The sequence below is a fragment of the Streptomyces sp. NPDC043726 genome (assembly GCF_056436565.1).
Genome location: NZ_JBWKCI010000022.1, coordinates 57672 through 108897, shown reverse-complemented (window position 1 = coordinate 108897; position 51226 = coordinate 57672). Strand labels below are relative to the sequence as shown.

The window sequence follows — 51226 nt, the reverse complement described above, 5'->3', positions numbered from 1 at the left end:
GCTCTGCCTCCGGCAGCCGAATACTCGCTTCGCTCGTTTCGCGCGTCCCCGCGCGAATTGCCCGCCTCCGGCGGGGAGTTGGGAAAGTGGCCTCCGGCCATTTCCCAACTTGCGTGCCTCCGGCACGGAAGAGCTGGAAATGGGGGTTTGTGCCTCCGGCACAAACCGTGATTCCTGGATGTGGTTTATGGAGGGTGGGGTTGGGGTTTGAGTTGACGGGGTGTCAAACCGCTGTGTGTGCGCGGGTTTTCGAGGGAATCTCCGATTCCCTGAAAGGCGAGGGGAATTGGTATTCCGTGGAGAAAAGTACACCACGGAATACCAAGGAGCGGCAACGCGGCCCCTCCGGGGCCCCGTTGCCCGGGAACGGCCTGGGGGTAGAGGCCTGCCTCCGGCAGGACGGGCGGACGGGGTGAGGGGTGGAGGAGACATAGAGGGGGAGGAAGTGCAGGGCAAGGGGAGTTGAAGGGCCGGGAGGGTGGTCCTGCCTCACACCGCCCCACAGCACAGGCCGACAGGCCCAGACCCGCAACCCCCATCACGGCCGGCGCGGCGGCCTCCGGCCGACGCGCAGCAGCCACCCAGACCGGGCCCGATCCCCGAAGCCGCCACCTACCACCCGCCCGCACCCGTTCCTCACTCATCCTTCAACCGGCTCGGGGAAAGTGGCAGCAGAGGGGATGTCAGCAGGCGTACCGGGCTGGATTGTTGGGTTGATCAGGGGTGACGTGGAGACGGCCCAGGAGGCCGCGCAACGTCTGGCGCAGCCTCTACCGCAACACCATGGCGCAACGTCTGGCGCAACCCGTAGCGCAGCGGGGGTTCCACCCGAACCCAAAACACACTAATATTTGAGTTCTGGGGAGGCGACCCCCGGGAACCGCAAGGGACCAACGAAGGGGAAGAACGTGGAACTGACGATCACTGACGGGATCGTTCGCGGGGTACGCGGCGCAGACGCGCCCATGACTGAACTTGCAGTTCAGGCCCGCACGATCGCGAACTTTCTGCCGCTGCTTTGCGCGCGGGCAGGGGTGAAGATCGTGCACAACGCAGACCGGAACTACACCGGAATTCGGTTCGAGACCAAGGCCGCCGGTCCGATCGTGCTGGAAATGCCCACGGGTGAGGAGCCGTACCGGCTGGTTCAGGAATTCATCGACCCGGACAAGTCTGGGCGCATGGAAGTTGAATTACGGCGATTCCCGCAGATCTACAAGCCCCACGGAATCGCGCTCATCACGGCCGAATTCCTCCGGTCTAACGGGTTTCTGAGGTAATCCGCGCGGGGGCACCCCCGGCCGGGGGTGCCCCCTTTGACCCGGCATCACGAAAGGAGAAAGGAAACCATGGAGAACACGCGGATTGCAGGGCAGGCCCCGGAAGTCGGAGCGCCGCTCACGGACGCCGAGAAGGAGCAGGCCCGTTACGCGCTGGCCGAGTTGGCGCGCAGCGAGAGGGACCCGGATGCCCAGAGGGTGTCTCCCGAGCAACTGGACGTTGTCCGGTCGTTCTTCGAGCTGGGTTGGGCGATGGGTGTGCGCACCGGCCACACGGGCCCGGCCATGGCGGATGTGCCGATCGATGGGGCGACGGTTGACCGCGCGTTCCTGGGCCTGCTGCTGTCTGAGCGGGTGACGAATCAGCTTGCGCTCTCGCTGGCGCGCATCCTTGACCCGCAGGACTCCGGGCCGGTCCTGTGGCAGAAGGTCAGGTATCACGGCAGCGTGACACGGCGTCACGGGGACTACTGGGTACAAGCGATCAAGGCGGAGGCCGGGCCGGTCGGCGGAGCGCACGAGGTCCGCTACGACCTGTGCGAGGTGATCGGCCGCATTCCTCTGCCCGCCGTCACGAACGTGCGGGGGCAGAGCGTGACTCCGCTCCCCGCGTTCCGAGCGCCGTTGGTCTAAGTGTGCTGGTCAGGGGTGGGTTCACTCACCCCTGAAACACACTAATATTGAAGTTGTTCGGGGGGCGGTGGCTCCGCCCCCCCCCGACCCGCAGAGACCAACAGCGAAGGGGAACACCGCATGACTCAGCAGTACGCCGAGCGCGCTACGAACCTCGCCCCCACGGGTGCCCGTAACGCCGACCTGTCCGACCTGGTCAGCATCCTGGAAGCCGGGGAGCGCCGGAAGCTGGACATCATCGCCTCCGCGTCCGCGCTGCGGATGCGTGAGGGAAACATCCACGTCGAGGGCGTGGAGTCTCAGATCAGCGCGGCAGGTGTGACCGCCGTCGATGGCATCTACCGGCCGACCGCCGTTGCCGACGAGGGGGTTTCGGACAAGCTCCGCATCCCGCTCGCCTACCTGCGCCGCATGCGCGCGGAGAGCGTCCCGCTGCTGGACGAGAACGTCAACGCATGGATGCGGCAGGAGCCGGAGCGCCGTTTCATGCTCCGCGCGTTCCGGAGCGAGAACGGCCCGGGCATGCCCGGTGAGGGCGTGGCCCGCGCGCTGCTGTCCGACAGCTACAAGCTGATGGACAACCTTGACATGCTGCTGGCAGCCCTGGACGGGGTGGAGAAGTCCGGACACCCCACCCGGATCACCGGGTGCGACCTCACCGACCGGCGCATGTATGTACGCGTCGAGTCCGAAGCGGTCGAGATCCAGGCCCGCAACCTGCTGCGCGGCTACCGCTCCCCGTTCGACGGCCGCAGCGGTGACGAACTCCCGATGATCTCCGCCGGGTTCGTCATCACCAACAGCGAGGTTGGTTCCGGGGCGTACACCATCACCCCGCGCGCAGTCATCCAGGTCTGCCGCAACGGCCTGACCCAGACCAAGGACGTCATGCGCGCCGTGCACCTGGGAGGCAAGCAGGACGAGGGCGTTGTGTCCTGGTCCGGCCAGACCCAGCGCAAGACGCTGGAGCTCATCACCTCCAAGACCGCCGACGCCGTGCGCACCTTCCTGTCACGGGAGTACGTCGAGGCAAAGGTGCACGCGATGGAGGCCGCCGCCGGGACGACGCTGGACGAGCCGACGAAGACCATCGAGCACGTCACCAAGTCCCTCAGCATCGGCACCGAGGCCAAGGACAAGATCCTTTCCCACTTCATCCGAGGTGGGCAGATGACGGCCGGGGGCGTGATGCAGGCCGTCACCTCGACCGCGCAGACCCTCACCGACGCCGACCAGGCCGCCGCCCTGGAAGCACTCGCGGTTCCCGCCCTCACGGCCGCCGCCGCGCACGGCTGACAGACCCCCGTGCGGGCCGGGCAACTCCCCCAGCCCGGCCCGCACGGGCCCAGCCGACCCGAGAGCGCGCAGCGCGCGACCCCGCCCCGCAGGGAGCGCGGAGCGCCGCCCGCCGGCCTCTGCCGCGTAGCGGCAGCGCGACGCGTCGGCGGAGTCGACCGCGCGCCCCAGAAGACACCCGTTGTGCCCAGGGGCGCAGTGTGGCCGGCCCCCGGCGCTCACCGCCCACCGCCCGTCCCGCGAGGAGCCGTCATGCCTTCACGCCCGGAGCTCACCCACCCCGGAGACGCCGCCATCGAGGCCGCCATGAGCCTCACCCTTACTGCCCTTACCGCCGTGGTCCAGGCACTCGGAGACGGTGAGCACACGCTCAACCTCGTGGCCCAGCGGACCGACGACGCGTTCGTCACGGCCCGAACCGATCTCTCCATCGGCACCGAGCCCATCCGCCTGGCTGTACTGGACGAAGACGAGTTCTGCGCCCTGCGCGCACTGCTGCTGTTCGCGCTGGAGGGCAGCAGCATGCGCAGCGCCGTCCTGGTCGCCACCACGGCGACCGAGCCCAACCCCCGTGCGTGCGGCTGGACCATACGTGAGGGGTGGCTGCACCCCATGGACACGGCTGACCTCCAGGCCGCCGTCATTCCATGCCCCGACGTGTCTGCCATCACGCGCGAGGTCTACCCCGCCCCCGTTCTCGTTCAGTCCCCCGACGCCGACGAGGAGGGCCCGCATGTCTGACGTTCCCGCCGCCGCGACCGGTCCCTGCGCCGACCCCGAGGACATCCCAGCCGGTCAGCCCCTGCCCGGAACGCGCCTTATCGCGCACCGCCTACCACACGGGGGGATGGCCGGTTTGTACATCCACATGGGCCGCGCCGACATCCATGCGACGTACGCCCAAGTCGTCGGCCACGGTGGGGATTTTCCGGCCTCAACGGCAGGCTACGGCAGCACTGTTCAGGGCCGCAGCGTCGACTGCTTCCTGCGGAACAACCTCAACTTCTGGTTGTCCAGCGATGCGCGTATGGCAGACGACGGAGTGATCCGGTACCGGCGGGGACGCAATCACTCCGTCGTCACCTTCGTGCCTGAGAAGGCGTCCGGAGTGCTGATCAACCGGCCGGACGAGCAGGTGACAGCCGCCGCCTACCACGTGACCGGACCGACCGGGGTCACGCAAGTGTGGCGAGGGCAGACCGTCCGCGAGGCCATCACGGCGTGCCGCATTGAGCCTCCCGTCGGTTGGCCCGCAGGGTGGGCCCACCTCATGCCCGACACGTCCGTCAGGTTCGCGCGCGGGGGCGCGCCCTGGAGTCGGGAAGCCATCTTCACGGCCGAGCCGACCGATGAGCCCGCATCGTGGGGGCCGCCGTGTCCCCGGGGCGGCCGCACGGAATCCGAAACGGAATCCGAACACGGCCTGTGGGGCGGTGTTGCTGCCGACAAAACGGGTTGCTGGTGCTACCCCCCGAGAGCGGTAGGGCCCGCATCAGCGCCGTCCCGCCCGCCAGCACAACCCAGCCGACGCGGCTAGGAATCCGAAAGACGCCGTCCGCGCCCCTCCCCGGTGCGGGGGCATGGACGGCCGCCCGGCCAGCACGCCACTGGCCGACTGCCGCCCCGACGCTCGCACCCCTCCCCCTTCGGCGAGCGTCGGGGCGGCAGCCCCAGCCCATCCCACCGATGCCGAGAAGTCACAGCCCATGACCAGCCCGATCCTGACCATCGACACGCCCGCCGGCCCCGTGCGCGCCACCGCCAGCCCCCGTGAGGCCGACGCCGTCGTGTTCGAGCGGGGCAGGGCGATGCGCGGCAGCATGCACGTCACCGGCACCACCGCCACCCACCACTGGGACCAGTTCACCGCCGTGCGCGCCTGCCTCGGCCCCGTGGACGCCTTCAGTGCACCGCCCCCGCCGAGGACCTCCCCAGGCTCGCCCGCGGCCGTGCCGGCTACCGGGGCAGCCTCACTCTCTACAGCTACGCCGACCGCCCTGCGGAGTCGGTGTATCCGATGAGTTCAGCCGCTGGTCACCCGCCGTCGCAGAAGACGGCCCCGGTACTCACCGCCGTCCTGCGCGGGGGCGCCGAGCACGTCGAGCAGCGCACCGACCTGCCCGCGATCCTTGAAGCCTCCCGCCAGCGCAACACCCCCGGCCTGCTGCGCTTCCTCACCTGGCCCGCCTCCTACCACCAGGCCGAGGCCGCCCGCCTGGAGCGCGAAGCCCGTACCGCCCTCCCCGCGCTGAAGGCCGCCGAGGCCGCATGGCGGACCGCCGCACGGTGGCTCGCCCACCGTGCGCATCCGGTCCCGCAGCTGATGCCCGCCGACCTCCCCGACTCACTGACACAGAAGATCCGGGGGCGCAGTGGTGGGCCCCCTACTGTGTCCACGCCGCCGCCGAAGAGCGCGAGCGTGCCAGCCGCGCCCAGGCGGAAGCCGACTCCCTGCGTGCCCAGCAGCGCAGGCGCCCGAGCGGACGCCGCCCGGCCCTGGTCGGCACCCCCTGACAGCCCGAGGAAGCCGCAGGTCAGGGGGCGGGTTCACACTCAGCTAAAAGACACCATTATTAGAAGTGCACGGGAGGGGGTGCGGTAGCCCCCGAACTGATCGAGACCAGGGACTGAGGAGAACACCGTGCCGACCATGCTCGAACAGCTCGCTACTGGGCAGAAGCACGACTCCACGATCCTCCTGCCGAACGTGTGGTCCGACCTGCTGCTTACCGTGCAGACGGTGTGCCCGTGCGGCAACACGACGAGCGTCCGCAACGGCGCCCTGACCACGCACGAGCCCATGTCGACGTGGGACATGAACGGCACGCGGCGCGCCGTGATCCGTGACGCGTACGGCGTCGGGATCACCTGCCGCTACAGCGGACGAGCCGTCACCCTAGCCGCCGCCCTGGAGCGCGACGGCGTTCTGACCCCCGCCGAGCGGCACGTCCGTGATGTCACGCAGGCCCGGCTGGAAGCAGGCATCACAGACACCGCTCCCGACGGCTACGCCCTACCGAAGCCGGTTGCTGCCCTGTTCGCGCTCGCTGAGGCCCACGGCTGGCAGACACAGCAGGCGTGGGCGCCCCGTGACGGGGGTTTCCTCCTGAACCTCCGGGTAGGTCGACCGGCGGACGGGGGCCGGAAGTGGCAGTACGACCTGCCCTATTTCGTCGCTTCAGGCGTCGCGCGCCGGATCCGGTCCGGGCTGTGCGTCACGCCGGACCGCAGGGGCCCGCACGACACCCCGTCCATCAAGGCCATCACGGCCGTGATCCGGGCCAACCCGGCTCCGACGGAGAGCTGAAGGAGGCGCGACGGGAGACAACCCAGCGGCGGCATTCCCGGTGTCGCACGCCGCGGGCGGGCTGCCCGCTTCCTGTACCGCTACCGCAAACCCGACCCGTCCGGACACCCCTGGCGCACCGCCCCCCACCCGCCCTGTGAGGGAGATGCTCTGATCATGCGTTGGCTGATGAGCCTTGGTGAGCGCACCCGACCTGACATGCCCTCGTACGCCGAGGACCCTGCCCCGGACCGGTCCCGCGCGCTGGCCCTGGTCGACGACTTCGCCCACCTCTTCACCGTCCTGAAGGAGTGGCGGCAGGAGTACGGCGAGGAACTGACCGCCTGGGCCGTGCAGGTCGAGGCCGACGATGTCGAGAACCTCCCCGCCGAACTCATCGAGCAGTGGCAGTGGGAGGGCGCTCCGGTCCGCCTCGACACCGAACGGGGCGGCTACGTGAAGGTGTCCGACTACCGCGACGTCCCCGTGCGCCCCGGCATCAGCGCGCGCACTACCACCGGCCTCCCCCTGTGGACCGCCGCACCCTGACCCGTCCGGCAGACCGCCCCGCTGCCCACCACCATCTTGGAAGGAGAAGCCGTGTCCGTCGGCCGCCACTTCGGCATGGTCATCAGCCGCACGCCCCGCATGACGTACGTGGCAACGGTTCGTGCCTCCGAGGACTGCCGGTTCATGTGTTCGACCTGCTGTGAGAACTGCTGGGCCATCCAGCGGCTTCACGGCGAGACAGTGTGGATGTGCTGGCGGTGCACCGATCCAAAGGACAACGGCCTGACTCCCGGCCCCCGCAGTTTCCACACCCGGCAGCCCCGGCCGCTCCGGGTGGGCGAGCAGCTGCGCAGCCCATCGGGCGTGTGGGTCGTCACCAGCTGCGAGCGTGTGTGGGCGTGGGAAGGCCGCCGCTTCCGGCAACCGGCCCGCGTGTATGCCGTCACCCGCGAGGACGGCCACAGGCAGGAGTGGCGGGGCCAGGACATGGCCGACTTCCGCCTGATCCCGGCCGGGTTCGAGCACATCACCCGCTCGCGCTGCAACGAGCTGGGGAGCATGCTCACGGCGGCCGGCCTTTCGTGGGAGGACAACGGCCGCCAGGGCACCCCGCGGAGGCTGAAGTACGCCGTCACCGGCCCCCGCGGCCGCCAGTGGTCGATCCGGCCCGTCGCCCCGATCGACTTTGACCCGTGGCAGCCGTCGAACCTGTGGCATGCCGTCCGTACCGCCCCGCCCCACCAGAGCCCCGTACTGTCCGCCCGAGCCCTGGCCGACCACATCCGGGAACTCCAGCCGTGAGCGGCCAGCTTCGGCCGTGGCGCCCGGAGGACTTCGACGACCGGTGCGAGACGTGCGGCGCACACGCAGGCCAGCTGTGCCGCTCCTGGTGCGACACCGGCTACACCGCCGAGGACGCCCGACGTGACGCCGAGCTCCGCGACCAGGACGCGAGCCCCGCGCCTACCACGCCCACCAGCCATCCGAAGGAGTGAACAGACCTCCATGACACGCGAGTTGACCACGCAGGAGCAGTTCGACGCGTTCGCCGACGAAGTGGAGAGAGCTGGGTACACACTGCCGGACGGCCGAACTCACCGACCACCACCGCGGTTTGGGGCGACTCATCGTCGACGGCGACGGCCGGGCCCTGCGCCTGTGCCAGCCCGACGACCGCCACCCCGACCGGCTGAAGATCTACGCCGCACTGCCCGACGAGGCCAAGATGCTCGCGCCGTCGATCGGGGTCACGGCCCGCACCGCTCACCACGTGGCCCGGGAGATCAACCGGCGGCTGTATCCGCTGCACTCCGAGGCCATGGAGCAGGCCGCCGAGATCGCCGCCAGGCAGGAGGCGGAGGAGAGCGGCCGCCGCGCCGTCACCGAAGCCGTGGCCGGCGCACTCCCCGGCGCTCGGATCGACGAGCAGTACCGGCGCACCCGGATCGTCTGGCAGCACGACACCAGGCCGCCCGGTGAGCACGGCCCCGTCCAGGTCGACAGCGTGACCGTAGTCGTCGGCCCCTCCGGGAACGGCGTGCAGGTGGAGGCGTCCGGCCGCTCTGACTCCGTGACCGCCATGCTGGCCGCGTTCGTCCAGGCCGCTCGGGAGTAGAAAAGGGCAGGTCAGAGGTGGGTTCCCACCCCTCAAAATAACACTATTATTAAAGTTGTGAGGAGGGGGCATCGCTCCACCAGGCAGCCTGCCCCCGCCTCACGGACCCGCCGACCGGCCCGCCCCTTGCCATTCGGCCTGACAGGGCCCAGTCCCTGAACTCGCCCACGAGAAAGGCGCGCACGTGACCCACACCAACCCGTCCTCCGAGGACCGCCAGGAGCAGCACCGCGCCGACCGATCGCGCACGGGAGGCGGGACGGCGCATACCGACCACCACACGATGCGCCACCTCCTGCGCCGCGAGATCTCCGGCGTCATCGGCTTGCTCACCGACGAGCACGACTTTTGCGCCATGCGCGACTACCGCAGCTTCGCGTTCGGCGACTACACGGCCTACCTGGCAGGGGTCGAAGACCTCCTCAAGGCCCGCGCCGCACAAGGCAGGCATACCGTGCTCGCCCTCTTCGACCCCGCGGAGTACGCCGGCTTCTGCGCCGACACCGGCCTCACCCCCGACAGCCCGTCCAGCCGGACCCGCTTCACCGCCGAGATCGCCACGACCGGCCCGACCGTCCTCTACAACGGGGAGCCGTTGGGCGAGCTCGTTCAGGTCCTGATCGACGAAGCCGTCCGCCAGGCCACATGGGAGTACGCCTCCATGCTCCTGGCCCGTTTCGGGAACTGTGCCGTCTGCGGAAGGGACATCGGGCAGGAGTCCTTAGCCCGCGCCCGGGACCTCCTGATCCGTATCCTGGGCACGGCCGAACCGGGCCGCCAGCACCTGGTGTGCAGCGTCTCGGAGACAACGCACACCCTGACCGCCGTCCTGCACGCGGACAGCGGCGCCGACGGCGCCACGCAGCTCGACGCCACCGAAGCCCTGGAATTCACCACAGTCCTCGCCCTGGGGCTCGCGGCCCTGCCCGGCGGACTCGTCATGCGGACCAGCGCCCCGAACGCCAGGGACCGCGTCTACGGCTGGCGGCTGCGTACTGGAGACCTCGTCCCCCTCACCGCCGGAGAAGTCTTCGACGCCTACTGCACCGACATCGACTCCGGCGACCCGATCTCCCCGGAATCGGACGTCGACTACTGCGCCCCGCCCGACCTCGGACCGGACGGTCCGACGCCGGGACACCACCACTGAACAACCCCGGGGCCGTCGCCGCTGGCATCCCGCCCGCCAGGGCGACAGCCCTCCCCTTCCCCGATCCGACCAGCCGCACCGGGGCCCGCCCCGCCCGGCCGGTCATGCAACCGAACACCGCAGTGCTGTAGCTCAGCTGGCAGAGCGCGGATCTTATAAGTCCTGAGGTCGTGGGTTCGAGTCCCACCAGCACTACTCCAACACCGTCCGACACGACTGGAGTTGCAATGACCGACACCCATCACGCCCCGATTCCCACGACGCCCACCGCCGTGGCGTCTGCCGTCCTGGACGCCATCGAGACGCAGCCCGATGTCTTCGACATGGACAACTGGGCGCGGCTGCCCGGCGCGACCCGGCTGGCCCCCGAGGAGGCCCCGGCGTGCGGGTCCCAGCTGTGCGCCGCCGGATGGACGGCGCACGTCACCGGCTGGACGCTCGTGTCCCTGCCCCAATCGGAGCAGACGGAAGTCACCGGCACGGATGACGACGGCGACGAGTACAAGACGCTCACCAGCGTCTACGCGGAACGGGGTGAGGAACGCCGCCTGATCGGTGACGTTGCCGCCAAGGCCCTGGGCCTGAAGCCCAGCGAGACGTTCTGGTACGTCACCGCGCCCACCGCGCTGAAGGCACTTCGCGAGATCGCCGGACGCTGACCCGACATCGACCGGCCGCCGCACCGGCCATGAACGGGGCCTGACCGCCCCGTTCCGCACGGAAGGAAACCGCCATGCCGATCAAACCGGACCCGGCCACGCCCGCAGGCGGGGCCATCGTCGATCTGGCCGACCTGATGGACAGCCTCCAGGAGCGCACCGGCGAATGGCCGGGGGCGGACACCGTCAGCATTCTCGAAGGGTGGCTGAGCCGCTTCAGCTTCGCCGTCGAGGAGAACCTCAGCCCGCAGGTGACAGGCCGCGCGTGGGTGCTGCGCCAGTGGGACGAGCACAGCGACGATGTCACGCTCTGGTCCAACGAGGCCTCCGCGCTTGCCTCGCTGGCGCAGCAAGTGCGCAGTTCCTGGGACGACGTGGCGGGCGAGGACGGCGTCCCGTTCCGTCCGCCCGCCGACGACCGCAGGGCCGTGGACCTCTTCTACAGGTCGAGGGAGCACATCGAGGGCTACACGCTGTACGACGCGGACATCTCCCGCTGTGTGCTCGCGCCCCGAAACCCCAGCCTCTCGGACGCCGAGGAGTGCGCGGAGGCGAACAGCGCGGCGGTGTTCCACGCGATGCGGGGGCCTGACGACGAGGGCCTGCCCTGCATGGAGATCGCGGGCATCCTCGTCTTCGCCTACCTCGACGCCGACCGCCGGGCCGTACGGGTCTCCGTTCATCTGGACACCACCGACGAGCAGTTGGTCCGGCCCGACACCACGGTGCCGCTGCTGGTGGAGATCGGGGACGCCACGGTGTTCGACAACCTCACCCCGCCGCCGGCCACGGCGCAGCCGACCGGGTGAAAGGCCCGCTTCCGGCGTCTCACCCGCCGTACCGCACTCTCCGGCGGCGGGAAGTGCCGACAGGGGGGTTGACCATCCGCTACAAAACACTATTCTTTTAATTAGGAGGTGTTCGCATGGCCCCGTCCGTCACGCACGTGACCGGCACCGTCGCCGGTGGCGTGGAAGTCCGCTTCACCCAAGACGGCATCGCGGTCTGCCGGTTCCGCCTCACCGAGACCCCCGCACAGTGGGATGCCACCGCGCAGAAGTGGCGTGACCTGGAGCCGATCCCCTACATCTGCACCGCCTGGCGGGACCTGGCCAGCAATGCCGCCGAATCGCTCGTCGACGGGGTCAACGTCCTGGTCAAGGGACGCATCACCGGGGTCAAGGACGACTCCATCTACCTGAGCATCGACGACCTCGGCATCAGCCTGCGCAGGCGCATCGCCTACACCGAGACCAGCCTGCCCAGCCCGATCGCCGCCCACCCGGTCACCGCTCCCCCGGCGGCTGAGCCCGTCACCGCGTCCCGCACGGCCCCCGGGCGACCGGGCAGCCCACCCGCCTGGTGGGAGCAAAACCGGTCCGCCAACTGGTCCTAGCCCGGCCACTCCACCGCAGCAGCCGACGGCACTCCCCTCCCCGTCGGCTGCTGGCCACATCCCCCTTCACCCGCCCCGGCGCGGCACCGGTTCGCCTGCCGGCGCCGCGCCCCGCCCCCAAGCCGCCCACCACAGAGCAGCGGCTGACCGCCCTTGAGAAGCGCGTCACCGCGCTGGAGAAGAGGTAACCCTTGAGGATCTCGAAGATGTGGAAGGCCGTCGTGTCCGCGCTCGCTGCGGGCGCCGGCACCCTGTCCGTCGCCGTCACCGACGACACAGTCACCGCCGCCGAGGGCTGGGCGGCACTGATCGCCGTACTCGGCGCGCTCGGCTTCACGTGGGCCGTGCCCAACAGCCAGGACAGCCAGGGCGCCTGATGAGCACGCTCGATCCGGGCGTGTACATCAGCAGCGCCCAGATGTACCAGGAGTTGAGAGCCCTGAGCGATGGCGTGACCCGGGTGGAGACCAAGCTCGACAGCATCGGCCAGGGCATCCCCCCGAACTCGGCAAGGACGTCGCCGACCACGCTCGCATCCGCACCCTGGAGCGGGGTCGGTGGCCGCTGCCCACGATCGGCGTCCTCGCCGGTGTGGCCGGTGTGGCCGGTGCCGCCACAGGCGCCATCGCCCTGTTCGCCCGATGGACAACAGACGCCCCCTGCACGGTCGCCACGGCCGTGCAGGGGGCGTTTCGTCATGCCTGGAGTCAGTGCAGCGCCTCGATGGCATGCAGAATCAGGGCGCGCGCGTCGGCCCCGTAGACCGCCATGCCGCGCAGCTGCTCGAACGCCTTCAAGTACAGGGCTATCTCGGACGGCTGGGTGATGTTGATCTCTGCCGACAGGCACTCGACCGAGACAAGGGCGTCGTCGTACACGTGGAACGTCTCAAGAGGCCACTGCCGCCGTGCCGCCGTCGCCATGGGAACGATGCCCAGCGACACCTGGGGAAGCGCGCCCGCGGTCAGCAGGTAGCCGAGCTGAGCGGCCATGGCGTCTTCGTCGCCGAGCTGGGTGCGGAGGACGGACTCCTCGATGAGCATCACGAACCGGTGCCCTGGCTCGTGGATGACGCGTGATCGCTCGACCCGGGCGGCGGCGGCCTCGGCACCGTCGTTGGACGGGATGCCCCGGAAGTCGGCGATGTTGCTGAGGAGGGCGGCCGCGTAGCCCTCGGTCTGGAGCAGGCCCGGGACCATGGTGGAGGAGTAGACCCGGAACAGCTCCGTGTCGCGGAAGAACTGCGCGACGCTGTCCTGGAGCTGCTTCATGCCGCGGCGGACCTGGTGGCGCCACTCGCTGTACATCGACTCGGCGTTCAGCGACTGAGTTACGAGGTCGTCGGCCAGGTCGGGTACGCCGCATGCTGCGGCCCATACCCGTATGTCCTTGGCCGAGGGAGCGGTGACCGCGTTCTCGACGCGGGACGTCTTGGAGTGGTGCCAGCCGCATTGGGCAGCCAGCTCGACCACCGTCAGCCCGGCGCTCTTGCGGAGGTCACGCAGCCGCGCGGCAACGACGTGCCGAGCGGCCTGCGCAGACGAGGACGGGGAGACGGGCATGAACGGTCCTACCGATGCTTCGCGGTCAGCGGATGTCGTACTGGTCGTGCGGGATGGCTCGCGCCCACACCGCCTCGAACGCTTCGGTGCACAGCTTGGCTGCGGCCGGATCGTCTGTAATCTCTTCGCCGAGTGACGAGCCGTCGCCGGCGAAGTGGTTCCAGTGGACCCATCGTTCGTCGAAGAGCCAGAAGTCGTTGCCGGGCAGGGCGATGTCGGAGGCGTTGCGGCGGGGCAGCCAGCGCACCTGTTCGCCGGCGGCGACGTTGGTGAAGGTGCTGTCGTACAGGAAGCGGGTGTAGTCGCTGACCGGTTCGGAGACGATGCGGACGCGGCGTACTACGGTTCCTCGGCTGACGGTTTCCTGGATCAGGTCGAGCCAGGGCCGCCACCAGGACGCGCGGTCGTCCGGATCGTGACGGAAGCCGTTCCTCCAGTCGGCGAAGGGGCCCGTCTCATAGTCGACGGCGTAGGTGTCCCGCATCTCCAGGTGCACGGCCGACCGGCAGCTTGCGATCAGCTCATCGAATGTCGGCACGCTCGACGGCATCGCACGCCTCCCTGATCATCGCCACCATGCGGGCGGGAATTCGGATCACGGCCTCGTTCTCTGGGATGCCCTGGGCGTGGCCGGGCACCTCGAACGCGGCGCACTCTGCTTCGAGTTCGGGGCTGGGCTTCCATCCTTGAAGCACGAGTTCTTGCTTCTCCTCGTCGACCCACACGGTGGGGCTCTGTTTGTCCCCGGTGTTGGGGTCGATGCCGATGAACAGTAGCGACATAGCAACCTCCGTCTATGCGCTGTGCAGTTGTGTGCACCACGCTCGACCTACGGGCGAAGACGGTCAAGGGTGCAAAGCAGCCATAGACCAGCCGCAGATCGGCTACGTAGACAGATCTGCACAATGCTGGCAGGGCTGCACACCGCGCTCCTAGCGTCAGCGGGTACGAGAAGACCCCGGCGAGGCGGCGAGGCCTCCCGGGGCACGGCCGACTGGTTGGAGTCGACATGCCGGAGAGTACGCAGACCCCAGCACCCGCGCACAACCCCGCCACGACGAGCATCCCGCCGCTGGACATCGTCACGATGCGCGCCACCGTCGCCGAGGTGCTTCCGCCGGACGTGACCCCCGCCGACCTGGCCACGCTGAAGACGCTGACTGGCCTCGTGTGCGGCCACATGCAGCTGCTCATCCCGGAGATCGAGCGAGCCGCCGCGCAGCTGCCCACCGACGACGTGCCCAGGTACGTTGCGCTCGCCTGCGTCCGCGAGGCCCGCGCCAAATTGAGCGCCGGCCCCGGGCTGATGCCGATCGACGCCGCTGTGCGCCTGCGCAAGCTCGCCCGGTCCCTGCTGGCGCTGTGCGACCACTACGAGACGCTCACCGGCGTGCGCGCCTGCCTGGCCTGCGACCGCTCCATCCGAGCGGACGAGACGGCCGTGCCCTACGACCAGATCAGCCCTTCCGGCGGCTCCGCCCGCTCCGGCCTGGTCCACGACCGCTGCGCGAGGACCGGCCGGCGCCGCTGACGAGCGCACCCCCACAAGCACCCGCCCCGGGCCCCAACCCTGGACAGGTCGAGCCCCGGGGCGGGCCCTCACAGCACCACCGACGAGAGGACACCCGGCCTGGCCCGGCTACGCAGCGGAAAGCGAAGTCGGGTTGCGCGACCTGGTCATCGCCAGCTGCGACCCGGCGGGTAACTATGCTTGCGCTGTCAAGTGGGGTTCAGCGGAGTGATGCCAGTGCCCGCATACAGCTCGGGCTCCAGCGACAGAACTGTGAGCGGATCGCCCGCCTTGACCGCGTGCCAGGCGATTGCCGCCGCGTGAGCCACCGGCCAGTCCACGCCTGGCCAGTCCATCGCATCCACCGCGTGCGCGGCAGTGAAGGGTACGTTCTCCGCGAATCGCAGGGATGCCGCGTGCTGGCCCGCGCCCGCAATATGCCGCTCGGCAGCGAGGACGGACAGAGACGGGATGATGACACGGCCGGTGCCGCGCGAAGCTTCGATGTACAGGCCGGTGAAGAAGGGATCCGCGCGATACAAGGCGGCCAGAGCGGTGTGGTCCAGGACGGCCGTCAGGTTCATGCGGCGGCGCCGCCTTGATGGGCGCGGATCTTCGCCCAGGCGTCCTGACCGACCTGCCGAACCTGCTCGGTGTACTCGATGCCGAGCTCACGCGCGGCCTCCGCCGCACGCTGCTCCCGCTCGGCGTCCGTGAGCTCGCGGGCGGCGAGCTCTTCCAGCAGCTCGGTGATGGTCGTCCCGCGCTCCTCGGCGAGGATACGCAGCCGGTTGCGCACTTCCTCGCTGGTCTTGATGCTCGTCGGCTTACCCATGGAGTGATTCTACCGCCGGTAGAACATCAGGGAAAGGGAGCACCGGGCGGACGCCGTATCCCGGCCTGAACCCTCCCTCAACCCGCTCCATACGCCTCGCTCAACCGCCGGTAGCTCCAGCAGGCTTGTGGCCGGCTTGATCGCGATGGACGCCGCCCGCCAGGCAGGTCCCCGACCGCGTCTGGACCGCCCACGCGAGTCTGGGACCGATGGAGTGGCCCGCCGTTACCGTGGACGGAGTTCGCTGGCCCAGTGCCAGCGAACTCGCTGCCCAGCACAGCGCAGCCCTCGGCGTGCTGCCCGAGCGGCTGTCGAGATCCGCCGCAGCCATGGCTCAGGAAGGAGACGGACAAACCGCTGATGTTCGCCAACGTGCTCGGGATGCGGGTTGAGGCGAGCGCGGACCGGCGCAACCGGGAGATGTGGCGCCGTACGACCGACAACTCGGCCCGGGTCGTCGACGAGTGGCTGCCCGCCCACCAGGTGAGCACGAGGGGGTCTGGGAGCGCACGATCAGTGCGGGGCTGCCCTACCACTGGTGCTACGACTCGTACCCCGGCGCCGGGGACCGGCTTGGCTCCAGTCGTTGTTCGTGCTCGGCCTGCACCCTGGCCAACCACCGCGATCTGCTGCTGATGGCCGGGCGCCGGCCGCGGCTCGCCGAGCTGTGCGCGCTCGTCGAACGCGTCCGCCAGGTGCCGTTCAACCCGAACATCACCATGGCCGAGCTCATCGCCCTGTCCCGCCGGCCCGACGCCCCGGACCCGGCATCGAGGTTGAGGAGAACGAGGACTTCGAGCGGATGGAACGCGACGTCCACGCCGCTCTGCGCAAGCCGCCCGCATGGGACTCCAAGACTCTCACCGGGCCGGGCGAGATCCTGCACAGCGCCGCCGGGTGCGACGGCTGCCACTGACCACCACACCGCATACGCCCCTCTGCACGGATACTTCTCATGATGACGACCACCACCCAGCGCATCCTCGATCTCGCTGCAGCGGCACCGGCCAGCCACGGCGAGGACCTGGTGCTGCTCCTGGGCGAGGCGAACGAGCTGTACCAGCAGGGCCTGCAGGATTTGCACCGTGAAGTGGCAGCACGTCTTGACGCTCTGGCCACCGCAGACCTGCTGTTCGCCGCGGACACCGCCGGTATGCCCTGTGATGCCTCGCAGGGCCGCGACGAGGTGCTCCTGCTGCTGGCCCTGGTCGAGTGGGAGATGACGCCGGCCGCCATGGCGTATGCGGAGATGGCCGAGGCCGCCGCGCGCCGTGGTATCTGCTTGATCCCCGAGGAGTAGGCCGTGAGCCGTGAGCGCGGCGTCGGTGAAAATCCTTGAGCCGCGGGCTGGACCTCCGACCGAGACTCCTGCCATTATTTGGTTTGCGAGTCGGGCTGGCCGGCTCATTGCTGACAGGACGGACGGCTCTGCCATGACCTCGCGCGGTGAGCCTCGCCTGGCCGACGCTGCCGAGATCGCGGCTGAACAGGGCCTGACACCTGCACGGATCAGCCAGTTCTACACCGCGCGAGTAAAGAACGCGGCCGGCACGGTGTTCCCCGAACCTGTCGACAAGCGTGGCCGCGCCCGCCTGTGGGACCACGCTGAGGTCACCGAGTGGTTCGTCGACCGGGCGCCGTCACGGCTCGCGAAGCACGCGCCGCCCTCCCTCCCCCCGGAGACGTTGCTGAACGGCGCGCAGGCCTCGAGGTACCTCGGCTACAAGAACTCCAACCAGGTCACCACCTTTGTACGCGACCACCCGGGTTACTTCCCCGAACCGGACGTCGTCGAAGAGAAGGGCACGGCCGAGAACCCTTACCGCCGCCAGCTCTGGAGGGTGCAGACCCTGCAGGAGTGGATGGCCAGCCGGCCCGGCCGCGGAAGACGAGCCGGAACCAAGGAGGCACCGCCTCTGCCCGACGTTCCCGTCGACGGCGATCCCGACGAACTCCTGGGGGCAAGCCAGGCGGCCGCCCTGCTGGGGTACAAGAGCATCGGCTCCTTCTCCAGCAGCCTGTCCCAAGGCAACCTTCCGCTGTTGAAAGAAACGGACGGGGTTGCCAAGAACGCCGGGCGCCAGAACGGCCGACGGCGCTGGACGCGCCGACGCATCCTCGAGCAGGCCGCCCAGCGGTCCAAGCGGTAAAACCCGGTGGTAAGCGGCCTTCCGCGCACCACCCCCCATGAACGCGGCCCCCGGTTTTTTGGGAGTTGGTCCCTTGCGTGCCGGGTGCCGCAACGATGGCCGGCATGGCGTGGTTCGCCACCACGCCCCGCAGCGGCAGATGCTGCTGCGGACCGGCCATCGTCTGTCTTCTGACCGCCCCGACCATGGCCCCGACCACGACGCCGTTCCTGGGTCGTAACCCTGGTCGGGGTCCCCTGGTCGGTGGTCGGGTCGGGGGCTGAGGGTTGTCTCCCCTCCATGACCCGTCCCACTTCAGATGTCGCGGCCGCCGAACTGGCCCCCCAGGAGCGTTTCGCGTGCTGCCCGGTCCGGTGAGCTCCTGCCCTTCCCGCAGGTGGCGTCAGCGGGTGGCGCGGATCATCACGGCGAGCACTGGTGAGGCTGGCGACGGTTGGCTCTGCCCAATGTCGTCGTAGCCCCACGACTTGTAGAGCGCGTGGACCTTTCCGTCCCCGGCGGCCGGGTTGACCATAAGGGTGACGAACGTCTCGTCACGGGTGGCGAGGAGAGCGTCGTGGATGCGGCGGGCGGTGCGTCGAGCTGGCCTTCCCGGCCGCCCTCGACCCGGTCGTGTGGGGCACCGAGACCTCCATGACCGCCGAAGCATCCCCGCTCCGCTCCGCTCCCGCCCGACGCGAGGAGAACGGGATGCACGTCTTCACCTGGACGACCGCGCGGCCGGTGCTGCACACCCGATACCGTCTGGAATGGAGATTCCGGTCCCGGCCCGAACAGGACGCACACCAAGGGGAGCTCAGGTGATCGAGGTGCGGCCCAGCCAGCAAATGCGAGACCTCGGGGTCGTCCAGCACGGCGCCCCCGTCCTTGCCGAACCGGCCCACCCCTTCGACCTGCCCGCCGAGCAGGAGGCAGCCGAGCAGACAGTGGAGATGTTGTTCGCCTCCATCGAGCGCATCGCCCGCGTCCATCCCTTCGCCAAGGGCATGGGCATCGCCGCCCCTCAGATCGGCGTCGGCCGCGCGGCGGCCGTCGTCCAGCCCCCCGACGCCGGCGCCGACGCCATCGTGCTGCTCAACCCCCGCGTCACCGCCGCCTCCGAGGAGAGCGACGAGCAGTACGAGGGGTGTCTGTCGTTCTTCGACGTCCGCGGTCTCGTTCCCCGCCCCCTGCGGATCACCATCGAGACCACCGCGTTCGACGGCACAAGGGTGACCACGGTCTACGAGCGAGGCCTGGCCCGGCTCATCGCACACGAGATCGATCACCTCAAGGGGCTGCTGTACCTGGGCAGGATGCGGCCCGGCGTGGAGCCCATCCCTGTCGAGCAGTACCGCCAGACCGGCCGATCCTGGGCGTACGACTCCTGACCCCTGAAAAGCGGGCGGTAACGACCGGTAGGGCGCTGCTGATGGCCACCGCCCTCAACCACGTCCAGAACAAGCAGGTGTGGCACAACAGGCGTGGGGAGCGCACGCAGGGCGGGATGTGCGCCGACGAAATTGACAGCCACGGGACATCCGAGCCAGAGACCTGCTGGACGCGATGCCCTGCATCCGCGCATGAACCGGAAAAGGTCAGGCCATGGCCCTGTCCAGCGCACCAGCGGCTGCGGGCGGAGCACGATGCGGGCGCCTCGCCCTGTCCGCCCAATACACGAACGTTTCCTGCAGCGCGGACAGCTCCTCAGCGTGCCGACCAAACCTGCCGCCTGCGGGTCGCGCTCCATCACCGTGAACAGCCCGCCTCGAACAGGCGGCTTGGGCAGCATGTGAATGGTGGTCGGGCCGACCAGGGTCCCTGCCACGGGCGCTGTAGCCCCATCGTGACCGTGGTCGGGACCCTGTGGTCGTGGGCTTGGTCGGACGCGGCGGGTTTCCTCAAAGGCCAGCCGCAGCAGGCCGGCCTCGAGCCTGCCGGAGCCGAAGGGACGCCAGTGACCTCCGCCCCCACTCCCGAACCCGCCGGGACACACACCCCCAGCCCCGGTGAACCACTCCCCCACCAGCTCCTGACCGCACTCGCCCTGCACCGCATCGCCACCACCAGCCAGCTCCGCGAACTGCTCCGGCCCGACGCCACACGCCAGACCATCTCCCGCCCCCTGAACACCCTGCGCCGGGCAGGACTCATCAACTACACCCTGCTGCCCCAGTCCAACCGCTCCCGCGCCTGGTACCTCACCGGCGAAGGAGCCCGCACAGCCGGCGACTTCCCCGCCCTCCGCGGCCGTCCCCCACACCCCATCACCACCGCCACCGCCGCATCACTGAAAACACCCCACACCCTGACCGTCCTGCGCGCCCACCTCGCCTTCGTCGCAGACGCCCGCCGCCACGGACACGAACACGGTCACCTCGACTGGACACCAGAGGTCTCCCACCCCCTCGGCGACGGCCAGCGGATCATCGCGGACGCCCTCTTCCACTACACCGTCATCAACCCCGGACAGCGCACGAAACTACGGGCGTTCGTCGAGGTGGACCGCACCACCATGAGCAGCGAACGCCTCGCCGCGAAACTCATCGAGTACGCGAGGCTGCACCAGTACGAAGCCCAGCCCGTCGGCCGACGCAGGCCAACCTCCCCCGGACCCGCATGGCTGCGCTGGTATCCGCTCTTCCCCCGCGTCCTGTTCATCCTCACCGGCGCCACCCGCACCAGACTCGAACACCGCATCCACGACCTCAAAGCCATGACCGCCCAGCACCCCCACGTCGCCGCCCTCGCCCGCGACGTCCCCCTCGCAGCCACCATCCTCGAAGACATCGAACAGCACGGACCCTCCGCACCCGTATGGGAACCACTCACCGGCGGCCAACCCTGCTCATGGAGCGATCTGCAACCCCCCGGCGCCAGCCGGTGAGCCGCGGCGTTCGCACGGCGCGTCAGGCCCTGCCTCAGGGAACGCGTCGACAGGCCTCTACCGTCCGCCGCCGAGCAAGCCCCGAACATGACGGGCACTCACGTACTGCTGGATCACGAGGGAGTTCCATCGCCCAAGGCATCGCCGGTGTGGGTGGCGATAGCTCTGGTCCGGCAGTCGAAGAGGTCTCGCAAGGCCTCCTGGACGGCTTCGTGACCCAGCTGATGCTCCTGTGCCAGGAGCAGCCGGGCGCTCGCTTCGACGCGAGCCCACGCCAGGCGGCTGCGCCGGTTCTCAGCACGCCTGACGTCGCTGCGCAGGAAACCGGCCCCTGCCGAGAACCCGGCGGAGACCAGGGCCAGCACCGCCGCAGGGACACGGGCATCCGGCGAGGCCAGCCCGGCAGCCCCGGACAGACCGGCAAGCACCGCAGCGGGAAAACCGAGCGCGATGTCGGCGACAGACCAAAAACGCACCCTCAGGTGGGCACCGCGTTCCCGCCGTTCCGCCTCCACCAGCACGCGTTCGACTTCCGCCCGCACCGGCGACACCGCGCCATGCGAGCTGCCCTGATGCAGTGCGTCGTCACCAGCCACAGGCCCAACCATCTCACCGGCACCCCGGAGACAGGCGGCACTGCGGGGCGGGTGGTCCGGGTTTTTGTCCTTGAACTCGGCCAAGCGAACGGTGTCTGTGAACCGACGCGTCAGAGGCACTTCAGGGCGCTGCCCACTTCGTTGATGGTGGGCCGGTCCTTGGGGGCGTGGCTGAGCATGGCGTCGATCAGCTCGCCCAGCTCTCCGGGTACCTTCACCGGCCGACGCCTGCCCTCGGCCACCGCCTGTCGCTGGACGGGGCGCGGGGCGTCGTCCGGGTACTCAACGGCCCGCCAGCCGGTGGCGGAGATCAGCAGGGAGGCGCCGAGGGCGTAGATGTCGGCTTCCTGCGTCGGCTCAGCCTTTCCGGTGGCGAGGACGCTGGCCGCGATCTCAGGTGCCTCGTAGTGGACGAGGCAGCCGCGGAACGGGAAGTCGTACCCCTCGGGTACGTGCCCGCCTCTGGCAAGGGCGAGGTCGATCAGATGGGTCCGCTCCAGCCCGATGATGAAGTGTGCGGGCTGCACGTCGCCGTGTGCCCAGCCCTTGGCGTGGAGTTCGGCCAGTGACTGGGCGCATTCCAGCGCCACGCTGGTGTCCGGTGCGAGGGAGGAGCCCTGTTCGCGGCAGGACTTCCACAGCTGGTACAGGTCCGGCCCTTCGTGCCATGGCTGGAAGTTCCACGTGCCCTGCTCCCAGTCCCCGTAGGCGATGTCATCGCGGCCGAGGCGGTGCAGGACTGCACCCTCGCGGGCGGGCGCGAGCGCGGTCCAGGGCTGGGCGGGCCAGTCGGCCGTGGCCTCGATCGGGAAGCCGAGTTTCACGGCGTAGCGGCCCCGGAAGCCTTCCACGTCCCAGACCATGGAGCCCCGACGGTTGAGGACCAGGCGGTGTGCCGTGGGCATGAGCGCATCGAGCACCACGATCGGCAGTCCTGAGGTCGAGCCGGACAATGTCTGTTCTCCTTCCGGGCGCACGCGGCCGGCCACAAGTCGAGGCCGGCCGCGCCGCCGATGGGGTGGGTGCTACGCCTGACCGTACGGCCGGCCGCAGTCCGAGTCGCACTGCGCGAGGTTCGCGCCGTTCACGGTCCACAGGTCGTCGAAGACCAGGAACCCGGCCGCTTTCATGGCGCGCACCGAGGCGGCGACCATCTCCGGGTCACGGCCTGGCCCGCCCGGCTTCGGGTGGTGGTGCAGGAAGCGGCCCGCATACTCCTCGCACAGCTCGGCGTAGTCCTTCGTGTGCAGGATGAGCGCGTGCAGGCCGAGGTCCACGTCGTCCGACGGAACCATGGGGACAATGGCAGTTGCCGCCGTGACCAGGAACGCGACCGCCTGGTCCACGATCCGCTCGGCACGCTCGGATGACTGCCCGTTGTGGAGGGCAACGAAGTGGGCGAGGCTCTCGAACAGCTCCTCGCCGGCCACCGCCCGGCCGGTCCTTTGATCGTTCGCCGTTGCCGTCATGCGAAATAACTCCTCGTGTGTGCGTTGTGTGGGATGGACCGCCCGCATCGGGGCGTGGAGCAGGCTCAACTGGGCCTGGATGGCCGCCCCGAACGCGGAAGGGGGAAGCCAGCAAACTGGCCTGCGTTCGGGGCAGCCGGTCTACAGGCTCATGGCGAGAGTCATGCCGATTACCAGGCCGCACGACCCGCTGATCATGACGATGAGTAGGACACCCGCGTACCGGCCGATGGCGCGCATCACAGGCCGTCCCGGCGGCTGGCGTTCTTGATGGCCAGACGTGCGCTCAGTTCCTCCCGCGCACTCGGCGCCATCACGTTGCCCGGCAAGGCATCCCACTCAACGCCGCCGCCGATGGGCCTTATCTGGACTCGGCCGCCGATGTCGCCCATGACGATGCCGATACGTCCCCTGGCGCGGTCCTTCGCCAGTTCGCCGATGCCTGGTCTGGTCTGCTGGTTGCTCGCCATATGCAGGAGCATGGCGTTCAGGGAGCCGCTGCCAGAAGGTCAGGCTGGTTACCCAACTTGGGTAATATCGCGGCAAGTAGACTCCCAACGACGTTGCGTAGCCCTCGTGGGGGGGGGGAGCCGCTCCATGTCCGACGCCGACCGGCCGCAGGAACTGCCCGCCAGGCTGCTCACCGATCCCGAGATGATCGACGCATGTCGAGTACGGGACTTCTCCAGAGTGTTCCGGCTGGTCAAGACCAGGGCGGGCATCTACCCGTCAATGATTGCCAGACGATGCGATCTGACCCCCAGCCGCGTCGGCGAAGTCATCGCAGGGCAACGCCAGTTGCAGCACATGGACGTGATCGAGCGCATCGCAGACGGCTTGCGCATCCCCGGACACATGCTCGGACTCGCCCGTCGGCAGTGGGAGACCCCTCAAGCGCTCGTGATCGCCGAGCGCGAGGCACCCCAGCTATCCGAGCCCGAACTGCCAACCACCACGTCCTTACCGGGCCCCGATGTGGACAGCATCTTGGCTCTGGCCAGCCGAACAAGCCTGAGCGCAGCCACCCTTGAGGCGTTCCGCTCCTCCATCGAGGACTACTGGCGACGTGACAACCAGCACGGCGGCGAAGCGCTGCGGCCGGCCGTCGTCGGCCAGCTCCGCTACGTCGTCGGACTCCTGAAGGAGCACCGGCCGCCGCCCGTCCAGAACGGCCTGTACGGCATCGCAGCCGAACTGGCACGACTCACCGGCTGGACCTACTTCGACGCCCGCCAGTACAGCCAGGCCCGCGCCTACTTCACGCAAGCCCTGCACCTGGCCAAGGAGATCGACGACCGCCAGTTCATGGCCAACGTCCTTGCCTGCATGAGCTTGCAGGGCACCTACCAGGACAAGCCCGCAGACTCTCTGGCACTCGTGACCGCCGCCCAGGACCAGGCCCGCTCTGCACTCGACACCACCCCGCGCGTCCTGTCCATGCTCTCCATGCGCGAGGCCTTCGCTCACGCCACGCTCGGCAACCGGGATGCCACGCACCAGGCGATCGGGGAAGCACACAGCCACTTCGAGCAGATCCGGCAAAGTGATCCGGACCCGTCATGGGTGGCCTACTTCGACGAGCCGAAGCTCATCGTGGACACCGGCATCGCCCACGGCCGACTGGGCGAAGCATCGACCGCGGAACCACTGATCGCGGATGCCCTGCGGCGGGAAGACCGCACCAACCAGCGCGGCCGTGCGTTTCACGCGTTCTGGCTCGCCCGTACGCAACTGGACCAGGGCAAAATCGACCAGGCATGTTGTACCGCCACACAAGCCCTGGAGTCTGCGTCGGCAGTAGCCTCCGAGCGCGTGACAGGCCATCTGAGGGAGTTCTACGACCAGTTGGCCCCCCACAGGGCGGAGCCCGTAGCCCTGGCCTTCGAGGCACGACTACGGGAACTCCTCCCGCCCGGTCAGCGGACCGCTTCGTCCATAAGCAGGTAAAGCAGGCCGACAAGCGATCCGCTGCTCACGACCTCGCGGCGATCGATCATGCCCCGGATTTCCGAGAGAGGGATCCACTCGATGCGGTCGGACTCGTTCTTCTCCGTGGGCGGCCCAGCATACGTGGCGCCGTCAGCGCGGAAGACATAGTGCTGCGAGTCCGTGATCCCGTTGGCCGGCTCGGCATAGATCAGCGGCTTGATGGGACCAGGCCGCCAGCCGGTCTCCTCCAGCACTTCGCGGTCGGCAGCCTCCTCGGGAGTCTCACCCTCCTCGACCAGGCCCATGGGCAACTCCCAGGCCCACGAGTCCGTGATGAAGCGGTGCCGCCACATCATCAGCACCTCTTGACGGTCATTCACCACGGCGGCCACGGCCAAGTGCCGCAGACGAACGACGTGATACTCCCACCTGCGCCCGTCAGGCTGCTGGACATCGACCAGACACAGATTCACCCACCTGTTGGTGTAGATCTGCCGCTCACCGTGGGTCTTCCACTCCATGCGCGCGAGCCCCTCTCGATCGAACTCCAGGATCGCAGACACCGCGTAAGGCAGGCGGCCATTCAGCACCTTTCGCGTCACATTGACGAGATACTCCACCTGCAGCCTGTGCTGCCGCCCAGGAAGCAACGCTGTGCGGTGGATTGGCGTGCCCCTGACCTGAGCCTGGACCACGGGGAAGTTCGGTGAGGCCCTACAAGAGCCCATCTGTCGTCTGTTGCTGTGGGAGGGGCAGCAGCCCGGCGGTGGGCGGGCCGCCGCATGTCGGTCACCAGTTCAGATCGGCCGATGACATGATGGCGGCGACTTCGTCGTCCTGGGCAGCTGGTGCGGTCAGAGCTTCCATGACGAGGTTGCCGATGAGGAGGTCGAGGTCGCGGGTGGCTGCGGTGTTGAGTTCACCGCGGATGTAGCTGAGCCCGCCGTTGGCGTACTCCTCAAAGATGCGCACCCGTTGGTCGAGTCGGTCATCGGCGAGGATTTTGGGATCGTCCTGGACTTCGACGGCGGCGAGCATGTCGATGAGGACATCTCCGTAGTGACGTCCCTCCATGAGGGAGAGTCTGATCGGTTCGCCCGCCTTGTCGAAGGGTTCACGGCGTTGTTTGCGCTGCCCCAAAGCCGCGGCAAACATGATGGCGTCTACCAGCGTGCGAAACGGGCCGTCTTTGCCCTGCAGTTCGTTGAGGAGGTCCTCGTGCTGAGCTGGTCTGCGGAAGCGGTCGATGGTCGCCATCAGACAGTCACCTTCTCCAGGATGCTGTGCTCGAAGTCGCCGTGTGAGACGTAGGGGACGGCGCGGTTGTTGATTTCGATCGTCTCTTCCTGTGCTGCTCTGTTGGGGGTGACGGAGCGCAGGACGTACATGCTGGTGGCTGAGCGTTGCAGATTCTCCATGACCTTGCCGCGGGCTTGCGACTGGGACAGCAGGGTGACGATCTGCGAGGTGAGCTCGGGCAGCGCCCGTGATATTTCTTCCTGGTAGGTGAGGTCGAGGCTGCCGAACGGGGCGTCCATGATCACCGGGTAGATGCTGCCTCCGCCCTCGAGTGGGTCCTCGGATCCGCTGCGCAGGTCTCGGAGGTTCTTGGCAACCTCGGAGACCGCGCCGACGAAGGAGAGGCCGAGGATCTGGTTCTCTCCGGTCGATCGGATGGCCACGCCAGCGGGTGACTTGAGGTGCAGCTGGAAGCGGTCGTCGATCTCGGGGGTGTATGACTTGATGAAGATGCGGGAGAAGACTTCCTTGATCTTGCGATCGAGCTGCTCTCGGACCTCTTCCGTCTTCAGAGCAAGGACTTGCTCGAAAGCTGCCATGACCTCCTCGACGAGGCTGACCTGCTGCTGAACACGACGTGATTTCACGTCTGCGCCCTGGGCTTCCTTGAACTGGCGTTTGGCGATGCCGATCTGCTTCTCGATGTCGGCGACGTCGTCTATGCGTTGCTGGCGTTCGACTAGGGCACGCGTCTTCTTCTCTGCGTATTCCTTGCGGCGCAGCTCGAGGCGTTGCACATCCTGAACGTTGACGCCTTCGAGCTGGCGGTCGATGTCGCTGCGTTCCGCGTTGAGGTGGTTGATGGCTTCGTTGACCGCCAGGATGTCCTGGGCGTTTTGCTTCAGATCCTCAAGGAGTGCGGAGCGGTCATCGCGCAGGTTGCGCATCTGGCCGTCGACGTAGACCCATCGGGCTTCAACATCGGCGAGGCCCGCGTTGTAGCGGCGTCGTTCGAGTTCTGTGTAGGGCGTCGTGCCGGGTTCCAGGTCTCGCCCGCACATGCAGGTGCCGTCGCCGAGGAGGGTGTCGATGAAGCTGCGTTGGATGCCTGCCGGCAGTTCGCGGCGCTGGCGCATGCCTTGGGCGAGCTGCATGACTGTTTCGTCGGTGCCGGCGGTGAAGGCGATGAAGCCGCTCTTGGTGAGGCGCTCTCGTTTGCGGGCTTTGAGCTCGGCCAGTTTGTCCTGTTCGGCTTTGATCTGCCGGGTCAGGCGGCTGCGTTCCTTTTGCAGGGGGGCGGCTTGGTCGTGGGTGCGCAGGGCGCGTTCGGCTTCGTCTACCTCTTGCTGGTAGCTGCTGGCGTCGCTGGAGAGCTGCATGGCTTTGGCATCGACGTCTGCTTTTTGCTGTTCGAGGCGTTCGATCGTGTCGGCGAGCTCGCTGAGGCGGCTGTCGCTCTTCTTGTCGATCTCTCGGGCGAGTTGCTTGGATGCCTTGGGGAGGTGGATGTGAATGGCGCGTTCGATGGATTCCAGGTTGAGCAGGGTTTTGATGGCGCGTTTAACCTCGTCGTTGTTCTCGTCTCCGGAGAACATTTTTTCCATGCGTTCACCGTTGAAGAAGAAGAAGCGACGTAGTCCTTGAGGGAGGATCTTCTCGATACGGTCCTGCCCGTTGGCCACGTTCCGGGTCTCGCCGTCGGTTCCGGTTTCCAGTACTTTGAGGCGGGGTTCTTCCGTTGTCTGCTCGACGGTTTTCTTGGTGACGGTGATGGTTCGGGTGACGGTGAACTGTGTGCCTTCGTGCTCGAATTCCAGCTTGACCCAGGCGCTGACGGAGTTCCCGATTTCGGCGTCTGCCCAGGCTTTGTCGTGGATGACGCGGTGCTGCTCTTCGACATCCTGGGAGAAGGTCCCGTAGAGGGCCCAGGCGAAGGCGTTCAGCAGCGTGGTCTTCCCCGCGCCGTTGTTCCCGAAGATGAGGATGGCGGGTTTGCCCTCGTGGGTCTCCAGGTCCATGGTCTGCTCGCCGTAGAAGGCGCGGAAGTTGTGGAGGGTGAGCCTGTGCAGCTTCATTTGACCAGCCCCTTGACTGCCTCAACGATCCCCGGGACGACCTGTGTCGGGTTGTTGATGTGCAGGTATTCGTTCTCCAACTGCGTGACGACCTGGGCGAGTTTGCGGGCTTCAGGTGAGAGCTCGCTCAGTACGTCGCGGGCGGTGCGGCGTGGGGCAGTCGGGGCGGGGTCGGTCGTCAATGCGGCTCCCTCTGGTATGCGGCGAGGACGGGGCGTGGCGGTGTGACTGATCACGTGTCGAACAGACCGTAGCGTTTGCGCAGCGGGCGCAGGACGTCGAGGGTGTGGGCCTCATTGTCGGCCAGGTGGGCGAACTCCTCGACCCGGGCGAGTTCTCCGCGCAGCATGCGTCGCTCGGTTTCGTGCTGGAGCGCGCTGGCGCCGTCGGGCGGGGTGACGATGAAGTCGATGATGTCTGCTGTGTCCTTGCCGGCGGCTTTGCGCAGGACACGGCCGCGGCGCTGGATGAACTGGCGGGGGTTGGAGGAGCTGGCCAGAAGGTAGGCGATGCGGGCGGCGGGGACGTCGACGCCTTCGTCGAGGCAGCGCATGGAGGCGATGGCTTTGAGGTCAGCTGCGGAGCTGAAGCGGCGCAGGACTTCTTGGCGGTCGGCTCGCTTGGTCTGTGCGGTGTAGCGGGCGACCGGGATGCGCAGGTCGGTGCCGGCGAGGGTCATGACCTGTTCGAGTTGGCTCGGTTCTTCGGTCTCGTGTTCGCTTGCGAGGGGGTGGCGGCCTTCGGCGCAGTAGAGCAGTTGGTGCGATGCGCTCTGGCGTTGTTGGAGCTGGTGGCGCAGGGCGGGGAGTTTCCCGCGGGCGTGGCCGAGGATGTTGGCTCGTTTGCGTAGCAGGGCGCTCAGAGGGCTGTCGTCATCGAGGTGTGGGGTGGGGTGGTGGGAGGCGGCCATCAGTCTGGCGATTTTGGTGGTGACCTCGCAGTAGAGCTCTGCTTCTTCTTCGTCCAGTTCGACGAGTACGGGCGTGTAGGTGTAGCGGCACAGGGCGCCGCGGTGGATCGCTTCGCCGATGCCCATTTCGAAGACGATGGAGCCGAAGTAGTCGGTGAGGGCTTCGGTGCCGGCGTCGTCGAACCAGCGTTCAGGGGTGGCGGAAAGGCCGAGGCGAAACTGGGCGTTGGCGGGCAGCGCGGTGCGAAGGCGGGTTGCTCCGAGGTTGTGGGCCTCGTCGGCGATGAGGAGTAGCGGTCCGTTGTAAGAGTCCAGGAGGCGCTGGAAGGGGGCTTCGCTGAAGGTTTTGTTCGTGGTGACGATGACCCCGCCGCGTGCGCCGCCGAGGGCCAGAGCGTGTTGCAGGTCGAAGGCGCGCTGGTACCAAGCGTGGGTGGATTCGTAGGCGCGCAAGGGGGTGATGCCGAACCAGCTGATGTCTTTGGCCCATTGGTCGACCAGGTGCTGGTAGGGGGCGACGACCACGGTGAGCAGTGCTTTGTCCTGCTTGTGGAGGGTGGAGGCGAGCTGGGCTGCGGCGGTGAGGGCGGTGAGGGTTTTGCCGGTGCCGGTTGCCATGCGGAACATGCCGCGGCCGCGGTGGTCGAACCAGTTGTTGACGGCGGCTTTTTGGTAGTCGCGCACGGTGAGAGCGGCGGGGATGGTCAGCATGCCGGCGGTGTCGGTGGGTGCGGCAGGGGCGGGCAGGGGTGCGCCGTGTTCGGGAAGGACGTCGAGGTCGTTGCGCCCTTCGGTGTCACGGGCGGCCTGTTCGATGATCTGCGTGGCGGCTTCGGTGAAGGGCACCACGCGCAGGATGCCTGTGCGGTCGTGCCACAGGTTGTCGAAGTCTTCGCTGATGCGCAGGGCCCGGTCGGCGTCGCGGATGTCCCAGCTGCGGAAGACTTCGATGGATTCGAAGTTGCCGATGAGCGCGGAGCGGGTTTCGTTGGCGCTGCCTTTGAAGGCGACGAGGTCGGTGCCGTCGTGGAAGACACCGATTTTTTCGTGGTACATGCCGATGCGCTGGCCGCTGCAGACGTAGGCCAGCTTGAATTCGACGCGGCCTGCGGCAACCAGGCGGCCGAGCTTGCCCAGGCCGCGGGCGGCATGGGGTTCTTCGATGGCGTGGCTCAGGTCGCGCAGCGCCGCGCGCTCTAGTACGGCGCGCAGCGCGTAGCCCGCTTCGATGTCGGCGATGTCCTGTTGCTCGAGGTAGGGCGAGGCAACGATGCGCACGGTGCCGCCGCGGTCGGCGAAGTCGTCAAGTCCTTGTCCCAGCAGGGCGAGGCTTGAGGAGGTGAAGTATCCGACCGCACGGTCGTATTGGGTGGCTGCCTTGAGGGCGGGGCGGTAGAAGTCGTTGACGATGTGGCCGCGGTCGCTGCGGTATTCCGGACCGAGGCGGGTGGCGCGCAGGGGCATGGCGGGTTGCATCAGATCAGTCCCATGCCCTTGATGAGGTCGTCTGCAGTGGGGGCGTCATCGTCGTCGGCTTCGGCTTCTTTGTCTGCGGCGGCAAGCTGGCCGGGCGCTGTGTCGTTCAGTCGGCGCACCATTCCGCCGCGTGCGGTGAAGGGCGGTGAGGACATCACCTGGCGCAGGGTTGATTCCTTGACATCGAAGTCGCGCATCAGGCAGCGGATGGCCTCATCTACGTCGATGGCGCCGTCGTGGCGGTCGACGAGGTCGCTGACGAGTTCTTTGATCGGCTTGTAGACGGGCATGTCCCATGCAGTCAATGCCCACCGGTCCTTGGCGCTGCGCTGGAAGCGGGGGTCTGCGTCCAGTTTTTGCTTGAGGTAGCCGCTCTGGATCGTCAGGTGCGCTTCCTCCTTGAGTTCTGCCGTGGACATCGGCCGGTCAGCGCGGGTGAGTGCCTCTACCGCTGCGTCGAGGTCGCGCGGTGTCTTGTGGACAGGGCGTGCGCGGTCCGGTTCCAGCGTCCAAAAATCGCGCCCGGTCATGCGGCATCGCGGGTCGCTGTGGAGCACTTTACGTAGGGTGCGAAGTTGCACGTATCGACCGAGGCGGTTGGAAACGTCCAGTGCGGTCAACGGGGTGTCTGCGTCGCCCAGAATTTTGTGGATGTCGCTGCGCAGCACCTGCAGCCACTGCTGTCTGCCTTCGCCCACCTGGTGTGCGCCGGAGGGCTGCTGGCTTGTGTGGCGGAGCTGGAGCTGGCGCAGGTCGCCTGCGAGACGGCCCAGCCACACTGAGCGTGCCTGACCACCCTGGTGGGGCTGTGTGGCGGAGGCGATGTGGGGTGACTTGGTGGGTGAGGGGGTGTGCTGGGCGGTGTTCGGGGTGAAGTCCCATGCGCCGACCGGGTCGAGTACGGCGTCACGGACTCGGCGTGCCAACTGGCCCAGTTCGTCGGGCAGTTGATCCGCGCGCTCCAAGATTTCACCTAGCGTGAGCTTCTTGGGGTCGGGATAGCTTTCGGGAAGGAGCTCCGCCATTCGGGAAAGGGCATGTGAAAGATGGTGGCGGGGGGAAAGATTTTCGTTTTCTATCTCTGCCCACTCCCCCGGATGGGGACTCTCTGTTACGGGTGAGGGTGTGATGGGGCGGGCCCATCCGTGCTGGGCGGGCTGGTAGACGAGTCCGCAGTGGGTGAGCCAGCGGTGCAGCTGCGCTGCGTCGCGAGATGCCGGGATGCCGGCGTCGTCCAGTCGGCGCTGCACGGCGGGATGGCTCATCACGTCGCCTGGTCCGAGCGCCAGAGCGTGGAGGGTGGCAGCGATGCATTGGTCGAGGTCGCCGTCGAACACCCAGGAGCCGTGGGAAGCGTCCCGCCAACGCAACCCGAGCAGCAGGTGCAGCGGGGCAAGGGGGTGTTGCTTACTGACTGCTACGGCGAGCCAGGGGTGACGCGTGATCAGGATGCGCCACTCGGTGGGGTGGTGCAGGTCTTTTTCTACTGCGCCGACGGCGCTCAGGGCGGCCAGATCCTCGGTGAGCGCCTGGTCCAGGGATTGCACCAGCTGGTTGCGGTGGCGGCGCAGGGTCTGGCGGGGCAGGGCGTGGTCGCGGGCCAGCCGGTCGAGGGGTACCGGCTCGGCGGCGCAGATGTGGCGTAGGACCAGGTCGCGTTCGAGGCGTGCCAGGCGGTTGAACCACGTGCGGCAGACGGTCAGTGCGGCGTGATCGGGTGCTGTGGGGTGCCAGTAGATTTTCATGCCTGCCGCCCGGGTGCGCCAGCGCTCAACCGCAGCCGTACACAACACTGCAACGAGCGGCCCACAATGGGGGGAACCAGGGCCAGGTCAGGGGACGCAGCCGAGACTGCGTGAGTGCTTCCCTGACGCAGGTCAGGGCTGCCTACTGCCATGCGTGCTGTTCTCCGTGCGGTCGAGCGGCTGCATCGAAGTCCCTGGCGCTCCAAGGGCTTCGAAGGGTATCTGGAAGCAGCAGTCGCGGTGGTGTGATGGCAGCAGCCACCACGCCTGGCCCGCACCGAGGCCCTCACCCCGCTCTATGAGACAGCCAATAGCTGGTGAGGTTGTACAGAAGAAGAAAAATACTTCAATCACAGACAGCTTACGTCCGGTATGCCTCACCTTTAACGGTTTGGTTTGAGGCTCCTCCTGGGGGACGGGAGTGGTCTTGGCGGCGGGAGTACGGCTTTGGGCCTGGGCGGGGAGGGGTGCGACGCCCTGGCAGGATCCTTGGGCACCAGCCTGTAGGGCGTGCTGCGCCGTTCGCCCCAGCGCCATGGGGACCTGCCGAGGTGACAGCAGCTGGCGGTCCTGCCTGGCGCGTCCGGCCAGGGCGCCGGCGCCCTGGCCGGCTCGCCCGGGGGCCCCTCTACGGGGCATGCGGGCTGTCGCGTTCCTTGTGGCCGTGCCGCGCTGTCCTCGCCGGCTGGGCTGGGCACGGGTGCTTGCCCGTGCATCCACGAGCGCGCCCCAGGAGCGTGATGCTGCCTGGGGCGCGTGGGGGTCAGGCGGGCAGGGCGGCGGCGATCATGCCTTCGATGACCGCCATGTCCTTGTCGGCGCCGAGGTATCCGATCCCGCGATGTAGGTGCACCGTCAGCAGGCGCTGGACGTTGTCGTCCGTGGGCTCTTCGCCATCGGTGACGCAGCGCTGTTTGAGCAGGGCCAGGTAGATGTCGCCGTGCTGGCCGGCGAAGGTCTTCCAGTTCATCTCGACGTTGGAGTCGGTGACGATGTCTTTGACCAGCGGGGTGGAGGGGTCCTTCAGCGACAGCATCAGGGCCCAGCGGCACAGGACGTTCCACTGGGTGATGCCGGTGGTGCGCTTGAGGTAGACCAGCCGGTCTTTGGCGGGCTGGGACAGGCGGACGTGGTCAACCGACATACTGGGCTCCCTCATTCCACCAGTAGCCCTCGACGACGCTGGTGGTGAACTCGGTGTCGTCGTGCACCAGCGTGTAGGTGTGGGCAATGGACTTTTTCATGCGGCCCAGGAGGTTCTCGTCGATCTCCTCGTCGGTGGACAGCAGCAGGACCTGATTGCCGGCGTGGGGAAAGTAGCGGTCGACGAGGTGCTCGCGGTGGCGGCTGTCGAGCCGGCCGAGGGGGGTGTCGATGACGCTGGGCAGCCGGTTTCCGGCAACCCGCATCAGCCCCCACAGCAGGGAGACGGCCAGCAGCTGGCGTTCGCCGGCGCTGAGCCGGGCGGGGTCGATGGATTCCCCGTCAGCGTCGGCGAGGGTCAGGGTGAACTTGTCGGTGTCGATCCGCAGATCGTGCACCAGGCCTTGTTTGCGCATGAGGACCTTGAAGCTCTGCAGGACGGCCACTTCGAGCCGGCTGATGTGCCGGGCCAGCAGGGCCGTGCCAAAGCGTTCCAGGGTGTCGCGGGCCTTCTCCGAGTACTTGATGATCCTTTCGACTTCTTCCGCTTTGACCTTGGTGCGGACGAACTCGGTGTGGGCCCGCTCCAGCAGCGAGGTGACGTACTCGCGGCGCCGTTTGAGGTCCTCGAGTCCGGCTGCGGCGCGCTCACAGGCAGCCCGGGCGCGGGCAACCTCGCCGATCTGTTCCTCGCGGGCGTGCTGGAGCGCCTCGACCTTGTGCTGGGCGGGGACACCGGCCAGCTGGCGGTCGAGCTGGTCGAGCTGGTCGGTCAGTTCCCCGGCGGTGTGCAGCAGTTGCGCGGACCGGGCCGCATCGCGCTGCAGGATTTCATCCAGGATCGTGAGCTGGGCCGGGGCGTCGTGAGGAAGATGGAGGTCGACGTTGAGCTCGGTCTTTGCCGCGCGTCCTGCCCGGTCGGCTTCCAGCTGCTCCAGGACGGCGGCGCGTGCAGTGTCGGGCAACAGGTCAGCAAGCCACGCATCACGCTGGTGCAACACCTCAAGGACCTGCGCCGACTGCCTGGCCTCCTGCTCACGGGCCGCTTGCTTGCCCAGATCCTGCAGCAGCGAAGCGCCGAAGAGCAGCGGCAGGGGGCCCGCGGCCAGCTGGGTCAGCTCGGCACGCACCTGGTCCCGCTGGGCGATGATCTGCTTCTTGTCGTTCTCCAGCTCCAGGCGGCGCGTGAAAAGGTGCCCGCCCTCCTTCTCGAACGCCCTTTCCAGACTGTCCAGTTTGCGCTCGGCCTGGGCCAGCTCGGTGCGGCGCTGTCCCAGATTCTGGTAGGCGACGTCGTACTGCGACAGCACCTCATCGCGTTCGGATTCCTGGGCACGGATGTTGTCCAGCAGGTGCTGCTCTTCGTCGGAGAGTTTTTGACGCCGCTGGAGGGCGAGAAGGTCGTTGCGCAGCTGCTGCACCGTGCTCACGCCGAGGAGGGAGTGCACGGCGGACTCGATGACGGATGCGGCGCGTTCGGGGTCGGCAAGTGATTCGATCTTCTCGCCGTCGAAGAACGCCAGGGAGGCGATTTCCAGAGGGAGCAGGGACTCGACGTGGTCGGGCCAGCCCTCGCTCAGCAGCCGGTTGAACTTGCCCTCGGGCTGGACATGACGGCCTGCCCCTGCACGCTGGGCGTAGGTTTCGTCGACGTAGACGTTGAGGAATTCCTTGAGGGTCTTGCCGCTGGTGTGCCAGCTGCGCACGACGCGGTAGTAGTGCTCGTGTCCGCCGCTCAGGACGGTGAACTCCAGGGTGATGGCGGAGCCGCGCGCCGGGTCTGCCTTGCGGTTGATGCTCTCGCGCAGGTAAGTCTCGTAGGACTTGGTGCCGCGCCCGCTGCAGCGGGCGCGGTTTCCGTAGAGGGCCAGCTGGATGGCATCGAGCAGGGTCGTCTTGCCGCACCCGTTCAAGCCGCCGATCAGGATGATCGGCTTGTTCTTCTTCGGGGTGAGGTCGAGCGACTGCTTTCCACGGTATGCCCCGAATTCTTCGAGGGTGATCTTACGCAGGAGCATCGAGTTCGTTTTCGTCGTCGAAGGTCAGGTTCTCGGCGATGTCGTCGCGCCACTTCTTCTTGCGGGCGGCAAACTCCACCGCGTCTTCGTGGCTGTCGTAGTAGCCCTTTTGCACAGCCTTCTCCAGCGCCTGGAAGAGGCCGGAGCGGCGGGCCATGGTGCGGTACTTGCGTTCGACGGCCAGGAGTTCGCGCACCATGTCGTAGTGCAGGTCATCGCCGTCGCAGACCTCTTTGAGGACGTCCATCTCGTCGGATCCCATGACGAGTTGCTCATCGAGGGGGCCGCCGGGGAACGGCTCCCCGGTGGTCTCCTGGTAGATGCGCGGGAGGCTGTCTTCGACCTCGTGCTTGTCGAACACCCAGGTGCGGCGGATCTCGTGCAGCTCGTCCAGCGTGATCAGCTCGATCTTCTTGACGTGCTCGGGGGCGTGTTCGCGGATCCAGGTCTGCGCCTTAAGGAGCTCGCGCAGCCACTCCTCACGGTAGGACTGCAGATAGGGGCCGTGGATGGCGTCGTCCTTGAACAGCATGACGGAGCCGTTCATGCGCCTGAAGTCACGCGCCGGCTTGTCGGGGCGGGGGAAGGGTGCCTTGCGGCCGGGCGGCAGGTCGGCATCGCCCTCTTCATAGTGGCCGAACGGTGCGTCGAGCTTGTTGCGCAGGTCCAGCAGGGGCAGCATCCACTCCTTTTCCTCATCGTTTTGGATCATGGCGGACATGGACTTGTCCTGCTCGACGAGGGTGCAGGTCCAGCAGCCGAACCGGCTGGAGCCGCAGGAAGGAGTGGTGGAGTCCACGACCAGGGGGCACTCCCCGTCGCCGGAGGCGCCCTGGTACATGGTGAGCAGGTCCTGGTTGTTGTAGCCCCAGGGGTTTTGGACCTGCATCAAAAATTCCCACACGTCGTCGTTGGTCCAGTCCTCAACGGGGCTGTAGACGAGGGAGTTGGGAAGGTTGGCGTTGGGTGAGAGGCGGTCGCGGACGCGGCGTTTCTCGTGCTTTTCCATGGCGCGGGCGCGGGCTTGGCTTTCGGCTTTGCGGATGCCGAGCACCATGATGGCTTCGCCGTGTGCAGCCACGACGCTGCGGATGAAGGAGTTCGACGGCTTGATCTTGAGCCGTTCGGTGCACCAGCGGAACTTCGGCCGCGGAGCGGGGTAGCCGCGGCCGATCAGGTTGACCCAGAACGTGTCCTTGATTTCCGGGGTCAGGCGGTGCGGCTCGATGGGCAGGTCCTGCGCGCGGGCGGCTTCCTCCATCGTGGCCAGGGAGGTCGACACCCAGGCGGCCACGACGGGGTTCTCCACCAGCGTGTCCGTACTGATCACATGAACAGGCTTTGTCCGCTTCTGCTCAGGAAGGTCCTTCAGAGCCATCCACACCAGCTGCAGAACCGCGGTGGAGTCCTTGCCGCCGCTGTAGCCGATGACCCAGGGCACCTGGTCGGCGGTGTACAGCTCGCGGATCTCCTCCGTGAGCTGTGCGGTGACCTCGTCCAGGGACTGCCCGTTGAACGGCTTGCGCCGCACCGGGGTGAGTCCGAGGTTGAGCGGAATGGTGCTCATGCATCGCCTCGCAGGTATGCGTCTTCCACGCGCTGCTCTTCGGGGCTGAGACCCAGCCCGAGGTGCTGACGCAAGTAGTTAACAGTGAGTGTCACGTTCTGATGGCTCTTGGAGACGCGGCCGCCGACGATGGCCCGCCCTTCCCAGTCGGAGTTGGAGCGGGTCCAGTCCACGTCCTTAAGCGGCGCGATGCGCTGTTCCCACTTCGCCGCACTGGGCGTCTCACGCAGGATCGTATTGCCCACCCGGCCCAGCGCGTGCAGGGCAATGCCGTGGCTGTGGATGAAGTCGCGGCGCATCTCCTGCGCCGACAGCTGACGCGAGCGCACCTGACCCCACTCCGGAAGCAGCCCGTCGACACGCTCCCAGAAGGCGCGCGCCAGCGCGGTCGCCTCGTCCTGCTCCAACTCCAGTCCCTGCAGGAGGGACTGGTTGCCGAAGTACAGGGCGCTGAGCGTGAACAGCTTGCGCGAGCGGGCTGACAGGGTGCTCTTCTCCATCTCGACAAAGCCTTTGAAGACCGCGGAGTCGTCGGTGAGTGCACGGGTGATCTGGGCGTTGGCGTCCCGGTGGTCATACAGGACCCCGATCGAGCGGGCGGGGCGGACCGCGTGCCGGTTCAGGTCGGCGAACATCTGCTGGGACCGGGCAAGCCCGGCGTCACAGAAGAAGACCACGGCGATCGTCTCATCGCCCAGGTCGGGGTTCTCCCTCAGCGCCAGCTCGATAGCGGCGCGACGGTGCTGCCCGTCATTGATGAGGAAGCGCGCGTCCATCGGGATGCGCAACTGCCCCGCACGGTGCGCCGCGCCGTCGTCGCCCTGGCTCTCAAACACCATGTCCCCGTCCACCGACGCGGTCAGCGCACTGAAGACATAGTCGCCCGGATTGTCCAGAATGTACCGGGCCAGCGCCGGCAGGCGCCCCTTGTTCAGTACACGCTGCGCTCTCAGCTCGGCCGAAAGATCATCTTCATCAAAGAGGAAAATCTTCGGGATAAGCCGCAGGGGACACATGGAGGCGTAGAACTCCCTGCCCGCCTGCACCCCTCGGATCGCGGGGAAGGTGTACTCAAAGCCCGTGGACGCTCGCGAGACAGCCCGCCCCGCAGCCTTGCTCGCTGCTTCAGTCTGCACCAGTGAACTGTAGCGCATGCACGTCACCTAATTAACGTACGTCTCTGGTTTATCGACGTACCCCACGGTCCGCGGATGACGTACAGGTGCGGTTCTCACCCGTACTTGCAACCCGCGCCCCGCGAGCACAACGGCTCGCGGGAACAAGCAGGGACCTGCCCACGCAGGAGGCACCGCGCGCGGGCGCACCCGAGCGCGCACTTCGTCCTCTGCTGGCCCAGCGTGTACGTTAAGCCTTTCACGTACAGGTGTGGAGCGGGAACAGCTCAGAGGTGGGTGAGCGCTGTGGTGGCGTATCTGGATGTGGCGGCAACCATGCGAGTGGACCCGCGGGTCGCCCAGGTTGTCCTGCACTGGATGACGGAAGACTTCGGCAACGCCGGCAGCCGGACCCACGAGTACGGGGCGCGCGCCAAGAAGGCTGTCCAGCAAGCCCGTTCCTTCATCGCCACTACCGTGCAAGCCAAGACCGAGGAAGTGATCTTCACCAGCGGTGCGACGGAGTCCAACAACATCGCGCTGCTGGGGCTCGCCCCCTACGGGGAGCGGACCGGCAGGAAGCACATCATCACCTCCGCCATCGAGCACAAGGCGGTCATCGAGCCGTTGACGCACCTGCGCGACACCCGCGGCTTCGAGGTCGACTTCCTCAAGCCCGGCCCTTCGGGCCGCATCAGCGCCGACGCCGTGCTGGAGCGGCTGCGCCCCGACACCCTCGCCGTGTCGCTCATGCACGTCAACAACGAAACAGGAGTCATCCAGCCGGTCGCCGAGCTCGCCGAGAAGCTCCGCACCACGGCGACCTACCTGCACGTCGACGCGGCCCAGGGCTACGGCAAGGTTCCCGGCGACCTGACCGCGCCGATCGACCTGATCAGCATCAGCGGTCACAAGATCGGCGCACCGAAGGGCATCGGCGCCCTCGTGACCCGGCGCCGGGGATGGGACAAAGTTCCCCTGGAACCGATCATGTTCGGCGGCGGCCAGGAGAGGAAGCTGCGCCCCGGCACCCTCGCCGTGCCTTTGATCATGGGCCTGCACGAGGCCGCGCAGATGTTCAAGGAGAGCCACGACCGCTGGGAGCGCGACGCACGGGCTGTGCGCGAGCGGATCCTTGACGCGCTGGGCGCGACGCGGTTCCGCATCAACGGAGACCCCGAGCACAGCGTCCCCCACATCCTCAACGTCAGCTTCGACCAGCTCAACGCCGAAGCACTGATCGTCCGCCTCAAAGACCACGTCGCGATCGCCACCGGCTCGGCATGCACCAGCGCCTCCTACACCCCCAGCCACGTCCTTCAGGCCATGGGGCTCAAGGACGAGGTAGCGGCCAACGGGCTGCGCCTGTCCTGGTTCCCCGCACAAGCCGCGCAGTTCGATCCGCTGGACATCGCGCAGACCATCGCTTCCATGCAGCCGAACCCGCACTGACCCGCTAGGGAGCGTCGGTGCGCCGCACCAGCCGGTGCCCTCGCAACTGCCGCCCGCATCTGACCAGTTCGGCTTCCCAGCCGTTCGCCGTCCCGATCAGGTGCGGATGCTGATAGAGCCCTGCACGCACCTCTGAGTCGGTCAGACGCCGATAGCGCGGCACATCGGGATCGTCCGGCGCCAGGAACTCATGCTTGCGGTGCAGCAGCGGGCGGTTCGCCGAGTGCGCGTAGGAGATGTGGGACGCCTCCAGCGTATGCAGGTCCACCAGGTAGCTGGATGCAAGCCGCGGATGCGGATCACGGTCAAAGTCAGGGTAGTCCAACCAGGACACCGCACGGCCCTCATGCTTGAGCTTGGCCACCGTCCACTTCTCCGGCCGCCCCGCGGCGATCGCCGCGCAGTGCTCATAGAGCCGCAACACCGTAGGGATCCGCTCCAGCGCACGGCGGTGCACATACAGCGCCGTCGGTGTCACCTTGCCTGCCACCGAGGCATCCATAGCCCCACGCACGTAACCGTCATCGCGGAGCTTGAGCAGCAACCGGTCAGCACGCCGGCACGCCTCCCTATAGGAGGAGAAAAACGTGCGCACATCCTGCTGCAAACCCACCGGCAGACTCCCAAAAGGCCCCCGGCCATTGAACAGCTCCACCGCCAGATACAGCAGGGTGTTCAGCGTCGACCGCCGCCCCCCGGCCTCGACGCGCCCCGCATCCGCCCCATCGCGCACCAGCCGCCGCAACTCCGCCGGCTTCAGATGGGCCAGCAACTCCGCAACCTTCCGCGGCATTTCCTCAATCCGGGGCGGTCTGCCACGACGCTCCACGAAGTCCACCAGGGCGCCAATCGCCGAGGCAGTGTCCTCGGACGCCAGCCATTCGGCATCCGGCACCACCCGGTGGGCCAGATAGCCAAGGCGTGCACTGTCATCCCGGAACGCATAGACAACACCCGGCGCCGCTACCACCACCCGGGCTCCGGTCACCTCCTCCACATACCGGCGCAGTTCCCCGGCAGCAAAAAGATGCTGAAACGTCTGCCGGCTTGTAAGCAGCCCGTCCCCGAACTCCTCCCCGCGAACCTTCGACTTCTCCCACGTCAGACGGGCCGAAACCACCAGCAACGTCGACGTCAACTCCCACGCCCTCAACAAAGTCTGGCGGCGCTCCGCAGGATCCTCGATCACATTGAGCACATACGTCAGCAACACCACATCACTGACCTCGAGACGTGTATCCGGCTGGTAGTACGGATCCCAGCCCGCAACCCGGCACTCCAGCCGCTCCAGCGCCTGCACGTCATCACCACGGCCACAGCCGTAGTCCAACACCGTCCGCTCCGGCGTCAGCTGCCGATCCGCCAGCGCCTGACGCGCCGGCACCGACAACGCCACCCGACCAATCGCCGTACGCCGACGATCACTACCCCACACCCGCTCCATCACGAACACCCGCGCCTACGGCAGCACCAACAACCCAGCAGCCTAGAAGACACACGACCAGCACGCTCACGCAACCGGTGAACGCGCAGCAGAGACCGCCGGCGCATGCAACAGCGTTTCGCGCCGTCCAAGACGCTCGCCGGCACTGGCGTTGTCCCGCAAGAACATACGAGACATTCAGAGTCCTTCTCGTATCAGGCGTGCTCGACGGGAGCGCGGTGTCGGCCAGCACAAGATCCCGCGTGACGCGTCCATCCCGGCTCAGGGGGCATGGCCTTTCGCCCCAGAGCGCCGACCCCGCCCGTACCGGAGTGCCGCCGCCACACGCCCGGCGGCGCCGCGATGAGGCGTTTACCCCTCATCGCCGGTTCTCACCCGAGACCCAACGACCGCGCCGGCGAGGTCCTTCATCCCAGTGGTCAGCCCTGACCACCTTCCACTAATCTGACCGGCAGTCACATACGCGTGGGGGGACGCTACTCGGCCACCGGGTTAGAGGTGGGTGAGAGGTGTCGGTTCCCTCGTCACTCAAAAGAGGTCTCATGACGTTCGGTGCCGCATCCGTCTCCCCCCGAAGCGTGGGCATGGGGGCTCTCCTGGAAGAGCACCACCCCTTCTGGGTCCCCGTCTACCAGCGGGCCTACGCATGGGACGATCAGACGGCAGCCTTTATCGACGACGTCAAAGACCTCCTGGACGACACCAACTCCCAACGCGGTCACTTCTTCGGCGGCTTCGTGTGTATCGAGCACACAGACCACTCTCAGTCGCGGCCTCACAAGTACCAGATCGTCGACGGGCAGCAGCGCCTCACCACTTTCGTGCTGACCCTGTCAGAGATCGCGGCAGCCGCCCAAGAAATTTCCGACAAGGCGCGACGGGCGGGTGACGACCGGGCCGCCAATTCGGCCAACATCCTCTGCGAGGACATGCGGAGCCGCTTCATCTACTGGAATCACTTCAACGTGACGGAAGGGCGCGTTGAAAAGCGGCCCCGGCTCTCCCTCTCCACCGCAGACGACAAAGTCTTTCAGGACCTCCTTGAAGGCCGGAACGTCACCGCTTCCAGGGAGAGCCACGAACTTTTGTTGGCTGCACAGAAGTCACTGCAGACAAACCTGATCAAGCCTATCGTCGACGCCGCCAACTCAGCGATGGAGCAAGTCGCGGCCCTCGACCGCCTGCGCCATGCCCTGACGGTCCAGTCGCACGTCATCCAGATCGTCTGCCTTGACCGGGAACGGGCCTATCAACTCTTCAGCGTCCTCAACGACCGAGGCCGCTCCCTTGAAGACGCCGACCTGCTCCGCAGCTACACGCTCGAGCTCCTTGAAGGACACCCGCACGAACAGCGCGTTGCCGCCAAAACGTGGGACGAGATGCTCAGCACCCCCAGTGCCAAGGTCAGCTCCTTCTTCAAGGCGTACTACCCGTCCACTACAGGAACCCGGGCGGGAACACCGCTCTTTCAAAAACTTTGCGACGAGTACTTTCCAAAGGATTCGCCGCTGCCCCCCGCCGAGGTTGTCCAGCAGATCGCTTCCTTCTCCAAAGAGAAAGATACGTACTTGAAAATTGCGGCGGGCGAGTGGCCCTTCGACACCGCCGTCGTACCAGGATTCACCCCCGAAGCATCGGCATGGCAGAAGGACCGCCTTGGCCGCCTCGTCCGCACACTCAAGCATGAGCTCGCCCTCCCCCTCCTGCTGGCTGCAGCGCACTCCACCACGGAGAAGAAGTTCGCAGAGCTCGTGTTCATGCTCGAGATCTTCGCCTTCCGCTACAAGAACGTATGCGGAGGCCACGCAAGCCCGGCTCAGGCTATCTACTACGCCGAAGCCAAAAACGTACGGAAAACCGCGGAGCGCGGCGACGAAGTGAAATGGAACGACCTTCGAGGAAAACTTCAGCAGCTCCTCGACAAGTCAGCAACTGATCAGCATTTCAAAGTAAGCATCGACAACCACCTTCGCTACGACCGTGGAAGCGCCCAGAAAGCAAACCTCCGCGAGTTCCTCACCACCCTGGAAGATCACCGCGGATGGCTCGACCAGGGCGCCAAGGGCAGACCACGGCCCGACATGATGGCGGTGTTCGATCTTCAGCAGGTGACCATCGAGCACATCTACCCGCAAAGCCCCCTCCCAGGAGAAGTCCAGCCCGACCTGCGTGAACTCCTCAACCGGCTGGGAAACCTGACCTTCTTTGGTCCTCGGGAGAACTCCGACGCCGGGAACAAAACCTTCCAGACGAAGTGCACCCAGCACTACGTGCACAGCAAAGTAGGAATGACCCGCGACCTCGCGAAACTGGCCCAGTGGACGAGAACCGAATACGACCAACGCCTGCAACAACTCCAAGCAGACGCCTGCAAGGTCTTCCGTTTGCTGCCAACGAACACCCCCTCCTCTTCAACCTGACCCCCTGAACCGCACACCCATCCGGTGCTGCAGCACCTCCCCCAGCCAGCACCTACTCACCGTGACCATCGGTGCCCCACGACCCCGCAAAAAAGTCAGCCGGAACCCCCAGACGGGTTCCACGCACCGCCGAAAAGGGCGAGTTCCAGGAGGCCAGAAGCGAACGACGGTCAGTGCGCCAAGCCGGTCAATTGCGTGGCAGCACCATGGGTTCACATCACATAGATGTCGTAGCGGTGCGCCGTCCATCCGCCGTCGCTCCACAGCCATTGCGCGAGTCTCGCTGATGCCTCAAGGCCCGCTTCCTGCCCCATGCGGGCAGGGCCCGGGCTATGCGCAGATCAAGGATGAGCGGGAGTGGAGCGGGCATGTGCGGCAGCACCGCGTCGGCGAAGTACAGGAACTTGGTGAAAAACGCCGGCTCCAAGCCGGGGATCGCTCCGTACAGGGTGCGGTAGGCGGCTACAGCGCCGTCGTCCGCGAGCTTTTCGGCAACTTGGGACAGGACGGTCCGGGCGGATGCGCGCTCAAGGCTTCTCCGCAGTCGGTGCGGGCTGCCGTAGCCGCTGCGGCCCTGGCCTCAGACAAAGCTGGCGACCAGGGCGCCCGGCTTCGGGTGGTGGTGCAGGAAGCGGCCCGCATACTCCTCGCACAGCTCGGCGTAGTCCTTCGTGTGCAGGATGAGCGCGTGCAGGCCGAAGTCCACCTCCTCCGACGGAACCATGGGGACAGTGGCCGTTACCGCCCTCGAATCAGCGACCCAGTTGATCACTGTGATCATCGTGCTGATTCTCGTTCGGCCTCAGCATCGCCCGGCGCGGCCGTGCGGGATGAGCTGGCCGACCGCATGCGACGGCCCCAGGTCAGGGTCTGCCCGCAGCAGGGCGTAAGCCTCCTGGACGCCCCCCGTCTCCTCCAAAGTCCACGCCTTGCCGACCGTCGCGCCGCACAGGCCCGGCGGTAGCGTGCCGGCGCAGGCGAGGTCTCTTCCTACCGGCCCGCCTCACCCAGCAGCCAGATCCGCCTGGAGGCGCCTGAAGACTGCACGGTCGGGGTGTTGCGGTGACGGCTTCGGCCTGTGCAGCGGCGAGCCGCTGCGACCGGTTGGCTGCGGCCGCAGCGGCGAGCCGCTGCAGTTCACCGCATCAGCGCCAGCCCAGCGCTCCGGGCCGAGTAGTTCTGCCTGGCGCGCTGCAGCGCTGCCTGCCAGGCAGGCCAAGTGTGTTCGGGCTGGGCGCATGCCTGGATGTAGGCGGTGAGGTATGCGGGGTGTGGGAGTCGTTTGCCGCGCAGGATGTCGCTGCTGGTGCTGGGGGCAAGCAGGTCGCCCAAGCCACCGTGCTTCGCTCGCTGGTGCAGCTCCCGCAAGGGTGGGTCCCCGCAGTTGGTGCGGATCCTCCTCATCGCGTTGAGTAGTTGGTCCGGGGTGGTGATGAACTCCGGCCGGGTGCCTGCCTCCGGCCCGGCCGGCAGGGCTCCGGCCGCTTTGCGCCACAGGCGCTGGGCTGTTGCGAGGTCGCCACGGCAGACAACGGTGAAGGCCATCACCAGGGGCCAGCGCACGGGGCGCCCGCTCACGGCCCGCGCAAAGCTTGCGGAGCTGTAGGGCTCTGCGGGGCTGTTGTGGAGGGTTACTGATGCCGACGCCATCTTGCGGAAGCTCAGCCCACGACTCTGGCGCAGCTGTTCGAGCCAGTGCGCCAGAGCCGGCCAGCCAGGGGCTGGCATAGGGCCTGCTGCCGACCGGGCGTCGCTGGGACGCCTCATGATGGTGTCAGCGCGGGGTGCGCAGGGAGACTCCCCTCAGCCGGACCAGCAGGTGAAAAGCTGCCCAACCGCCTGCGCTGAGCGTCAGAGCGGTGCCGGCGGGCGGCATGCCCAGCACGGCAAGGACGGCAGCCAACGTGATCACAATGATGATCACTACGGACTCCGGCCAGCTGATCCCGTCCCGGGAGCGGGGACCGCACAGCCTGGGCAGGGCACCGCTGTTGATGGTGTTCATCTGAACTCGTCTCTGCTGTGAACCACTCGGGAGGCCCCAAAAGCAGTCCAACCAGGTTGCAGCCCAGTGGACTTGAGACCTTTGGAGCATCCTGGGCAATCGCGGCACGCGCCGTAAAGCGAACGGTTGAGCGGTGTCTTAAGTTGTCCCATCTCCCCTGAGACAGAAACCTGTCCTGATCTGCCCGTTCTCCCATCGAGGCGCAAAAACCCGCAGGACGCGTCCCATAAAAGTGAACCGGTCAGCCCTTCCCCGGGCCCGGGCTGCAGCGGAAGCTGACCTAGGTGCAGATACCGGTCGCCTTCACGGCAGGGCCGGATCGCTCTGCACACCACACCAGCACGCAGCAGCAGGGAAGGGTCTCAGGCCATGGGAAGCACGACCGCACTGGACACCCGCCCCTGGTCGCTGCCGATCGACGAGCAGCTCTTCTCGGCCCTGCGCATGTCCAAGGCGTGCATGCTGAAGGGGCCGAGCACGCGTTTGCACCTGCCGAATGTGCTGGTGATGTGGGTCGAGCTGTACGTGCCGCGGTGCCGGGACTGCAATGAGCCCGACCCGTACCCGCACGAGCGCCCCCAGGGTGCGTCCGGGACGTATCAGTGCACGGCCTGCGCCCTCAAGGAGATCATCGATGACATGCTGGCCCTTAGTGGCCAGCTGATCCCGGTCGACTTCCCCGGCATCGGCACTTTCACCGCTCTCCGCGGTGATGCCGCCGGGCCGGCTCACGCCCTGCGCGCGCGCAGTGCTCCCCTGGTGCTGGTCGACTGCCCCGGTCTGGGCACCGATGCCCGCGGGCAGACCGCCCTGACGGCTCACGCCCTGGCCGCGCGGGAGGATGCAGCTGCCGCCGGGTGGCTCGACCGGAACGGCCATCACCAGCACTTCCACCCCCCTGTCCGCCACACTGCTGCACGGCAGCTGCGGGCCACCCAATGGCTTGCGGGCTCTATGCCGTGCGGCTGCGGGGCCGGCCAGCCGTTGACAGCGCCCCGCGTAACTTGGCTGCTGTCCGCTTCAGCCGCCGCAGCTTCCTGCGGATGGACCTCCCCGGCGGCACGCCGGGCGGCAACGCTCACAGCGAGGGTGCAGCCGCCCGGGACAGGGTGGATTGCTGAGCCCAGCAGTCTGCTGACGCCCAACACCACGCGCGCCGTGGACTGCATCCCGCGGTACGCCAGGACACTGCTCACCGGCCTCCCGGGCCTGCACGGCGATGCTGTTCAGGGCACGGCCGGCTATCCGGTGGGGAGCGGCGCCGTCAGCCGCCGGCCCGCCGACGCCGAAGCCGCGCGGCCCGGCGCCAGGACACTCACCGGCGCGACAGCGGCCGCACGTGCACTGCTGCCACCCCACGCGGGCACCTGCCACCACAGCAGCACGCATCGACATGCCACCGGACGGCAACCCGCCCTGGAGCGCCTTCCCGTCATGTGCACAACGAACCATGACGTCCCACCTCACCGTCCCCGCCCGCCGGCCGCCCTCACACCCCGGCCCCGGGGGCAGGAGAACACACGCTCTGCTCAGACCACGGCGTCCCCTGCCGTGACCACTCGGGAAAACAGGGGAAGTAGGTCTGTCCTTGTTGCAGCAAGGCAGGCCCTTGGGCGCGGCCGCCCCCAACCGACCGCGCCACAAGCTTGCACCCCAGGCCCACAACCGACCACGGCGGCCAGCAGGCTGTGCGGGACCATGCCGGCATCCAAAATGCACACGCCAGTCCTGCGGGCACAGCGCCAAGGACTCGCAGGCCGGGTGAGCCGGGAGATCCCCAACGGACCGGCGAGCGTCTCAGGGGCAGACCTGAAGGGTCCGCAGGTGCGGCGCAGGGTTCAGTCATCCGATCGAGGATGATGGCGGGGTGCTGGTCACGGTAGAAGCGCAACAGCCCCTCCCATCGCAACCCATGCCCGTACAAGTCCGGTCGGCAGTGGGAACTGCTGTAGTGCTCTGGCAGGGCGTTCCCGAGGCAGTGGGGCGAGAACACCATGTCGAATGGACTGTCGATGAGGACATCGCCTGGACGGGAAATACCTGGCCAAGCCCGGTTTCTACCCCTGAGCTGCGCCAGGACGGTGACCGCATCGTCTTTCGTGGGCGGCTGAAACTCACCGAAGACGATGGGGCCGTTTTGGAAGTAGGAGACGCGCTGATCCTGTTCGACCTCGCCGAACCACCGCCACCGGAAGGTATCGACGGCTCATGGGCCGAGGTCCATGTGGCGCAGGACCACGTCACCGTCTGGCCGTACGACCTCTGACCGCCCGCGGACGGACAACTTCACCTTCCCCGCCATGCTTCCCTCCCGTGCTCGCCAAACCTCGGGCATGCGCCCTGCCCGCAGTCGATTCCGCACGAGCAACTGCGGCCCCGAAGCCCGCGCCGAACAGCCTGATCGCCACGTTCACCACCCCTGCCCGCTCCACACTCACTTTCGTCTTTCAGCGGCACGGTGCCCGACGCAGCGAACGGTCACCCAAGGCCAGCAGCCCTGAAGCCATCGTTACGTGAAGGCAAGTTCGCGGAAGGTGTTGCGGATGTCCGTCAGCGGCTGGCGGTCGCGGGTGTAGTAGAGCTTGTTGGTGAGCAGGACAGCCCACCGGTCCTTCGCGGGAGAGATCCACATGCCGGTGCCGGTGAACCCGTAGTGCACCCAGACGTCGTCATCATCGCTGGTACCGGGGGCCGGGTGCCAGAACAGGCCCCGCTCGGGCTGCAGGCCACCAGTGTGGATGGTCAGCGAGTAGGAGGTCCACTCAGTGCCGAATCCCGCCGCCGTGGGGGCGGCTTGGGCGTCGAGCATGTAGCGCAGGAAGACGGCGAGGTCGCCGGCAACGGTGAAGGCGCCGGCGATGCCGCACACGCCGCCCAGCAGGCGGGCGGAGAAGTCGTGGGCGGTGCCCTTGAGGTGAGTGTCGGTGTCCTGGTCGAGCTCGGTTGGCGCGCACACCTCGGCGATCGCCGGGGGCAGAGGGCCGAAGCGGGTGGAGGCCATGCCCAGCGGGCCCCAGGTTCGCTCCCCGGCCAGCCGGTCGAGGCTCTGACCGCAGAGGTGTTCGGCGAGGTAGCCAAGGATGAGGGCGGCCCGGTCGGTGTACTCGACGGCTTCGCCGGGCGGCCGGTGGAGTCCCTCGTGCAGCACCCCGGCCCGGATGGCTTGTGGGTCCGTGCCGTAGAGGCTCTTCAGCTGGGCCCGCAGCGGGACTCCTGCGGTATGGGTCAGGAGTTGCCGGGTGGTCGCGGTGCCGAGCGGGTGCCCGGTGACCTCCTCCCAGAAGGTGCCCAGCGGCGCTTCGAGGTCCAGGACTCTGTCTTCCCACAAGGCTCCGATGGAAGACCACACGGCGAGGATCTTGGTGAGGCTGGCGGCATCGAAGACGGTGTCGAACCGCATCCTCCCGTCCGGCTCGTCGGGGTCGAGGACACCGGTGGTGCCGTAAGCGCGGATGCCCGCGCTGTCACCGACGGCCCAGACGGCGCCGGGGTAGACCTTGTCGCGGACACCTTCATCCAGCAGAGCTTCAATGCGGTCGGTGCGGTACGTCATGGTCTCCCTGTTCGCCGTGGGCATCCCGCCGGTCAGCGTAATGAAGAAGGGCGGCGCGGGCCGGACCTGGCGTGTCGGCCATCAGGGGCTCCGGTGTCGTCGCCTTGCTCGCGAGGGTGCCAGACCGAGCGGCCTATCCCATGCCGTGGCCAGGTACCTAGAGGTCTAGCAGCCGCCAGGGGACGGCCTCGGAGGGCAGTGTCAGGTGAGCTGGTGGCCGAGGGCGGTCAGCGCCTGGGCGGTCGCTGAGAGGGGAAAGCGGGCGGCGTTCGCGTAGCCCGTCTGCCGCAGCGCGGACAGCAAGCCGGGGGAGGTCTGCAGCCGGTCAAGGTCGCGGGCGAGGGCGGCGGAGTGGGTGAAGTCCGTGGCCACCCCGGAGGCGGCCAAGGCTTCGCTGAGGCCGGGCACGGGCTGGTAGAGGACGGGCAGCCCGCAGGCTTGGGCTTCCAGAGCTACCAGGCCCATGGCTTCCAGGGTGGTGGACGGCATGACGAGCACGTCGTGCTCGGTGAATGCTTTCCACAGCTGGGGGCGGCGGAGCCATCCCAGATAGCGGGCCCGCACCCCTGTCTGTTGCAGCAGTGGGGCCAGCGCGTGGAACTGGGCCCTGGGGGCGGCGATCGACAGTTCAACCCCCTGGACCGGGGCCAGGCTGCGGATGAGGGCCTTGGCCCCCTTCTCGGCGGTCAGCCGGCCCGCGTACAGCAGCCGCAGGTGGCTCATCGAGGTACGAACGGGCCGGTCGGGCGGAGAGGTGAGGAGGTGATCGGGGATGCCCCAGGGGATGTGGGTGATCTTGCGGCGGTCGGTCTGGGGATCGAGTTTCATCAGGTGGTCGGCCATCGCGCCGGTGGGGACCACGATGGCGTCGGAGGCCCGTGTGGTCTCGCGTAGGACCTGAAGCTGGTCGCGGTGGGCCTCAGCGAAGATCAGGTCGGTGCCGTGCACGAGTGCGATCCGCGGGTGTGTGGGCAGGGCCCGGATCAATGCGGGGGTGGCGCCGAAGGCGAGGTGGTGCAGGTGCAGGACGCCGATCTGGGATGGGTCGATCGCCAGCCTGAGCTCCTGATGCAGGGCCGCGACGTATCGGCTGAAGGCCGATCCTTCCAGGCACTTGCCTGCCACGGTCAGCAGATCAAGCCCGGCCGGGAGCCGGGGCCGGGGGCCTGTGGGGGCGAGCATGAATGCGCGTGCGGGGATGAAGGGCCGGTCGCCGGTGTAGAGGTCGAGGAAGAGTTCGACGCTGCCGCCGGGGCTTCCGGCAGGCAGGTCCAGGAAGGTCGCGACCAGTTGCCCAGGAACGGGTCTCACCAGGGGGTTCATCGGCTGGCTCCGTCGATCTCTTCGTACAGGCGGGAGATGTCAATGCCGTCGGTGGCCGCGTACTTGGCGATCTGTTGCTGGTAGCTGGCCGGGATGCCGAAGGCGGTGAGGAAGACGAGCTTGCCGAAGGTCATGCCCGCGTAGACGCGGACCGGTTTGGCCACGCGGATTTCCAGGGTCCAGCGGATGGCGTGGCCCTGGTGACCGAGCGGGGCGGAGACGTGCACCCAGATGCCTAAGGAGCCGGTCGTGCGGTCTCCGTTGAGCATCTGCGCGAACGCCTCGGAGCCGGTCCGTTCGTGGGTAACGCCGAGGTAGAGCAGTCCGGGCTGAAGGACCAACCCTGCAGTGGGGAGGCACTGCTCGGTGAACGGGGTGGGAGCGGCGGCGTCGAGGTCGCCGTCGCACACCCGCAGGGTGTCGCCCAGCCGCCAGTCGTAGGCGTTCGGGGACAGGCGGGCAGGGTCGAAAGGGTCGATGGTTATCTGGCCCGCCGCGACGGCGGCGGCGATCGCGGAACCGGTGAGGATCACGAGGCCACCGCCCTGATGCGGGAGACGTCCCGCCAGTAGCGGGAGGGCTGAGGTCCGCTGGCCTGCTGGTACTTGCCCGCGTACAGGTCGATGTCGCCGGTGGAGACGAAGAACATGATCTGCCCGATCTTCATGCCCGCGTATACCTTCAGGGGCCGGATCGGGGAGAGCATCAGGGTCCACTGGCCGTGGAAGCCGATGTCGCCGATAGGGGCGGTGATCTCGACGAACAGGCCGAGCCGGCCGACGGAGGAGCGGCCGAACAGCAGTGGGACGAAGGTGTTCGAGCCGACTTGTTCGAGGGTGTGGCCGAGGTAGAGCTCGCCGGGCTGAAGCACGTACCCGCCCTCGCCGATCTCGACCGCCTGGGTGGGGTTGGGCTGGTGGGCGTCGATGATCTCGGCGGTGTAGGTCAACAGGGTGGGCCCGAGGCCGACGTTGTAGCTGTTGGGGTTGACCTGGCCTG

At 67.6% G+C, this 51226-nt stretch carries 50 protein-coding genes, 1 tRNA gene and 3 pseudogenes (1 of these 54 running past the window's edge); 24 read left to right on the top strand and 30 right to left on the bottom strand.

What is annotated here, in order from left to right; genetic code table 11:
- The first annotated feature begins 908 nt into the window (after positions 1–908).
- The 4 genes from AC068Z_RS40360 to AC068Z_RS40345 all read left to right on the top strand — a co-directional run bounded on the left by AC068Z_RS40360 (position 909) and on the right by AC068Z_RS40345 (position 3950).
- Positions 909–1280: a hypothetical protein gene (locus tag AC068Z_RS40360; protein ID WP_478568075.1), complete on the top strand. Its 372-nt coding sequence runs from the start codon at positions 909–911 to the stop codon at positions 1278–1280.
- Between the two features lie 69 nt (positions 1281–1349).
- Complete coding sequence (locus AC068Z_RS40355) at positions 1350–1913, top strand: hypothetical protein (protein WP_478568072.1); 564 nt, start codon at positions 1350–1352, stop codon at positions 1911–1913.
- Positions 1914–2033: 120 nt separating this feature from the next.
- Positions 2034–3209: a DUF932 domain-containing protein gene (locus tag AC068Z_RS40350; RefSeq protein WP_478568069.1), complete on the top strand. Its 1176-nt coding sequence runs from the start codon at positions 2034–2036 to the stop codon at positions 3207–3209.
- A 252-nt stretch (positions 3210–3461) separates the two neighbouring features.
- Positions 3462–3950 carry a hypothetical protein gene (locus tag AC068Z_RS40345; RefSeq protein WP_478568067.1) on the top strand — a complete coding sequence of 163 codons (489 nt, stop codon included), beginning with the start codon at positions 3462–3464 and terminating at the stop codon, positions 3948–3950.
- Positions 3951–5232: 1282 nt separating this feature from the next.
- On the opposite strand, the gene AC068Z_RS40340 is transcribed toward AC068Z_RS40345, so the two are convergent.
- The gene (locus AC068Z_RS40340; RefSeq protein WP_478568064.1) at positions 5233–5508 is read right to left on the bottom strand and encodes a hypothetical protein; all 276 of its coding nucleotides are present in this window, start codon (positions 5506–5508) and stop codon (positions 5233–5235) included.
- Positions 5509–5850: 342 nt separating this feature from the next.
- On the opposite strand from AC068Z_RS40340, the gene AC068Z_RS40335 reads away from it, so the two are divergent.
- The 11 genes from AC068Z_RS40335 to AC068Z_RS40285 all read left to right on the top strand — a co-directional run bounded on the left by AC068Z_RS40335 (position 5851) and on the right by AC068Z_RS40285 (position 12202).
- On the top strand, positions 5851–6516 hold the full coding sequence (locus tag AC068Z_RS40335; RefSeq protein ID WP_478568061.1) for a hypothetical protein: 666 nt from the start codon (positions 5851–5853) through the stop codon (positions 6514–6516).
- Between the two features lie 156 nt (positions 6517–6672).
- A complete protein-coding gene (locus AC068Z_RS40330; RefSeq protein ID WP_478568058.1) occupies positions 6673–7044 on the top strand; it encodes a hypothetical protein in 372 nt (123 codons plus the stop codon).
- A 51-nt stretch (positions 7045–7095) separates the two neighbouring features.
- The gene (locus AC068Z_RS40325) at positions 7096–7806 is read left to right on the top strand and encodes a hypothetical protein (protein WP_478568055.1); all 711 of its coding nucleotides are present in this window, start codon (positions 7096–7098) and stop codon (positions 7804–7806) included.
- Entirely contained in the window at positions 7803–8000 is a 198-nt protein-coding gene (locus AC068Z_RS40320) for a hypothetical protein (RefSeq protein ID WP_478568052.1), read from the top strand. Before AC068Z_RS40325 ends, AC068Z_RS40320 begins: the two co-directional genes overlap by 4 nt.
- A 119-nt stretch (positions 8001–8119) precedes the next feature.
- Positions 8120–8620: a hypothetical protein gene (locus AC068Z_RS40315; RefSeq protein WP_478568049.1), complete on the top strand. Its 501-nt coding sequence runs from the start codon at positions 8120–8122 to the stop codon at positions 8618–8620.
- 283 nt (positions 8621–8903) lie between these two features.
- Positions 8904–9770: a hypothetical protein gene (locus tag AC068Z_RS40310; protein WP_478568090.1), complete on the top strand. Its 867-nt coding sequence runs from the start codon at positions 8904–8906 to the stop codon at positions 9768–9770.
- 121 nt (positions 9771–9891) lie between these two features.
- A tRNA-Ile gene (locus AC068Z_RS40305) sits at positions 9892–9965 on the top strand.
- Between the two features lie 32 nt (positions 9966–9997).
- On the top strand, positions 9998–10429 hold the full coding sequence (locus tag AC068Z_RS40300) for a hypothetical protein (protein ID WP_478568046.1): 432 nt from the start codon (positions 9998–10000) through the stop codon (positions 10427–10429).
- A 74-nt stretch (positions 10430–10503) separates the two neighbouring features.
- The gene (locus AC068Z_RS40295; protein WP_478568043.1) at positions 10504–11238 is read left to right on the top strand and encodes a hypothetical protein; all 735 of its coding nucleotides are present in this window, start codon (positions 10504–10506) and stop codon (positions 11236–11238) included.
- A 116-nt stretch (positions 11239–11354) separates the two neighbouring features.
- Complete coding sequence (locus tag AC068Z_RS40290; protein WP_478568040.1) at positions 11355–11825, top strand: single-stranded DNA-binding protein; 471 nt, start codon at positions 11355–11357, stop codon at positions 11823–11825.
- Between the two features lie 191 nt (positions 11826–12016).
- Positions 12017–12202 carry a hypothetical protein gene (locus tag AC068Z_RS40285; RefSeq protein ID WP_478568037.1) on the top strand — a complete coding sequence of 62 codons (186 nt, stop codon included), beginning with the start codon at positions 12017–12019 and terminating at the stop codon, positions 12200–12202.
- A gap of 330 nt (positions 12203–12532) precedes the next feature.
- Here the strand turns inward: AC068Z_RS40285 and AC068Z_RS40280 are convergent, their stop codons facing one another.
- The 3 genes from AC068Z_RS40280 to AC068Z_RS40270 are packed head-to-tail and all read right to left on the bottom strand — an operon-like array spanning position 12533 to position 14169.
- Entirely contained in the window at positions 12533–13387 is an 855-nt protein-coding gene (locus AC068Z_RS40280) for a helix-turn-helix domain-containing protein (protein ID WP_478568034.1), read from the bottom strand.
- A gap of 25 nt (positions 13388–13412) precedes the next feature.
- Positions 13413–13937, bottom strand: a complete 525-nt coding sequence (locus AC068Z_RS40275; protein WP_478568031.1) for a DUF6879 family protein — start codon at positions 13935–13937, stop codon at positions 13413–13415.
- Entirely contained in the window at positions 13909–14169 is a 261-nt protein-coding gene (locus AC068Z_RS40270; protein ID WP_478568028.1) for a hypothetical protein, read from the bottom strand. The genes AC068Z_RS40275 and AC068Z_RS40270 overlap by 29 nt, the downstream gene beginning before the upstream one ends.
- A gap of 227 nt (positions 14170–14396) precedes the next feature.
- Here AC068Z_RS40270 and AC068Z_RS40265 point away from each other — a divergent pair, with 227 nt between their 5' ends.
- Positions 14397–14918 carry a DUF6415 family natural product biosynthesis protein gene (locus AC068Z_RS40265; protein WP_478568025.1) on the top strand — a complete coding sequence of 174 codons (522 nt, stop codon included), beginning with the start codon at positions 14397–14399 and terminating at the stop codon, positions 14916–14918.
- A gap of 188 nt (positions 14919–15106) precedes the next feature.
- On the opposite strand, the gene AC068Z_RS40260 is transcribed toward AC068Z_RS40265, so the two are convergent.
- A complete protein-coding gene (locus AC068Z_RS40260) occupies positions 15107–15481 on the bottom strand; it encodes a PIN domain-containing protein (RefSeq protein WP_478568022.1) in 375 nt (124 codons plus the stop codon).
- Positions 15478–15732 carry a hypothetical protein gene (locus AC068Z_RS40255; RefSeq protein ID WP_478568019.1) on the bottom strand — a complete coding sequence of 85 codons (255 nt, stop codon included), beginning with the start codon at positions 15730–15732 and terminating at the stop codon, positions 15478–15480. Before AC068Z_RS40255 ends, AC068Z_RS40260 begins: the two co-directional genes overlap by 4 nt.
- 958 nt (positions 15733–16690) lie before the next feature.
- Between AC068Z_RS40255 and AC068Z_RS40250 the strand changes: the two genes are divergently transcribed.
- Positions 16691–17032 (top strand): hypothetical protein, encoded by a 342-nt coding sequence (locus AC068Z_RS40250; RefSeq protein ID WP_478568016.1) that lies wholly within the window; start codon positions 16691–16693, stop codon positions 17030–17032.
- 133 nt (positions 17033–17165) lie between these two features.
- Positions 17166–17882: a hypothetical protein gene (locus AC068Z_RS40245; protein ID WP_478568013.1), complete on the top strand. Its 717-nt coding sequence runs from the start codon at positions 17166–17168 to the stop codon at positions 17880–17882.
- A gap of 382 nt (positions 17883–18264) precedes the next feature.
- Here the strand turns inward: AC068Z_RS40245 and AC068Z_RS40240 are convergent.
- Positions 18265–18471: pseudogene (locus AC068Z_RS40240) on the bottom strand (GNAT family N-acetyltransferase); the annotation flags it as partial.
- Between the two features lie 211 nt (positions 18472–18682).
- On the opposite strand from AC068Z_RS40240, the gene AC068Z_RS40235 reads away from it, so the two are divergent.
- Positions 18683–19252: a peptide deformylase gene (locus AC068Z_RS40235; RefSeq protein ID WP_478568010.1), complete on the top strand. Its 570-nt coding sequence runs from the start codon at positions 18683–18685 to the stop codon at positions 19250–19252.
- A 566-nt stretch (positions 19253–19818) separates the two neighbouring features.
- Entirely contained in the window at positions 19819–20748 is a 930-nt protein-coding gene (locus tag AC068Z_RS40230) for a replication-relaxation family protein (protein WP_478568007.1), read from the top strand.
- A gap of 113 nt (positions 20749–20861) precedes the next feature.
- Here AC068Z_RS40230 and AC068Z_RS40225 read toward each other — a convergent pair whose 3' ends face one another.
- The 4 genes from AC068Z_RS40225 to AC068Z_RS40210 form a co-directional block, all read right to left on the bottom strand.
- Positions 20862–21428, bottom strand: coding sequence for a hypothetical protein (locus tag AC068Z_RS40225; RefSeq protein WP_478568004.1), 567 nt, complete (start codon positions 21426–21428; stop codon positions 20862–20864).
- A 26-nt stretch (positions 21429–21454) separates the two neighbouring features.
- Positions 21455–22249, bottom strand: a complete 795-nt coding sequence (locus tag AC068Z_RS40220; RefSeq protein ID WP_478568087.1) for a protein kinase domain-containing protein — start codon at positions 22247–22249, stop codon at positions 21455–21457.
- A gap of 120 nt (positions 22250–22369) precedes the next feature.
- Positions 22370–22813: a glycine-rich domain-containing protein gene (locus AC068Z_RS40215; protein WP_478568001.1), complete on the bottom strand. Its 444-nt coding sequence runs from the start codon at positions 22811–22813 to the stop codon at positions 22370–22372.
- Positions 22814–23052: 239 nt separating this feature from the next.
- The gene (locus AC068Z_RS40210) at positions 23053–23295 is read right to left on the bottom strand and encodes a hypothetical protein (protein WP_478567998.1); all 243 of its coding nucleotides are present in this window, start codon (positions 23293–23295) and stop codon (positions 23053–23055) included.
- Positions 23296–23410: 115 nt separating this feature from the next.
- Here AC068Z_RS40210 and AC068Z_RS40205 point away from each other — a divergent pair.
- Positions 23411–24752: pseudogene (locus AC068Z_RS40205) on the top strand (hypothetical protein).
- Here AC068Z_RS40205 and AC068Z_RS40200 read toward each other — a convergent pair.
- The 10 genes from AC068Z_RS40200 to dndB form a co-directional block, all read right to left on the bottom strand.
- Positions 24730–25263 (bottom strand): NUDIX hydrolase, encoded by a 534-nt coding sequence (locus AC068Z_RS40200; protein WP_478568084.1) that lies wholly within the window; start codon positions 25261–25263, stop codon positions 24730–24732. The pseudogene AC068Z_RS40205 and the gene AC068Z_RS40200 overlap by 23 nt on opposite strands.
- 268 nt (positions 25264–25531) lie before the next feature.
- Entirely contained in the window at positions 25532–25999 is a 468-nt protein-coding gene (locus AC068Z_RS40195; RefSeq protein WP_478567995.1) for a DNA phosphorothioation-associated protein 4, read from the bottom strand.
- Positions 25999–28056, bottom strand: coding sequence for an AAA family ATPase (locus tag AC068Z_RS40190; protein ID WP_478567992.1), 2058 nt, complete (start codon positions 28054–28056; stop codon positions 25999–26001). The genes AC068Z_RS40195 and AC068Z_RS40190 overlap by 1 nt, the downstream gene beginning before the upstream one ends.
- Positions 28053–28238, bottom strand: coding sequence for a hypothetical protein (locus AC068Z_RS40185; protein ID WP_478567989.1), 186 nt, complete (start codon positions 28236–28238; stop codon positions 28053–28055). The genes AC068Z_RS40190 and AC068Z_RS40185 overlap by 4 nt, the downstream gene beginning before the upstream one ends.
- Before the next feature lie 50 nt (positions 28239–28288).
- The gene (locus tag AC068Z_RS40180; RefSeq protein WP_478567986.1) at positions 28289–30430 is read right to left on the bottom strand and encodes a DEAD/DEAH box helicase family protein; all 2142 of its coding nucleotides are present in this window, start codon (positions 30428–30430) and stop codon (positions 28289–28291) included.
- A gap of 11 nt (positions 30431–30441) precedes the next feature.
- Positions 30442–32187 carry a hypothetical protein gene (locus AC068Z_RS40175; RefSeq protein WP_478567983.1) on the bottom strand — a complete coding sequence of 582 codons (1746 nt, stop codon included), beginning with the start codon at positions 32185–32187 and terminating at the stop codon, positions 30442–30444.
- Between the two features lie 763 nt (positions 32188–32950).
- Complete coding sequence (gene dndE, locus AC068Z_RS40170; RefSeq protein WP_478567980.1) at positions 32951–33331, bottom strand: DNA sulfur modification protein DndE; 381 nt, start codon at positions 33329–33331, stop codon at positions 32951–32953.
- Entirely contained in the window at positions 33321–35348 is a 2028-nt protein-coding gene (gene dndD, locus AC068Z_RS40165) for a DNA sulfur modification protein DndD (RefSeq protein ID WP_478567977.1), read from the bottom strand. The genes dndE and dndD overlap by 11 nt, the downstream gene beginning before the upstream one ends.
- A complete protein-coding gene (dndC, locus tag AC068Z_RS40160) occupies positions 35335–36915 on the bottom strand; it encodes a DNA phosphorothioation system sulfurtransferase DndC (protein ID WP_478567974.1) in 1581 nt (526 codons plus the stop codon). The genes dndD and dndC overlap by 14 nt, the downstream gene beginning before the upstream one ends.
- Positions 36912–38051: a DNA sulfur modification protein DndB gene (gene dndB / locus AC068Z_RS40155; protein ID WP_478567971.1), complete on the bottom strand. Its 1140-nt coding sequence runs from the start codon at positions 38049–38051 to the stop codon at positions 36912–36914. The genes dndC and dndB overlap by 4 nt, the downstream gene beginning before the upstream one ends.
- Before the next feature lie 276 nt (positions 38052–38327).
- Here dndB and dndA point away from each other — a divergent pair, with 276 nt between their 5' ends.
- Complete coding sequence (gene dndA, locus AC068Z_RS40150) at positions 38328–39482, top strand: cysteine desulfurase DndA (RefSeq protein ID WP_478567968.1); 1155 nt, start codon at positions 38328–38330, stop codon at positions 39480–39482.
- 4 nt (positions 39483–39486) lie between these two features.
- On the opposite strand, the gene AC068Z_RS40145 is transcribed toward dndA, so the two are convergent.
- Positions 39487–40926, bottom strand: a complete 1440-nt coding sequence (locus AC068Z_RS40145; protein WP_478568081.1) for a DNA phosphorothioation-associated putative methyltransferase — start codon at positions 40924–40926, stop codon at positions 39487–39489.
- 542 nt (positions 40927–41468) lie between these two features.
- Between AC068Z_RS40145 and AC068Z_RS40140 the strand changes: the two genes are divergently transcribed.
- On the top strand, positions 41469–43346 hold the full coding sequence (locus tag AC068Z_RS40140; protein ID WP_478567965.1) for a DUF262 domain-containing protein: 1878 nt from the start codon (positions 41469–41471) through the stop codon (positions 43344–43346).
- A 217-nt stretch (positions 43347–43563) separates the two neighbouring features.
- Here AC068Z_RS40140 and AC068Z_RS40135 read toward each other — a convergent pair.
- From AC068Z_RS40135 to AC068Z_RS40120, 4 genes and pseudogenes are all read right to left on the bottom strand, one after another.
- Positions 43564–43914, bottom strand: a pseudogene (locus AC068Z_RS40135) (8-oxoguanine DNA glycosylase OGG fold protein); the annotation flags it as partial.
- A gap of 12 nt (positions 43915–43926) precedes the next feature.
- Positions 43927–44070 carry a hypothetical protein gene (locus tag AC068Z_RS40130; RefSeq protein WP_478568093.1) on the bottom strand — a complete coding sequence of 48 codons (144 nt, stop codon included), beginning with the start codon at positions 44068–44070 and terminating at the stop codon, positions 43927–43929.
- Between the two features lie 413 nt (positions 44071–44483).
- Positions 44484–44909 (bottom strand): hypothetical protein, encoded by a 426-nt coding sequence (locus tag AC068Z_RS40125; protein WP_478567962.1) that lies wholly within the window; start codon positions 44907–44909, stop codon positions 44484–44486.
- A gap of 211 nt (positions 44910–45120) precedes the next feature.
- A complete protein-coding gene (locus tag AC068Z_RS40120) occupies positions 45121–45351 on the bottom strand; it encodes a hypothetical protein (protein ID WP_478567959.1) in 231 nt (76 codons plus the stop codon).
- A gap of 1912 nt (positions 45352–47263) precedes the next feature.
- Here AC068Z_RS40120 and AC068Z_RS40115 point away from each other — a divergent pair.
- Positions 47264–47617, top strand: a complete 354-nt coding sequence (locus tag AC068Z_RS40115) for a hypothetical protein (protein WP_478567956.1) — start codon at positions 47264–47266, stop codon at positions 47615–47617.
- 243 nt (positions 47618–47860) lie between these two features.
- On the opposite strand, the gene AC068Z_RS40110 is transcribed toward AC068Z_RS40115, so the two are convergent.
- From AC068Z_RS40110 to dcd, 4 genes are all read right to left on the bottom strand, one after another.
- A complete protein-coding gene (locus AC068Z_RS40110; RefSeq protein ID WP_478567953.1) occupies positions 47861–48904 on the bottom strand; it encodes a serine hydrolase domain-containing protein in 1044 nt (347 codons plus the stop codon).
- A 201-nt stretch (positions 48905–49105) separates the two neighbouring features.
- On the bottom strand, positions 49106–50227 hold the full coding sequence (locus AC068Z_RS40105) for a glycosyltransferase family 4 protein (protein WP_478567950.1): 1122 nt from the start codon (positions 50225–50227) through the stop codon (positions 49106–49108).
- Complete coding sequence (locus AC068Z_RS40100) at positions 50224–50760, bottom strand: dCTP deaminase (protein ID WP_478567948.1); 537 nt, start codon at positions 50758–50760, stop codon at positions 50224–50226. The genes AC068Z_RS40105 and AC068Z_RS40100 overlap by 4 nt, the downstream gene beginning before the upstream one ends.
- Positions 50757–51226: the 3' portion of a dCTP deaminase gene (gene dcd / locus AC068Z_RS40095; RefSeq protein ID WP_478567945.1), read on the bottom strand. The gene runs 70 nt beyond the window's last position; only the last 470 of its 540 coding nucleotides appear in the window; the start codon falls outside the window, past its right edge; it ends in the stop codon at positions 50757–50759. Before dcd ends, AC068Z_RS40100 begins: the two co-directional genes overlap by 4 nt.

What these genes read in the sequence shown, in the direction of transcription:
- AC068Z_RS40355 (WP_478568072.1), top strand. Translation starts at nt 1,350, where the DNA reads ATGGAGAACACGCGGATTGCAGGGCAGGCCCCGGAAGTCGGAGCGCCG.
- AC068Z_RS40350 (WP_478568069.1), top strand. Translation starts at nt 2,034, where the DNA reads ATGACTCAGCAGTACGCCGAGCGCGCTACGAACCTCGCCCCCACGGGT.
- AC068Z_RS40345 (WP_478568067.1), top strand. Translation starts at nt 3,462, where the DNA reads ATGCCTTCACGCCCGGAGCTCACCCACCCCGGAGACGCCGCCATCGAG.
- AC068Z_RS40330 (WP_478568058.1), top strand. Translation starts at nt 6,673, where the DNA reads ATGCGTTGGCTGATGAGCCTTGGTGAGCGCACCCGACCTGACATGCCC.
- AC068Z_RS40310 (WP_478568090.1), top strand. Translation starts at nt 8,904, where the DNA reads ATGCGCCACCTCCTGCGCCGCGAGATCTCCGGCGTCATCGGCTTGCTC.
- AC068Z_RS40300 (WP_478568046.1), top strand. Translation starts at nt 9,998, where the DNA reads ATGACCGACACCCATCACGCCCCGATTCCCACGACGCCCACCGCCGTG.
- AC068Z_RS40295 (WP_478568043.1), top strand. Translation starts at nt 10,504, where the DNA reads ATGCCGATCAAACCGGACCCGGCCACGCCCGCAGGCGGGGCCATCGTC.
- AC068Z_RS40290 (WP_478568040.1), top strand. Translation starts at nt 11,355, where the DNA reads ATGGCCCCGTCCGTCACGCACGTGACCGGCACCGTCGCCGGTGGCGTG.
- AC068Z_RS40280 (WP_478568034.1), bottom strand. Translation starts at nt 13,387, where the DNA reads ATGCCCGTCTCCCCGTCCTCGTCTGCGCAGGCCGCTCGGCACGTCGTT.
- AC068Z_RS40275 (WP_478568031.1), bottom strand. Translation starts at nt 13,937, where the DNA reads ATGCCGTCGAGCGTGCCGACATTCGATGAGCTGATCGCAAGCTGCCGG.
- AC068Z_RS40270 (WP_478568028.1), bottom strand. Translation starts at nt 14,169, where the DNA reads ATGTCGCTACTGTTCATCGGCATCGACCCCAACACCGGGGACAAACAG.
- AC068Z_RS40265 (WP_478568025.1), top strand. Translation starts at nt 14,397, where the DNA reads ATGCCGGAGAGTACGCAGACCCCAGCACCCGCGCACAACCCCGCCACG.
- AC068Z_RS40260 (WP_478568022.1), bottom strand. Translation starts at nt 15,481, where the DNA reads ATGAACCTGACGGCCGTCCTGGACCACACCGCTCTGGCCGCCTTGTAT.
- AC068Z_RS40255 (WP_478568019.1), bottom strand. Translation starts at nt 15,732, where the DNA reads ATGGGTAAGCCGACGAGCATCAAGACCAGCGAGGAAGTGCGCAACCGG.
- AC068Z_RS40250 (WP_478568016.1), top strand. Translation starts at nt 16,691, where the DNA reads ATGACGACCACCACCCAGCGCATCCTCGATCTCGCTGCAGCGGCACCG.
- AC068Z_RS40245 (WP_478568013.1), top strand. Translation starts at nt 17,166, where the DNA reads ATGACCTCGCGCGGTGAGCCTCGCCTGGCCGACGCTGCCGAGATCGCG.
- AC068Z_RS40220 (WP_478568087.1), bottom strand. Translation starts at nt 22,249, where the DNA reads ATGCCCACGGCACACCGCCTGGTCCTCAACCGTCGGGGCTCCATGGTC.
- AC068Z_RS40215 (WP_478568001.1), bottom strand. Translation starts at nt 22,813, where the DNA reads ATGACGGCAACGGCGAACGATCAAAGGACCGGCCGGGCGGTGGCCGGC.
- AC068Z_RS40210 (WP_478567998.1), bottom strand. Translation starts at nt 23,295, where the DNA reads ATGCTCCTGCATATGGCGAGCAACCAGCAGACCAGACCAGGCATCGGC.
- AC068Z_RS40200 (WP_478568084.1), bottom strand. Translation starts at nt 25,263, where the DNA reads ATGGAGTGGAAGACCCACGGTGAGCGGCAGATCTACACCAACAGGTGG.
- AC068Z_RS40195 (WP_478567995.1), bottom strand. Translation starts at nt 25,999, where the DNA reads ATGGCGACCATCGACCGCTTCCGCAGACCAGCTCAGCACGAGGACCTC.
- AC068Z_RS40190 (WP_478567992.1), bottom strand. Translation starts at nt 28,056, where the DNA reads ATGAAGCTGCACAGGCTCACCCTCCACAACTTCCGCGCCTTCTACGGC.
- AC068Z_RS40180 (WP_478567986.1), bottom strand. Translation starts at nt 30,430, where the DNA reads ATGCCCCTGCGCGCCACCCGCCTCGGTCCGGAATACCGCAGCGACCGC.
- AC068Z_RS40175 (WP_478567983.1), bottom strand. Translation starts at nt 32,187, where the DNA reads ATGAAAATCTACTGGCACCCCACAGCACCCGATCACGCCGCACTGACC.
- dndE (WP_478567980.1), bottom strand. Translation starts at nt 33,331, where the DNA reads ATGTCGGTTGACCACGTCCGCCTGTCCCAGCCCGCCAAAGACCGGCTG.
- dndD (WP_478567977.1), bottom strand. Translation starts at nt 35,348, where the DNA reads ATGCTCCTGCGTAAGATCACCCTCGAAGAATTCGGGGCATACCGTGGA.
- dndC (WP_478567974.1), bottom strand. Translation starts at nt 36,915, where the DNA reads ATGAGCACCATTCCGCTCAACCTCGGACTCACCCCGGTGCGGCGCAAG.
- AC068Z_RS40145 (WP_478568081.1), bottom strand. Translation starts at nt 40,926, where the DNA reads ATGGAGCGGGTGTGGGGTAGTGATCGTCGGCGTACGGCGATTGGTCGG.
- AC068Z_RS40140 (WP_478567965.1), top strand. Translation starts at nt 41,469, where the DNA reads ATGACGTTCGGTGCCGCATCCGTCTCCCCCCGAAGCGTGGGCATGGGG.
- AC068Z_RS40130 (WP_478568093.1), bottom strand. Translation starts at nt 44,070, where the DNA reads ATGGTTCCGTCGGAGGAGGTGGACTTCGGCCTGCACGCGCTCATCCTG.
- AC068Z_RS40120 (WP_478567959.1), bottom strand. Translation starts at nt 45,351, where the DNA reads ATGAACACCATCAACAGCGGTGCCCTGCCCAGGCTGTGCGGTCCCCGC.
- AC068Z_RS40115 (WP_478567956.1), top strand. Translation starts at nt 47,264, where the DNA reads ATGCCCGTACAAGTCCGGTCGGCAGTGGGAACTGCTGTAGTGCTCTGG.
- AC068Z_RS40110 (WP_478567953.1), bottom strand. Translation starts at nt 48,904, where the DNA reads ATGACGTACCGCACCGACCGCATTGAAGCTCTGCTGGATGAAGGTGTC.
- AC068Z_RS40105 (WP_478567950.1), bottom strand. Translation starts at nt 50,227, where the DNA reads ATGAACCCCCTGGTGAGACCCGTTCCTGGGCAACTGGTCGCGACCTTC.